The organism is Chryseobacterium hagamense (genome assembly GCF_007991455.1).
Classification (GTDB): domain Bacteria; phylum Bacteroidota; class Bacteroidia; order Flavobacteriales; family Weeksellaceae; genus Chryseobacterium; species Chryseobacterium hagamense.
The window spans coordinates 57,672-98,423 of the sequence record NZ_BJYJ01000006.1 but is presented as its reverse complement, the minus strand read 5'-3'; the positions used below and the strand labels follow the sequence as shown (position 1 = coordinate 98,423).

General features: G+C 41.1%; 24 protein-coding genes and 1 tRNA gene (1 of these 25 cut by a window edge). 15 read left to right on the top strand and 10 right to left on the bottom strand.

Features of this window, described 5'->3' with window-relative positions; all coding sequences use genetic code 11:
- Window positions 1-435: 435 nt before the first annotated feature.
- The 7 genes from CHA01nite_RS08675 to CHA01nite_RS08645 all read left to right on the top strand — a co-directional run bounded on the left by CHA01nite_RS08675 (window position 436) and on the right by CHA01nite_RS08645 (window position 21,868).
- Window positions 436-2,622, top strand: a complete 2,187-nt coding sequence (locus CHA01nite_RS08675) for a hypothetical protein (RefSeq protein WP_146940920.1) — start codon at window positions 436-438, stop codon at window positions 2,620-2,622.
- The gene (locus CHA01nite_RS08670; RefSeq protein ID WP_146940919.1) at window positions 2,622-5,465 is read left to right on the top strand and encodes a hypothetical protein; all 2,844 of its coding nucleotides are present in this window, start codon (window positions 2,622-2,624) and stop codon (window positions 5,463-5,465) included. Before CHA01nite_RS08675 ends, CHA01nite_RS08670 begins: the two co-directional genes overlap by 1 nt.
- 1 nt (window position 5,466) lies before the next feature.
- Window positions 5,467-6,072 carry a hypothetical protein gene (locus CHA01nite_RS08665; protein ID WP_146940918.1) on the top strand — a complete coding sequence of 202 codons (606 nt, stop codon included), beginning with the start codon at window positions 5,467-5,469 and terminating at the stop codon, window positions 6,070-6,072.
- Between the two features lie 741 nt (window positions 6,073-6,813).
- Window positions 6,814-13,647 (top strand): hypothetical protein, encoded by a 6,834-nt coding sequence (locus CHA01nite_RS08660; RefSeq protein WP_146940917.1) that lies wholly within the window; start codon window positions 6,814-6,816, stop codon window positions 13,645-13,647.
- Window positions 13,648-13,661: 14 nt separating this feature from the next.
- Window positions 13,662-19,829, top strand: coding sequence for a hypothetical protein (locus tag CHA01nite_RS08655; protein ID WP_146940916.1), 6,168 nt, complete (start codon window positions 13,662-13,664; stop codon window positions 19,827-19,829).
- Between the two features lie 10 nt (window positions 19,830-19,839).
- Entirely contained in the window at window positions 19,840-21,168 is a 1,329-nt protein-coding gene (locus tag CHA01nite_RS08650) for a hypothetical protein (RefSeq protein WP_146940915.1), read from the top strand.
- Entirely contained in the window at window positions 21,161-21,868 is a 708-nt protein-coding gene (locus tag CHA01nite_RS08645; RefSeq protein ID WP_146940914.1) for a hypothetical protein, read from the top strand. The genes CHA01nite_RS08650 and CHA01nite_RS08645 overlap by 8 nt, the downstream gene beginning before the upstream one ends.
- Window positions 21,869-21,977: 109 nt before the next feature.
- Here CHA01nite_RS08645 and CHA01nite_RS08640 read toward each other — a convergent pair.
- Window positions 21,978-22,048 (bottom strand) — tRNA-Gln (locus CHA01nite_RS08640).
- Window positions 22,049-22,147: 99 nt separating this feature from the next.
- Here CHA01nite_RS08640 and CHA01nite_RS08635 point away from each other — a divergent pair.
- The 5 genes from CHA01nite_RS08635 to CHA01nite_RS08615 all read left to right on the top strand — a co-directional run bounded on the left by CHA01nite_RS08635 (window position 22,148) and on the right by CHA01nite_RS08615 (window position 26,572).
- Window positions 22,148-23,182: an AMP-binding protein gene (locus tag CHA01nite_RS08635; protein ID WP_146940913.1), complete on the top strand. Its 1,035-nt coding sequence runs from the start codon at window positions 22,148-22,150 to the stop codon at window positions 23,180-23,182.
- Window position 23,183: 1 nt separating this feature from the next.
- Window positions 23,184-23,576 (top strand): alternative ribosome rescue aminoacyl-tRNA hydrolase ArfB, encoded by a 393-nt coding sequence (gene arfB / locus CHA01nite_RS08630; protein ID WP_146940912.1) that lies wholly within the window; start codon window positions 23,184-23,186, stop codon window positions 23,574-23,576.
- Window positions 23,577-23,773: 197 nt separating this feature from the next.
- Complete coding sequence (locus CHA01nite_RS08625) at window positions 23,774-24,418, top strand: hypothetical protein (RefSeq protein WP_146940911.1); 645 nt, start codon at window positions 23,774-23,776, stop codon at window positions 24,416-24,418.
- A gap of 27 nt (window positions 24,419-24,445) precedes the next feature.
- On the top strand, window positions 24,446-25,417 hold the full coding sequence (locus CHA01nite_RS08620) for a deoxyhypusine synthase family protein (RefSeq protein WP_146940910.1): 972 nt from the start codon (window positions 24,446-24,448) through the stop codon (window positions 25,415-25,417).
- A gap of 63 nt (window positions 25,418-25,480) precedes the next feature.
- On the top strand, window positions 25,481-26,572 hold the full coding sequence (locus tag CHA01nite_RS08615; RefSeq protein WP_228458376.1) for an acyltransferase family protein: 1,092 nt from the start codon (window positions 25,481-25,483) through the stop codon (window positions 26,570-26,572).
- Between the two features lie 3 nt (window positions 26,573-26,575).
- On the opposite strand, the gene CHA01nite_RS20485 is transcribed toward CHA01nite_RS08615, so the two are convergent.
- Window positions 26,576-26,722, bottom strand: a complete 147-nt coding sequence (locus CHA01nite_RS20485; protein WP_170234705.1) for a hypothetical protein — start codon at window positions 26,720-26,722, stop codon at window positions 26,576-26,578.
- 347 nt (window positions 26,723-27,069) lie between these two features.
- Here CHA01nite_RS20485 and CHA01nite_RS08610 point away from each other — a divergent pair, with 347 nt between their 5' ends.
- Together CHA01nite_RS08610 and CHA01nite_RS08605 are read left to right on the top strand one after the other, a co-directional pair.
- Window positions 27,070-27,366 (top strand): MGMT family protein, encoded by a 297-nt coding sequence (locus CHA01nite_RS08610; protein WP_146940909.1) that lies wholly within the window; start codon window positions 27,070-27,072, stop codon window positions 27,364-27,366.
- A 98-nt stretch (window positions 27,367-27,464) separates the two neighbouring features.
- The gene (locus CHA01nite_RS08605; RefSeq protein ID WP_146940908.1) at window positions 27,465-28,265 is read left to right on the top strand and encodes an alpha/beta hydrolase; all 801 of its coding nucleotides are present in this window, start codon (window positions 27,465-27,467) and stop codon (window positions 28,263-28,265) included.
- 149 nt (window positions 28,266-28,414) lie between these two features.
- Here CHA01nite_RS08605 and htpG read toward each other — a convergent pair whose 3' ends face one another.
- Complete coding sequence (gene htpG, locus CHA01nite_RS08600; RefSeq protein WP_146940907.1) at window positions 28,415-30,307, bottom strand: molecular chaperone HtpG; 1,893 nt, start codon at window positions 30,305-30,307, stop codon at window positions 28,415-28,417.
- A gap of 134 nt (window positions 30,308-30,441) precedes the next feature.
- Here htpG and CHA01nite_RS08595 point away from each other — a divergent pair, with 134 nt between their 5' ends.
- Window positions 30,442-33,333 carry a S9 family peptidase gene (locus tag CHA01nite_RS08595; RefSeq protein WP_146940906.1) on the top strand — a complete coding sequence of 964 codons (2,892 nt, stop codon included), beginning with the start codon at window positions 30,442-30,444 and terminating at the stop codon, window positions 33,331-33,333.
- Between the two features lie 70 nt (window positions 33,334-33,403).
- On the opposite strand, the gene recA is transcribed toward CHA01nite_RS08595, so the two are convergent.
- From recA to CHA01nite_RS08560, 7 genes are all read right to left on the bottom strand, one after another.
- Entirely contained in the window at window positions 33,404-34,411 is a 1,008-nt protein-coding gene (recA, locus tag CHA01nite_RS08590) for a recombinase RecA (protein ID WP_146940905.1), read from the bottom strand.
- Window positions 34,412-35,013: 602 nt separating this feature from the next.
- Window positions 35,014-36,216, bottom strand: coding sequence for an oxygenase MpaB family protein (locus CHA01nite_RS08585; protein WP_228458375.1), 1,203 nt, complete (start codon window positions 36,214-36,216; stop codon window positions 35,014-35,016).
- Window positions 36,217-36,362: 146 nt separating this feature from the next.
- Window positions 36,363-37,136, bottom strand: coding sequence for a response regulator transcription factor (locus tag CHA01nite_RS08580; RefSeq protein ID WP_146940904.1), 774 nt, complete (start codon window positions 37,134-37,136; stop codon window positions 36,363-36,365).
- A 408-nt stretch (window positions 37,137-37,544) separates the two neighbouring features.
- A complete protein-coding gene (gene gap / locus CHA01nite_RS08575; protein ID WP_146940903.1) occupies window positions 37,545-38,549 on the bottom strand; it encodes a type I glyceraldehyde-3-phosphate dehydrogenase in 1,005 nt (334 codons plus the stop codon).
- A 30-nt stretch (window positions 38,550-38,579) separates the two neighbouring features.
- Window positions 38,580-39,566, bottom strand: coding sequence for a 6-phosphofructokinase (gene pfkA / locus CHA01nite_RS08570; RefSeq protein WP_146940902.1), 987 nt, complete (start codon window positions 39,564-39,566; stop codon window positions 38,580-38,582).
- 182 nt (window positions 39,567-39,748) lie between these two features.
- Window positions 39,749-40,507 (bottom strand): TIGR03915 family putative DNA repair protein, encoded by a 759-nt coding sequence (locus tag CHA01nite_RS08565; RefSeq protein ID WP_146940901.1) that lies wholly within the window; start codon window positions 40,505-40,507, stop codon window positions 39,749-39,751.
- A 179-nt stretch (window positions 40,508-40,686) separates the two neighbouring features.
- Window positions 40,687-40,752, bottom strand: the 3' end of a protein-coding gene (locus CHA01nite_RS08560) for a putative DNA modification/repair radical SAM protein (protein WP_146940900.1). It continues 1,194 nt past the right edge of the window; the window shows 66 of its 1,260 coding nt (coding positions 1,195-1,260); its start codon lies beyond the right edge, outside the window; its stop codon occupies window positions 40,687-40,689.

The following is a 40,752-nucleotide window of genomic DNA, read 5'->3' as shown; positions in this document are numbered from 1 at the left end:
GCTTTGCCAAAATACTTTTGCTTCGGAGATGACAAAGAGGTAGCAAAATGAAAGGTATTAAATTTTTTAAAATAAATTTTAATGCGACGAGTTTTGACGTTGTGCCCAAATACCTTTGCTTCAGAGATGACAGAGAGGTAGCAAAATGAAGGGTATTAAATTTTTTTAAAATAAATTTTAATACGACGAGTTTTGACGCTACGCCCAAATACTTTTGTTCCAGAAATAACAGAGCGTTTAAGTAACGAAAGTTAAAATGCCTGTCAGATAAAAATTTTTTAATAATCAATTGGCCGATTGATATTGTTTAATCAAAACTAATAAACCATGAATAGATGATACCGACACCAAATTCCGGGAACGGAATTTCTACAACAAGCAAGCTTTCTCGAAAAGCTATTCAAAAATTATTTAACACCAAAAAATTAACACCAAATGCCACAAAATACGACACAGGCATCGATGCCCACCTCTTCGGACAGCAAAGGCCTGAACGTGCGGCCGGACCTTCTGCCGGAGTCTTTTTTCTATCTGGAAAAGGGCAAAACATTTAACCAGGGCGCCAGTGAAAAGTTCGGCTCTAATGGTACCATGTTCAGGACCACTTCCAAAATAAGCAGCTACAACGGTAAGGTCTATACGATTTGCCAGGGACAGGTTTTTCTGCAGCCCTGCGGAACTGACACGACTAAAGTAAATGTGATCCTAAAGCCTTTCAGTCAGCCGATCAAAGGACTGGCTATTAAATATATTGTCTACAGAGGCCTTAAAAAATCCGATTTCTTCAGTGGAAGCAATGACGTCATCAACGGACTGGGGTCAACCGGTTTTGTAGACGTCATCAGAAAAGAATTTACCGCCCTTTACAATATGCTGGGAATTGCGGAGCCAACATTTACCGCGCAGTTTATCGGGTTTCCGGGATCCAGCAGCCCGCAGCCTGCCAGTACGCTGATTGATGATTACTTCCTGAAAGTCTCCAAGACGCAGACTACCGGAACCACAACCACCGAAGCAGAGCCTGCAAAGGCATTCGAACTGCCGATGATTCCGGTAGGAACCCACCTGGGAACAGTAAATGGAAGTATCGGTATCGACATCGTTCTGAATGAAGGAGACTATACCATTGCCAATGATCCCAACCCATTTCAGTTGAATCTGGACTTTGCCCGCAATCCGGACCATGTTTTAAACCAGGCTTCAGGAGCAAACGATTTCCAAAAGAAACTGATCCGCGAAACGGCGACCCAGTTCCTTGATGTTGCCGCTTTCTATGGCTTACATACCCAGGGAAAAGGGAAGATCCATCTCAATGATCATTCTATCCTGCAAACGGTGGATCAGATTGCCGCTCAGATTGTCTCTTTTGCAACTGCTGAGACTACCTATTTGTACATCCAGGGCAGCAGGCAGAGATCCTATAATTTCTACGGTAATCACAGTCTTCAGGGAAGTATGAACAATATGAAGATCGGAACGGCAGCCAACAACCTTTCCCTGCAGCAGTTTGAACAGGGGTGGCCCGTAAAAGAGCTCAATGCACAGCCGTCGCTGGTGATCCAGCTGACGACCGACAACAACGATGCCGCAGCGATGTATGTAAAACAGGGTGTTTTGCATACCGACACCGATAACGAAGACTATTTTATCCGGGGGAAAAACCTCCTTCAGGAAGCCGGTACCGGAATCGATACCAATTTCACAAAACCGATCGCCTTTAGCCTGAGCAGAACCAGCGGCAATAAAACGGTTGCTTCTTTTATACAGCTGATTTATGAGGGGAAAACCTTACAGATCACTTCTGAAACACCGGGTGCTAATCCCGGGGATCCTGTTGTAACGACAAGTTATAACTTAAAGGATATTGATGATGTCTTTGGATTAATTAATGTTACTCCGGGTATTCAGACCAAGCCTAACACAAGCGAGCTTACTTATGTTATTGATCCGAATTTATTATTGATTGATTTTCAGAATAAAGCAGGCGGGAAAGATATAGCGACGGTTACTACAAAAAAGGTTGAAGATCAGATCATGAAAAATGATACGGAAAGTCTGGAAAGGGTAACTTATGAGACTTTGCTGAATAATATCCGACAAGGGTTTGACGGTTTTTATCAAAGTAGATCAGCTTATCAGGATAATAGTAATGGAGGTACGATCACTTATAGTGATACAATAAATAACTTTTACTCGCCCGAAAAACCTTACTATTTACATACCGAAATATTTAATGATCTAGAAGGCAATACTATCACTGGATTATCTATTAGAACAGAAGAAAAAACGCTTCCAAGTAAAAAGCTTTTAGGAATAAGTAAAATTGAGAATGATAAATTTATTCTTCTAATTAATCAATACTCATTAAACAATCCAAAATTTTACTTGAAAAATGAACTTTCAGATGAAACAATAGCATATACATCTTTGGAAGGTATAGAATATAAAAAATATTCACTTTGTATTATCGGGGAAAACCAGACCGGAGGACTTGAAATAATTTTTCCAATTAATAGTGTATATGTAACGACGATTGATAATTTGGTTTTTACTTCTAATGACTATGCAAAGTTTTATCCAAAATTTTCAAAAGAAATAATTTTTAAACTCGATTTATTCTAATGGCACAAGCAATTATTCTTAAAAACGGAAATGTAGTAAGAAAAGGTAATATAACAGAGGAAAATTATTTTACTACTGGACATTTGGCATCATTTAAAGCTCCGGATGGTACAAGGTATACTTGTGCAGCCTATCTGGATATTAAAAAAAATCTCACATTTTATGTGCAGGAAAGCAGTTTTTATACTAACATCGAAACTGGAGAATATAGTAAAATGAAAATTTATAATGATACAAATTGGGGTAAAGCAGAGGAAAATGATATAATTGAAATACAGAAACGACAAATATCATCGATAGGGAATCCCAGCTATTGTTGGAATACTTTTAATAAAGCATATCACATTGGTGAATCTTTTTCTGATAGAGATATATCATTAGATGGATTCACAATAAATACTTCAAAAAGTTATTGCAATAATTCAGCATTAACAAATACTGCTCTTGAATTTTTCAATAAAAATGTAATTTTATCAACTGAATTAAAAGTTAAAGAAATCATTGCAGATGTTGCACAACTTATTAATAATATAGATAAATATATCTATCAATCTTTTACTTCCGGAATAGATTTATTAAAAGAAAATCAAAAAACATTATGGCGTAATTTAGATACTTCATCTTTAAGTGATTCTCAGAAGGAAGCTTATTATAATCAGTATTATATTCATTTATTAGATTATTACAATTTAGTAAAAAAACGACTATATATTTTAAATAATTCTACTAATATTGAAAACAGTATTTTGATAGCAATGAGTATGCATCCTGCAATCTTAATAGGATTAAGTGTCAGTATGAAAATCAAAATGCTAAATTATTTAGTGAAAAATATACTTTCTAAATATATAGATAAAATAGAATATGAGGAATTTATTGTAAATCTCGTATATTCTTTTGATGCAAATGATACGAATAATATAAATTTGTTTTTAGATAGTCTCATTAGTCCTAGTAACTCGGTACCCGATACAACACAAAAAGAACAACCAAAGCCGGAAGAATTTGAAATTTTCCGAAATTCAATAACTTTATTTGAAGCTATTTATGTAAGAATGTCTCAAAGTTGGGATTATACTGAAAGTATAATTTCTTGGGTTAATTATATTCCTGGAATTAATTTTGAGCCGGTTTTAACTAGGTACAATTTTGTAGATGCTGTTTACAGATTATGGAGATATAGTAAGTTTAATCCTTATAAAGATAATATTTATAATGCACAATTACTAAGTTTGGTTGAGGATAATCAAAATACAACTTTTAAATACAGTAAAAGCCCGTCTATTAAGTATATGTCAAATTTGAGTCTTACAATTGATAAAACCGCCGGGCCTGTTGTTATTAATTATAAATCCAAAGAAAAATTCGGAATGTTTGATCAAAATTTCATTTTTGAATTTACAGGATATAATAAAATTTGTGCTGTTACAAATGACTGGGAAGTAATTAAAACTGAAGAAATAACTGAACCTCCACTTTCAAGAAGATGGTTTCCTTACGGATATTACGATATATTCCAGCCAGTATCTCTTATAGATCATTCTAATGGTGCATCATTGCCAATATTAACTGTTGATAATGCAGATCCAACTGGTGACTTGGATAATTATAATTCTATTATTCCCATATTTTATATTAAATATATCGCAGATTTAAGTAAGAGAAAAAATGCTGAATTTCTTATCTTTAGAACTGCAGATATCGTTACTTTTTTCAGAAGTGGAGGAGGCTTAATAAATAAATTATCTCATATTAGAAGTCTCTCAAAATTTCAACAGATTATTACTTTAACAGAAACAATTCAATTTTCTGCAGAAGTAACAGATGCTGTATTGGGCTATACTGCAAGCTGTAATGGTACTGATTCAAAGTTTTGCCAAAAATTAAAAATACTTTTAGGTTGGGTAGAATTAAGTGTAGTAGGGAATGATGCAATGTCTAAACTACAGAAAAAAATAGCAGCTAAAAGATTTATAAAAGAGGTAGATTTCGGAGAAGGTGTACCAAATGATTTTAATACTACTGAAGGCCAGGAATTTATTTCAAAAATAAGGGCTTTAGCAGCAGAAATAAATGATTTGGAATTACTGAGCGAATACAAGGAGGAAGCGAAAAATAGATTTATTAATAAATTAAATAGGGATACGGAGTATTTTGAAAATTATTATTCTGATAATGAAATTGATGAGTTATCTACAATAGCTTTTGGAAAAGATCTACCTATTGATGATATTGCAGGAATTATTCACCAAGCTTGCAGAATACGTGATACTTTTTACAAAGCACCAATAAGTGAGCTTACAATTAGAATGGATAATATCATTGAAGTTAGGAGAAGAGGCTTTCCATATCCGTTTACATCAAAACCTCAATTTAATGATTATTTAAATAACAAAGTAATACCTACTTTAGATAAATTTGGTCTTCCAAAAGATAAGGCATATGTAGGGGGGTCTGGTCTTACTTCAACAACTAGTTTAAGTGGTGGAACGCAAGACACCGATTGGGTAATATATTTTAGTTCAAAAAAGAAAGAACAAGAATATATTAATAAATTATTAAATAAATTTGATGAAATGGTTACTGTAACCCCTAAAATTTTAAAATCAAAAGAAGCAAAAAAATATAAAGAAGGGCTTGTAGAAGATTATAAAGCAAAAGGACGAATTCACAAACAATATATAGTAGCAATTGAAAACGGAAAAAAGATTAACTTATTTAAAGATAAAACAAAAACTCAAAATTATATAGTTGATTTCTTCGGATCAACACCAACAGATATAACACCAAAAGTTTTTGGTGATAATGATAATATTCCTCAATTAAAAATTAAATTAGAATAATATGGCAACAAGTATTTCTTACGAAAATGAGTTTGAAAAGGCAATAACTTTAACTCAAATGGATAATATGGAAAATTATATAAAAGTATTTTCTGTAGACGGTTTAGTTAAAAGAAAAGAAGAACACAAAAAAGGAGAATTAATTTATTTAATCTACTACAAAGATACTAATGAGTCTATTGCTAATATATTATCTGAAAACAATTCAATTCGAACAATAGAAATTAGAGAAAGACAAGTAGTTGGAAGCTATGTTCAGGTAAATGAATCAGAATATGTTGATGGGGTTCTATCTTTTAGAGGTATTTCGGTTTTTGATAGTAATGGTAATGAAATTTACACGAGCCCAATTGATGTAACAACAAACCAGCATGATTATGAAGAGACAAATAAATATTTTTATGATGATAATAATAAAAAACTATATATTTTCTGGTATGGTACAAATGGTCAGTTTAGTAATATGATGAGTTATAATCCTAACCATAGTGTTTATTTAAATGAATTCAAGCAAGAGTTTCTATTAGAAGATCTACCGGGATTAGTGGATTTTGATTGGGCAAGTATGGGGTATTATCACAGTGCAAATCCCATTATTCCCACTTAATTATTTCTACCTGCTTCAATTTTCATGATTTTGAGCAATATTAAAAGTTAGTTATACCAAAACATAAAATTTCTATATAAATCACTAAGTTATTATCGAAGCTCTCCTCTTTAATTCAATATATATGTCCAAGGATATATATATAAATCAACTGAAGAGCAAAAGCGGGCAGCAGACATTGTAAAAGATAAATAAATATTACAAAGGCATTTATCTAATTCTTCTAAGGCGGGGAAAAGGGTCACTTGAATTCCCTGCCTTTTATTCCACAATAATTTTTTTTAAATAAAAAAATAACACGTCAAGTTTTGACGCTGTGCGCATATACCTTTGTTTCAGAAGAAGAAAGAGCTCAGCGCGTAGGAGCTTCAAGTATTACCTGATAAAATTTTTAGATATTCAATGGGCCGATTGATATGATTAAATTAAAAACTAATAACCTATGAAATAACCAATTATTCCACCAGAGGGATATAATAAAAATGGATTTACCATGATAAAATAAAGCTTTTAACATACACATCATTAAAAGTTTTTTACGGATCATTAAGATGGTAATTGACATTTATATGCTCTCAATAGTTTAAAAAGATGATAGGAATAAAATATCCTGCTTCCACAGCAAAAATGGCAAAGGTCATTTCTCTTAAAGAACTGAAAAGAGCCTTTTTATAATGGAGAGCATATTTATTTAATGCTATCATGTTGTTTTAAATAAACCTCAAACACAAAAAAAATTACATGCCAAATCAAACACCGGTAACACACAGGTATTACCCGAGGTTATCCTCTGTGGTTACACCTGACCAGATCCCAGACATTCTGGGCTTCATAAAAGACGGAGTCATTGGACTCCTCGACAAGATCTATTACAAAGATTTACAGTACAGTAAAGGCCCGAAAGGAGACTCGGCTTTTTACAGTTTATCCATCGTATCGAAGAGATTGGATATTGAACTTCCGGGAACCGGAATTTCCTTGGTTCTCAATCCGGATATGGTAGGAAACGACTCTAAAATTTCGGCCTTTCCGATCACCATCGAATACCAATGGAAAATCCTGGCGTACCTGCGCCAGTTCAGCTTAGGGAACTTTTCCTTTGAGCCTCAGCAAATCTTTGAAGTCGCACTCAGAGTGCTGAACATCACGGAAGAACAGGCCATTGCCCATATCGTCAATACTTTGGTAGAGTCTGACGATCCGAATGTTACACCGTTGATGAAATTTGTTCAGCAACTCGATACGGATCAGAGTTTAGGATTAGCAACTGTTACCAGTGTCACAACGGTAACGGATGTCGTAAAAGACATTTATGCAAAGACAGGTAAATATGCTTCCTTGGTAGCGTTTGCCACTTATTTATTAACAACCGACATCCAGGAAACGGGGCAAAAAGTAAAAGAATTTTTCCGCTCGCTGATCCCGCAGGATATTGATGAGTTCATCAAGGAAGTCATCATCCCGAAGTTCAAAGCGACACTGATGCTTTCGGCAGCGATTGAATTTCCCAGGAATATTTTAACACCGGCCTATCCCCGCAATCATCCGAATGCTTTGGATCCTATTCCGGAAAATACACAGGGATTTCCGAATAAAGTAATGCTGAAATTCGGTGAGGCCGTCTTTTACGCGGATACCGAAAGAGGCTTCGGATATAATATGGATCTTGCCCTCAGCACCAGTTCGCCTGCCTTGATCGGTAATACAGGTTTTGCCATCGATATTCACAACATGAAGATCGATTTAAGCAAAAAGGAAAACATTGCAGAAGCCGATGCCGATGGAAGGCCCAAAGAATTCATGGGCGTCTACATGGAATATACCGAAATCTTCCTGCCTAAAAAATGGTTTAAAAAACAGCAGACCGGGCAGACCCTCGGGATTTCTGCCAACCATTTGCTGATCGGTACCGGCGGATTGTCCGGAAATATTGCCATCCGTCCTACCTACAGTACGGCAGCAGTGGGCAACACCACACAGGTAGTCGATTATTTCGGCAATTTCTTTAACCTGGATTATACCAACCTGAAAGTACAATCCATGGATGGAGCATCTGTACAGCCCATTGCCAATAAAACGGCTTTGCTGGGTTATATCAACGGATTGGAATCCCCCGCACAGCTGAAATTTGTTTTTCCTTTGGAGCTGACAACCACAGCAGGCCAGCATAGGACATTCCAAAAAGAGGAAGAGTATACTAAATTCTTAAGCAGCCTTGATATCAACCAGCTTGCTGATATAAGTAAACGGACGTTATGGTTTAACCTTGGGAAAGATGCTGATAAATCCTGGGAATTGGGATTCAGCAATTTTGAAATAGATTTCCATCAGGGCAAGGTTGTTCATTCTTCATTGCATGCTGCCCTGAGAATTAAAAAATTCAAGCCTGACGATGGTGCGCCTGAACTATTAATTGACGTTGTCGGAGAGTGGGAAAGCAAAGAAAACTTTAAACTTGCCGCAGCCTTCTTACCGATGGGGCTTACCATGAATTTATTTGATATTCTTAAATTCAACCTTCAGAGTATTGAAATCGGAAAGAAAGATGACAATTTCTATATTGAAGCCGATACACAGATTTTCTTCCCGGCAGGATCCTTCGGAGAAAAGTTGTTTGGTGAGCAGGGGATCGATCTTCCGTCAATCCGCTATTATGCCAGCGGAAAATTTGAACTCGGCGGCGGGAATTCGATTGTTCCGGTTCATCTTAACCTGAATATCGGGCCGGTTACCATGAGCGTTTCTGCCATCCACATCGGGACGGTGCAGAAAATGTTCGGTAACGTGATGCGGGAGTATAATTATATCGGATTTGATGGGGGTATTAATGTAAACCCTTTGGGAATCGATGTAAGAGGAAACGGGGTAAAATACTACTATACCAATGATAACGAGAAGTTCAACGGAAGCGGAGATCATTACTTCCACATCTCAACACTGGAAATCGACCTGGTGATCCCGGGAACGGCCAGTGCAGATGCTGCGGTAGCAATCATCAAGGGATCATTAACGATTCCTGAACCGGGAGTTTCTACGGAATATCGCGGAAAAGTAGCGCTTCAGCTGCCGCAGATGAAAATTTATGGCTCCGCCGAAATGGCATTCGACCCTAAATATCCCGGATTCCTTATTGATGCCAACGTAGAGTTTCCGTTTGTGATTCCGCTCGGGTCTTTCGGGATCTTCGGGTTCAGGGGACTGCTCGGTTATCGCTATGTGGCCCACAAGAGCGCCATTGGGATGAGCGATAACGACAGCTGGTACGATTATTATGTGCATCCGGAGCGGGGAATCCACATGGATAAATTCATCGGTCCGCAGCACACCAAAGATATGGGCTTCCCGTTCTCCATCGGAGCAGGAGCTTCCCTGGCCACGCTGGACGGACGTCTGGCTTCACTAAGGGCGATGGTATTGTTGTCCGTTCCGAGCATGTTTGCCATTGATGCCGGTTTAACCATCATCAGTGAGCGTCTCGGGTTGGCAGAAGACGATCCGCGCCTGCCGCCGTTCTACGCCTTCGTGATTGTCAGCAGCGATTCTCTTGAAATCGGTGCCGGCGGAAACTTCCAGCTGAACAAGAACAACGGTTCGTTCATCGATATCAAAGCCGAGGTGCAAATGGGATTCTTCTTTAAAAACCAGAAGCCGTGGTACATCAATTTCGGAACGAAAGAAAAGCCGATTACCGCAGCCTTGTTAAAAGACTCACTGAATATCAAGGCACAGGCGTATCTGATGATTGCCGCCAAAGGAATCGAAGCCGGCGCAAGGGTGGATTTCAACCTCAACCTGCTGATCCTGAAAGTATGGGCCGCCATTGAAGTAGGAACGAAGATCAGTTTCGAACGTCCTCAGGTCGGCGGTTATATCTATGTGGAAGGAGGCGCGGAAATTAATCTCTTCATTGTCAAAGTTTCCTTATTCATTTCCATTTACTTCAGGGTAGAATTGGTGAAGCCGTTCCTGATCCTTGCCGAATTCAAGCTGGAACTGAAAGTAAAAGTCCTGTTTATCAAGGTTAAGTTTAAAATTCATTTAACCATCAAATGGGAGAAAAATAATGAGGTGGATACATCTGCCGTTCCTCCGATTACGTATGTTTCGGATGATCCGGGTATTGATTATCCGAAGGTTGCCAGGCTGGAAAGTGCCGCGAAAGGGGTAAACATGCTCACCAACGAAGATTTTAAAATCAAAACCTTCACAGGGAACCAGGTTCCTACGCCTGAAACCGTAAGAACGAGCCCGGAAGTGGAATACATCCCGCTGGATACCTATATTGATTTCAAAGTGGAAAAAGGGATGATCCCGACAGTACTGGCCGACAAGAAAATCGGCGGCCATACCAGCGGAGCCAGCGGATATACCGATCTGATACCGCCTGAAAAAGTACAGCCGGGAGGTCACGTCATCCGTCAGGTAAAGCACCAGTACTCTCTGGAAGACGTACGTATCCTGATTGCTAAAGGAAATGATTGGGTAGAGTACAATCCTTATCGGGGTGTATTGTCCGAACAACAGGCTAACGGCATTACAGGAATCGATAACTTTAAGGTTGGATTCTGGCAGAAAACCAATGAAAAATATGATACGGTAAGGATTCTGGCATCCACCCCATTTACTTTCCTTGACGGAGGGCAGCCGGGATGGTTTGTTCCGGAACAATACGGAATCACCGCTTCTTCATTGTTCTGTACCGATCATACACCGGTATGGCATCACTCCGATGTACTGAATAAGGCCGTAGGCACAATCTATCATCAGCCGACGATGTATCCGAATGAGTTCATCAACGGGGCTTATTACAATATCCTTGGGACAGCAACCGACGATGATTATATGGTGGTTTCCAACGCTTCCAATCCTCATAACTTTGCAAAATCCCTGAAGATTACCAACGGAAGCGCCATGGTGATTATCCTCCCTGAAGCTTCGGCCAAGATTAAGATGAAGCTTTCCACATGGGCAAGCAACGTAACGATCAGGCTGTATAAGGAAGTATTCTCCAATGCTATCTATCAGAGTTATGATCTGATTACTGAAATCACCAGGACAAAAGATGAGCTGATGACAGAGCTTGAGCTTAATGAAGCAGATCTGCTTAACAAATATGTGAGCAAGATTGAAATTATCCCTTATCATACCAACCAGTCGCAGATTGATGCGATCAATGCACAGATCGATCAGATCTGGGCCAATGCTGCTGCCAATACAAACGGGGAAGTCAGTTCAGTCGTTCTTTCCCAGGCAGACCAGGATCTTTATGATGAACTTATTGCCCAGCTGGATAAACTTAAGGAAGGAGGATGTACGACGGCCCAGTGTAACGAACTTGATTTTGAAGTGCTGGAAACCGTTAATGATTATCAAGGATTATTCGGTTCAGGAATCGTGGATTTTGGTCAGTCTACTGTCATCAATAACTGGACTGAATTTGAAACCATGTATATGCAGACCACGTACGGTGGCCAGGCTCCTTATGTGGATTTCAATACCCACTCTGTGATCTTCCTTTACCTTCCGGACAACCAGTTTAATACATTTATCGAAAGAAACACTGTGATTTCTAAAATTTCCGATAAATCAGCTGGAATCGATATCTGTTATTCTTCCGAGTATCCGAAAGAGAAGACGAATAAAGCGGTAATCATTAAAGTAAACAAAGTAGCTCAGAAGCCGATCGGTCTTAAATTTACTCCGGCCTGCGGATGTGATGAAAAAACAGAACCTTGCCAGAAAGATGATCTGCTTTGCGGATTCCTTAATGAGATCAAGTATGATCTTAATACTTGTCTTTCAATGAATCCTACTGGTAATTGGAAATGTTTCCAGATATTAATAGAGCAGATAAGGAATTTTGATAGAGAATATCCTTATTATGAACTATTGAATGGTAAAGAATATCTGGCTGATCTTATAAAAAAACTGGAAAGCTTATATGCTACTGATTATACCACGCAAGACGCCCTGGAAATTACTCAGATGATATTTGATGTTATGTATAACCTTGGAAATTGCGGATGTACCGATACGGTGGATTACGTAACCAACTGTTATACCATGCTTCAGGAGGTTTCCTGGATGACGGTTACCGATTATGAATACCAGCAGACCATTCCGGCACAGGCAGCCGTTCAGCAGGATATGCAGCTGATGCAGGATGCCATGTCTACCGTAGTGCAGCCGATCTGGAGACCGAACAGTGCTTACTGTATTCATGTAAAAACCAGGGATAATGTAAACGGAGATACCCCGCACGATTTCAATTATTATTTCACTTTCAAAACGGCCGGTCCTATAGGGCACTTCGAACAGAAAAACCCGGATTATATCGATTGGATGCGGGACGAAAACGGAGTTCCCGTAAATCCTCCGAAGAAGAAAAAGAAAGAAGAATATCCGATTACCTCGCTTAAATCTTATATCGATATGAAAAAGTCCTATCCCAATGCAGACGGGGATTTGCTGATGTCGAAGCCGTTATTCTACGGTCATGAGGAATGTGAAATCCATCTGTTCTTCAATAAGCCTTATGTCTACAATATGCTGAAGAAATGGGAAGCAGGCCAGGGCCTTAATCTGATGAAAGGAGAGATGAATATCATCATCAAGGACCCGGTAACGGATGTGATCATTCCGTATCCTCTGCCGGAACACTGGACGCATGCGACCGTACCTGAAACCACTGCTTCATGGGTGTCGGATACTGATCCGAATATGCCGTTGGGAATCCAGCAGATGATGAATTACGTAAACTATGTAAATTCCACAAACAGCAATTTAACATGTAACATCACCTTGGGCCAGGCCGTAAAACCTATGTCCAACAGTTATTCTGTCGTGCTGGACAACCTGAATCCGGAAAAGCTTTATACCGCCATCATATCCAATGCGTTCGATGCGAATGGCGACAACGGTTTTGCATCATGGCCGATATCACCAAAAGAAACGTATAATGAAAATCCTCCGGTACATGAATTTGTGTTTAAAACCTCAAGGTATAAAAACTTTAAGGAGCAGGTGGAAAGTTATAAGCTGAAAGAATATGATGATCATCAGGCAGTTGTAGCGGAAAGAAATGCGGTTTACGGAATCCGTACGGATTTTAATCAGCAAAAGCTAAATGATCTGTATGCATTGGTATCCAAAGGTCCTGAAAATGACCATCTGAAAAGCTTGGCCAATACCTATTCAGAAGTTTTCGACAGGGCATTGGAAGGCGTAGTGGGTCTTAAACCATTGGATCCGCCTAACAATACGGAATTTGTGAAAATTGTGGATCATGCGACGGAAAATGTCGTAGCGTTACTGATCAGGAACCCGGAACCTTTCAATGATCCGCGGATTCCACTGACCGATATGGCCGATTGTTTCCAGGTGCTCAGCCAGAACGGAAATCCGAATATCGAATTTAAAGTCCTTTATTCAAAAGACTATTCACAAATCCTGGTGATGCACCAGAGCAAGAAGATCATCAATTCAAAACTAAACTGCAGGTTCAGATACAAAGCCTGGAACGGAACGGCGTATGTAGAAAAATCTGCCGTTACAGTAAACGAAATTCAACTATAAAATTAAAATTAAAAATGAGTTTTTTCAAATATCATAATTACACAGATATTTCCGGGGCAGGAATTAATTTTACCTTTCATAAAAACGGAAATATATTTAATGTAGGCGGTGAAAGCCGTTCCGGATTGATCACGGTACTCAGTGAAAACGGAAATCTGGTCTGGAACAAAATCTACAGTTTCAGAGACCGGGCGATTACGTTCACCAGGATCATGTCTTATCAGAGCGATTTTATGCTCATAGGATTTGAGAATTCTACAATTCCTTTTCTGATGAGGATCTCCGTCAACGGAGAAATTAAATGGTACAAAAGTTTCCCTGACGCATCAGTCAGGGGGCGTTTGTACGCTACGGTACATGAAGAGCGTATGATCTTTGTCGTATATCATGATGCGAGGCAGGCAAAATCTTACATGATGTCCGTAAATGAAGCAGGAAACGTTCTTGCCAAAAAAGAGATTGCAGTCGGCAGGGCAGGCGGAACTTTCCAGGCAACCGGGACTGTTATGTTCCAGGGGCAACTGGCCGTCTGCGGGAATCATATTCAGGGAACACAGATGACCGGTACAGTGATTCTTGCGGATTCCGGTCTTAACATTTCAGGATCAAGATATATGTATTTGCCTGACGGAATCGATATGGTCTCACTGGACGGCATTTATTATGCCAATAATAAGTTGTATACTTCCGGAATGTGGGGCGGAAGACCGGTACTGATGCTTCCTGATGAATATTACGGATACTATTATAAAGAATATACCGGCAAAAGTCCGAAATATGTTTTCGGATCCCAGTATTTTCTTATCTGCAGCAGCGATAATGAAGTCATAAAATCCGATTACAACTTCGTGCATCAGTCGAATAAAAAGATGGATGTCTCCGGTCTTTTTATCGATCAGATTACAAATGATCAGGCGGTACTTCACGGAGTGGGCGATAACAAACAGTTCTCAGGATTTTTTAGCAGCCAGTTTGATAATTGCAAGGCATCCTCTTTACAGGTCTGGACTCCAAGAGCTTTTGAGCATACCCCTCGGACGGCTAATTTCAGCACTGCTACTGCCACCTACAGGGAATTTGCATCCAAACCCTCTTTTTCTGAATTAGCGTACAGCAACGAAGATGTCTGCGATACAGGCGGAACGGATATCAGCTTTGATGATTTCTCGGGACTTCAGACGCCCGGTTTTTATCTGCAGGCAGCAGGTTCAACGGGAGCCGACAGTACGAAAGGGATTCATTTGAGATGGAGTTTCGGAGGAAAGCTGGGCGAAAACCATTTACCTAAAGGCAATGCAGCTTCCACTTCCTATAACTTCAATAAGCCGGAAGATTTCGTTAAAGTATACAGAACGCCCTATGTAAAATCTGTCTTTTCGTTAGATTTTTCGGTGGCTCCGCAACTGGTTGATGATAATCAGAAAATGTGGGTTTATAAATTTAATAACAATACAAGGCTGATCTACGTTTATTTTAAAAATAAAAATGTTTATACTCAGGTAAGGCAAGTGGTTAATCCACTGACCAATCCTTTGCAGTTTATAGAAAAATACGGAAATGAGCTGATCGAAGTACAGTGTAAGACTGATCTTTTCTTTGCGGCTTCTTTAAAGGTAAATAACATGCAGTCTTATTCAGGCCTGCAGCTTGAAGCGTTGTCGGTAGCGGAGAATACGTCTGTGACCCAGCAGAACCTTACTTACAGAAAAGAATTGTACAGCAGTGAAGTAAGCACCAATTATTTCAATTCGGAAAACGGTAAGACCATACGTTTCAAAGCCAACAGCTGCTTTGTATCGATGATTGACTTTGAATTTTATTCGGATTTCATCATCAGCCGCAATCAGGCACAGGCATGGAAATTATTAGGGGAATTTGCTTTAACGACAGATAATTCCGAAGCTTTTACCCGGCTGGATCCTCTTCCGGATTCCAATCCGGTGCATGGCGCATGGCTGCGGTACAATGACGGTGCTTTTGTCAATACTAAAAATTACAAAGACAAATGGGAGCATACTTCCCAGGGACCTTTAGACCGAGATATAAAAACTGTTGTAAATAAATACATCAGTCTGAGTGACGCCCAGCCAAATCCCAAGGCTAACGAGACACTTAATCTGAATTTCGGTGCCGCACAGGGCGATCCGGCGGTTACAATAACCACAGATCCTGTACAGGATGGGCAGACCGAAGTTTCCAATCTGGATATTCTGAATATTGCTTCACTAGACTATCATGTCGCCAGAATGCTGGGATTAGGCCATCTGGACCTGAATAATGCGGTGATGACCGGTGAATTTATTTATATTGCGGAGTATCATACCAATACGAATCTGGATATTAATTCGCCGGATAAAACTTATCAGTTATTGTCCATGTCGTTGCCGGTATCCACAGAGATCGAAAGATTATCGCTTCCGGTAGACCTCCTGAAAATTGCCAAAGGTATGGAAGGAAACAACCCGAATTCGGCAGGTCTTTATAATAGTGAAGGATATTCGCCTGATGGAAAATACAGGTACATCAGCATCTATAACATCCAGATCCCGGATTTTCAGATAAATCCGACATTTTTTGACTCCAGCCAGCCTTTCGATGCTTCCGCATTTACCAATCCGGTTTATGCCGGCCTTGAGCACAGGCTCGTCAAGCCGGGGGAAGCAGATTCCTATATTTGGGCTAAGCCTGAACTCTGTCATGATACTCAATATCTTAATACAGATGGCTCTTTAGAAACATTGCCGATTCAGATTCCTTCCACCTATGCACCGCTTTACATGCACAGACAGGATAAAAGCGGGATGTATTTCTATAAAGGATATGGGATCAACTGGTTCTCCAGAGCTCAATACGGGGAAAAAGAACTGTCTGTTGAGACGGATATCAAACCGGCCAACAGACTTTTGCCGCCTTCCGGAGCCAATGTGTTCAATATTCAGAAAGAAGTTCCTCTTACCTTTACCACGCAAAACGAGCAGCTGCGTCTGAATGCGATCCCGGATAATGAGGATAAAACCTTGGTAAGGCTTACTTATGATTACCATATTTACCAGGATATGATCGGTTATTCCATTCCGTTTGATTCCGGAATTTCGACTATGGTGTATGAACAGGACCCTGAAAGCTTATTCCCGGATAACAAAGAGGTGTTTGCCGATGAGGTGGAAATTTTTTACAGGAATTATACGCCTAAAATTATTTCAGCCCAAGCTTATGATGTGCTTCCCCATGCTAACCAGCTGATGGCAATCATTAAAACCAAAGATTATTTAGTTCCGGGTTCGGGAGCCGCAAATGCCGGAGCAACACAGCCTTCGATCCAGTTGCAGACGTATAAATCTGAAATTCCGGCCGGAACATCGGTAAGCGATTATATCGGAGCAATCTTTCTGATGGATGGGGACAGCTATATCATCAATGGCATCGACCAGACTTCAACAGGTCTTCATTTCACGGTCTTTAAAAAAGCGGCCAGTGCAGCCATCATTGCGGGAACCACTCCTCTGATTGCCCAGGCCAGCTTGACCCTTCCTGTCATTAATCCCGCTACGGAAGGACTTTTCAGCGTAACGGAAAACATGCAGAATACCTCAACCTGGGGTATAAAAAATCCGAATTCACTGAAGGTAAAAATCGGTACTAACGACTGGACGGTTCACCGGGAAGTTATTGAAACCCTTTCGTCTAACGGGGAAACCCAGCGTTATCTGGAAAAAAGCCGCGGATTCTGGAAGCAGGCCACAGTTGAGAAGTATTTCGAAAAGCTCACCGTATATCAGAACAGCCAGGGAGACGTGATCAATTATCCTGCAGAGCCTCATGTGCATAAAGGGGTTTATAAAATTACGTTCCCCGGATTCAAGATGGCACAGCATATCCAGTATAATGCGGGTGTAGAATGGCAGAACGGTATCGTGAGGATGTTTACCAATGAAGACTACAACAATGGAACCCCGAAAGAATCAAGGTCTGTTTTCAAAGTGGTGAGAACCGAAAATATCGGAACCAATAATGACCTGGTCTTATATATTTATGACAATAATTTCATTATTGAAGAGGATACCAATCATCAGCCTAAGTTTCACGTGCTGGGAGGCCAGACACTTCCTGCCAGGCCTACGGATCCTGTTCTCGGGACATCGCTTCAGCTAAATTATTATCCTTCGTACAAAGTATATCTGTATAAGAATGTAGCCAATAATCTGACGCAGGATGCCATCTTACCGGATGATAATGAAGATGTGAGGTATTCGATTTTCGGTTTACGGAGTGTGGATAATGATAATCTGGATATGCAGGGCGCAAAATATAAATCGAAATTCGGGGTTCCTGCCGTTATGTTTGCGAATAAGATTATCGAACCGAAACAGCCAAAGCAGCCTACGGGATCAAAATATGCCACCAGACCGGATAAATTCGGAAAATCGACCTACAGTTTTATTACCGAATATGCTCATAAGCCTTATTCCGTACAGTTTTTCAGGGCCAATAATACCCTTTTAATGGCTGCTTTATATAAGCCGTCCACGATTGAGCTGATTAAAAATAACCTAAATGAACTGGGTGGAATGGATGAAGTCTTTTTCAACAACCGGTGGATCAATTTTATGGATTTTGATATGTTAACCAATTCCGGAAGTACGGCATATATGGAACTTCCTGATGTGGGACCCAAAAAATTCACAATGCCGATTCCGGATAGTGAAGATTTCCTGGAAGCCATTAATGCTTTTGTTAAAGAACATAACCGTTACTTCAGTTTAAGCACGTCACAAAATCCGTTGCTGGATGAAACGGCATGGAAAAACCGGACTTATCCCCTGAATCATATTGTCATCCATGCAATTCCGAACAAGTCTGATGAATTAAGGTTAGGGCACTTCATCAAAGAAAGAATCTTCAACTGTTTCCTGCCTTTAACAGAAGTACCGATGATCTATCAGCATATCAAGAATATGAGTTTCTCCGATCCGGCAGGCCATCGACCAAAGAATAAGAAACAGAATATCCGGGATGCTTCAGGATACCTCTTACCGGTTACCCATACCGATTTCGACATGGCTCCGATGGCAGCGGTATACAGTTCCATTCCAAAACATTCCACCCTGTTTACCGACTTCACGCTGGACGGTGCTTCAGACAACTTCTATTTTTATGGAGCCAGGGAGTTCGGAAACCAGATGCAGATGGGAGAATTCAGTACATTTTTAGGACCGATCAAGCTGGTAAATACCAATCCGGCAGAACCGCCGAAGATTGCGAGTCTTTTACCGGTAGTCGATAATGCAACCCTGGGAATTACGGCCAAAGTAAAAGTGGAAGTTAATCCTTATCCGGAAGTACAGAAAATTACAAAAGTATCGCTTTACAGGGCCAACAATAAGCTGGATGCAGATTCAATCTTGAGTATGCAGCACATCAAAACGGTGAATGTAGCCGATCTGGAGACTGATACGGCATCCGATAACTGGGTAGTGTATGATGAATTTGAGGACCTCACTGACAAGCCGTACGGAGATCTTTTGTTTTACCGTGTTGTTGTAACCCGGAAAGTGGAATATTCTACAACGGATTATAACGTATCTCCTCCTGCTTCAAAAGTCGTGGTGGAAGAAGCGCCATCCATGCCTTCAAAAGTAGTGGTAAGTACATTGGTGGAAAATTATAATCCGTTAACCCCTGAACTAAAATACCATTCCGAACCGGTGCCTGTAGATTCGGATACCATCAATTGGGTAATTTTATCCTGGGAGCAGGTGTGTTATAAAGGAAAGTACAGCTTGTATAAAATGAGTAACCAGGGCAACTGGAAAGAAATTGCCAGAATCCAAACGGATGCTAAAGATACTTCAAAAGCCAACCTGTATCTATCGGAAACAAATACTGCAACCGGTGCAGAATCGTGGGTACTTAAGGAGACTTTTGATCTGACGGGAAATGAATTCTATCTGCCGCTGGAACGATTAGATATGGATCCGATGCCTATTAAAGATGCTGAAGGGAATGTGCTGTATCACCACTTTAAACTGGTGGCTCAGAATACATCGAACATGTACAGCACACAGGAGAAAATTTTAACCATTTACAAAAAAGAAACCTGGTCGGATATCGGCGGAATCTCATCGGACGGAACCGACGGAATGATCATGCAGGGAACTTTTATCATCAGACCAAACATTTAAAAACAGTAATATGTCAAAAAAAACAGTACCGCAGCTAAAAGAATATTTTAAAGCCGCAAAGAGACCTACGGAAGGGCAGTTTGGAGATTTACTGGACAGCTATGTACATTATACTAAAAATTTAAACAACGATTTCACAGATTTAAATTTCAGCTTCCCGAATAATGAAAGCAATAAGGCCATCGATGTATTATTTGGAAACAATTTTATTAATGGATTTATTACACTTGAGATTGTTGGTTCTTACGCATACCAAAACAGTGTAGGAATCATTAAGAAACAGTTTCAGATAGGGGCTAATCCAGATAATGGAGTCTGGTACGGCACAACGTCAAGAATCGTAGAAGCTGAGGGAAGTATCCTGGATAATATTTATATTGGGGATTTTGAATGGGATCCTGTAATTAACCAATATAAAATTACAATATTCCACACGGTGTCTTCGGGAAATCCTTATAATGTAAAAGTATCCCAGCAGAGTGTTGGAGAACTTGTTATAGATAAGGTCTCACTGTCAGGATTTTACAACAGACCTATTAGCGGACAAGGCAGACATTTTGTGAATTATAATCAAAATGTAGGTATAGGAACAAAAGTCCCGGAGGCCAGGCTTCATGTAAATTCTGCCTTTTCGACGCCTAATCAGTATGGAAGCCTGATGTTGGGAGATGCCACCAACCCAAATTTAAGAATGGGATCCAATGCACAATATTCATGGATTCAAAGCCATTCCGGTGCTCCTTTACAGGTAAATCCGATTGGAAATAATACGGTATTCAACAGAGATGGCGGAAATGTAGGAATTGGTACTGATAATCCTCAATCCCAATTGCATCTCCAATTCCTGAACAGCGAGCCGAAATCTATCCAATTTGTTCAATTTACGAATTACGTAGACAAAATGAATGCGGCCATCCGTTACACATGGTACAATGAATATTGTGATGTTGGAATTGTAAGGGGTGGATCAACTGATATTTCGGCTTATGCTATTAAATTTAATGGGAATGAAAAAGCCAGATTCGCTGCAAACGGAAATGCTGCTTTTCAGGGGAAAGTGGAAGCCAAAGATTTTGTAGTCTCCGCTTCTCCTACGGCCGATTTCGTGTTTGCTCAGGATTATAATCTGCGGGGAATAAACGATTTGGAAAAATTCATTTCAGAAAAGCAGCATCTTCCGGAAATCCCTTCGGCGAAAGAAATGACGGAGAATGGGGTTACGGTTGGGGAATTCCAGATCAAACTGCTTCAGAAAATTGAGGAACTGACTTTATATGCCATTGCCCAGCACAAAGAATTAGAACAATTAAAATCAAAAATAAATAATACCAATGCCTAAAAAAACAATACCGGAATTAAAAGAATATTTCAAAGCGACAAAAAGACCTACAGAGGCTCAGTTCGCAGATCTTTTGGACAGCTATGCCCATTTAAGTGGTCCGGAACTTAAACGAATTACCAATAATATCAATACCGAAAACGGTTATCTGAGGCTCAGAGGGATGGATAACTCCATTGTGGCGCAGATTTCCCTGCAGGATATCAAAACCAATATGGGAATTCCGAACAGCCTTGTACAGACCGTGAACGGGCAGACCGGAAACGTAGTCCTGAATCTGGAAGGCTCTGAAGATCGGGGAAGCACAAGACAGGGAATCTTAAAGTACTTTACCACAGTATCCAGTACAACAAATATTTTCCATATCAGATTACCATATAGGATCGATACCCATCATGCCATGTATCATTTGAGAGCTACAGGCTATAATTATCAGCAAGGGGATATTATCGATATTACCTGGGTGGGATATTGTTATAAGCCTTCAGGAAATATCATTAATAAAAAAACTCACGTAGCGATTTCTACCGCCATAACGGCAGGTCAGTATGTGGGTTCGGATCAGTATGTTTACCTTTGGTTTAAATTACCGGATACGTATTATTCAACATTCAAGATCGATTCGATGTATGTCGGAAACGGTGGGATATTAAGAGAAGGCGATCTGAAGCTTACGGTTAGCAGCGCAGCCCAGCTTTAATTTAAGTTTTATAAAAATCATCTAAAGGTGCAGAATAATTTCTGCACCTTTTTTTGCTTTAAACACGATTAAACACAAAAAAACCACCCTTGAAAAGGATGGTTTTCCGTAGACTCACAGGGATTCGAACCCCAGATGACTGAACCAAAATCAGTAGTGTTACCGCTACACCATGAGTCTCTGTTTGTTTTAGTGGTGCAAATTTACAGCTTTTTTTATCACATGCAAATACTTTTTAAACTTTTTTTTAAATTTACAGGAGTTTTAGAAACACTCCTTATGCTGATCGATTTTAAGAATCTCAATTTGAATCAATTATCTTTCCAATCGGAATTTGAAATTAAAATCCGGAATTTTCTGGATGAATGGTTTTCGGATTCAAAAACGGTAAAGGTACAAACATCCGGTTCTACAGGAACGCCGAAGATTTTTGAAATCGAAAAAAAGAAAATGATCAATTCTGCAGAAATGACCTGTAATTTCCTGGGATTAAAAGAAGGGGATACTGCGCTGATCTGTCTTCCTGTTGAATATATATCCGGAAAAATGATGGTGGTACGGTCTGTTGAAAAAAAATTAAAACTGATTATTGCTGATCCATCTGTAAAGCCGCTTGAACAGTTAAACCAGAAAGTTGATTTCTGTGCCATGACGCCGCTACAGGCAGAAAACTCTCTGGATCAGTTGCATCTGATTAAAAACCTGATTATCGGAGGAGCAGCCGTTTCCGAAAGTCTTAAAAATAAAATCCTTCAAACTTTGGCCGAATCCGGTGCATCAGCCAGAATCTTCGAAACTTATGGAATGTCCGAAACGCTTTCCCATATTGCTTTAAAGCAAATCGCTCCACAGGCGGAAGACTATTTTAAAACTTTTGAAAATGTAGAAATTTCCAGGGATGAAAGAGGCTGTTTGAAAATATTTGCGCCCAGCGTCAATTCCGAAATATTACAGACTAATGATTTAGTTAAAATTAAAAACGGGAATCAATTCCGGTTTCTGGGAAGGGTGGATAACGTCATCAATTCCGGAGGAGCAAAGATTTTTCCCGAGCAGTTGGAAGCATTGGTAAAGAAAGAAATTGGCAACGAAGCGGTCTTTTTGGGCATCGACGATGAAAGTTTGGGACAGAAACTGACATTGGTGATTGAAGGAAATTCGTCGGAAGAGCTAAAGCAAAAATTATCTACGGTCGGGTATCACGAAAAGTTTCATAAGCCCAAAGAGATTATTTATATTGAAAAAATTCCCAGAACACCCAACGGAAAAGTGGATAGGATTAAGCTGAAAAAAACTTTAAATCATAAAAATTAAAATGAAAGATTTCACCAGGGAACTCAGTTTCAAAACCTCCCGCAGCAGTGGGGCAGGAGGGCAGAATGTAAATAAAGTCGAAACTTCGGTAACGGTTCTCTGGAATGTCATGGAATCCGGATTTTTCAATGACTATCAGAAAGATGTAATTCAAACTAAATTAAAAAACAGGATCAATGCTGATGGCGTATTGTTTCTAACCGTTTCCGAAAGCAGGACGCAGCTTGCCAATAAAAACAAAGCCGTTGAGAAAATTCTCGATATCGTCAGTCAGTCTTTAATAATTCCAAAAAAACGGTTGGCCACAAAACCTTCCAGAAACCAGAAGCAGAAAAGACTGGATACCAAAAAGAAATTGTCCGATAAAAAAGAAAATAGAAAGTTTAAATATTAATGAGCCCTTAAACAAGGCTGCGGTCTGATGTTTAGGACTTGTCGATACTAAAAAACTTCCAGCCCATCATCCAGCTTCCTTCATCCGGCATCTTCAACAGCTTTTGTCTCAGTTCACATAATTTTAACTGTTAAATTTTTCCGTTTATGCCCTCAATTCACAGATTCGTGTTATTTTTGCGGCAAATTTTAGAACTAATGATCAAAAAACTTATCGCATTGGGTTTATTTTCCATTTCAATGGCTTCTTTTGCCCAGAAAATTTCGATTTCTCCATCCGTAGGATATGCCTGGAGGCTTGCCAAGACATCACCGGATCTTTCCAGAGACCAGAAAGAATACTTGAAAGGACTGAAAAGCGGGGTAAACTTCGATGTTGCCTTACGTTATGAAGTGAAAACCGGACTTCTGATCGGCTTTAAGTATTCCAATTACAGTGCTTCGACGAGCGGAAGGTTCAGTGTAGCCGATAATATGGGGAATTTGGTTTCGGCCAACCTTACAACAAAAGACAATATCAATTTTTACGGCCCGGAACTTACCTTAACCAATGATGCCCACGAAACAAGACATAAATTTTTTATGTCTGCCGCTTTAGGTGCAATGACCTACACGAGCAAAACGGAAAACATCAAAGGAAAAGGAACGGCTTTCGGTGCCGAACTGGATTTTGCCTACCAGTACCAGATCAGTAAAAATATTTTGATCGGGCCCAAGTTGGGGCTTTCCGGAGGGACGCTGAGCAAATTCAGCTACAACGGGCAGACGGTGGAACTGGGCGATGACCAGAAAGAAAGCTTAACGAGACTTTCTTTAAGCGCAGCCGCTACATTCCGTTTTTAAGTTTTATCTTTGCACAAATTTAAAAAAATGAGCAAACCGATAACAGAATTCATAGAAAAGTATTACCTGCACTTCAACGCAGCAGCTTTGGTGGATGCTTCCAAAGGATATGTAGCCCACCTGAAGGACGGCGGGAAAATGATGATCACGCTGGCAGGAGCCATGTCTACTGCTGAGCTTGGGAAAATCCTGGCCGAAATGATCCGCCAGAATAAAGTGGATTTCATTTCCTGTACAGGCGCCAACCTTGAGGAAGACCTGATGAACCTTGTGGCGCACTCCCATTATGAAAGAGTTCCCCATTACAGGGATCTTACGGCTCAGGACGAGTGGGACCTTCTGGAAAGAGGGCTGAACCGGGTAACCGATACCTGTATTCCTGAAGAAGAAGCATTCAGAAGACTGCAGAAACATATCGTTGAGATCTGGAAAGATGCCGAAGCAAAAGGTGAAAGATATTTCCCGCATGAATTTATGTATAAAATGATCCTTTCAGGGGTTCTGGAGCAGTATTACGAAATCCCGAGAGAAAATTCATGGATGATTGCTGCAGCAGAGAAAAACCTTCCGATCGTTGTACCTGGATGGGAAGATTCTACTATGGGGAACATTTTCGCCTCTTACTGCATCAAGGGAGAGCTTAAGGCGACCACGATGAAATCCGGAATCGAATATATGACGTACCTTGCCGACTGGTATACGAAAAACTCTGCCGGAAAAGGCGTAGGTTTCTTCCAGATCGGAGGAGGGATCGCCGGGGATTTCCCGATCTGTGTAGTGCCGATGCTGTATCAGGATATGGAAATGCATGACATTCCGTTCTGGTCATATTTCTGCCAGATTTCAGATTCCACCACTTCTTACGGATCTTATTCCGGAGCGGTTCCGAATGAGAAAATTACCTGGGGGAAACTGGATATCACGACACCGAAATTTATCGTTGAAAGTGATGCCACCATCTGCGCACCACTGATGTTCTCTTATATTCTTGAAAATTAATAAAAAGAATACTATAAATTTATATAAAAGGCTTATCCCGTAAGCCTTTTATTTTTTTACCTTTTGGATACAACCGGAAAAAATAAATTTGATGCGCTGACGGGGATGCGTGCCATTGCGGCGATTATGGTTTTCGTTTACCATAACCGGAAATACTGGCGCAGGGACCTCCCGTTTGAAATCATGCGCTTTATCAGCGAGTGGCATATCGGGGTCACCGTTTTCTTTGTGCTGAGCGGTTTTTTACTGGCTTACCGGTACGAAGATTCTCCTTTGCAATCCGGGAAGTCCTACCTGAAGTATCTGTTGCTCCGCATTGCACGGATCTTTCCGTTGTATTGGATTCTGCTTACTGCTTTTTTCCTGGATGTAAAATATTCCAAGGATGTGGATACCTACTTCCTTCAGTATTCCCTCTTGTATTCCCTGTTCGAGAAATATTCGGTTTCGGGAATTGTACAGGCCTGGTCGCTCACGGTAGAATTCTGCTTTTACCTGCTGGCTCCGCTTCTATTTCTCTTGCTTAAAAAAAACTGGATGTATTGCCTTTTGTCCTTATCCGGACTTTTCCTGCTGGGCTGGGGGACAGGCTACGGATGGCATGAGTATAACGGAAACCCCGAAGGCTTTTTATATCCTCTGAAATTCATGATCGGCAGTACCTTTTTCGGGAGAAGCAGTGAATTCTTTTTCGGAATGCTGCTGGCTTATCTGATGAAGAAGCAGACCGGAATGGAATTTTTGAAGAAAATAAAAAAGCCGACGCTTTTCGGTGGAACCGGAATGACAGTCTTTACGGTGGCCATTGCCTGTTTTGCCCGGAATAATTTTATCCACGGCGTAGAGCAGTGGGAAGGAAGACTGATCCATGAGTTTCTTTTACCGGTATCGATTGCTCTCTTTTTCTGGGGATTGATGACCGAAAAAACATGGGTTTCGAAGATCCTCTCTTCCAGGCTAGCAATTCTTCTGGGAAATGCCTCATTTGTTTTTTACCTGATCCATCTCAGTTATTTCAACATGAAGCTGAAGTCCTACATTTATTTGCCGGACCGCAACTTTGTACTCCTCTGGATTTGCTCTGTCATCATCTATCTCCTCATCGAAAAACCTTTGTACAGTAGTTGCAGGAAGCTGATTTCAAAAATTAAATAGTATTTATTCCAACGAATGAATCAGGACAAAATAGCGGTACGCCAGAATGCCTTTCTGAAATTTTGTCAGTTTATTGGGGTCTTTATCACTTAATTTCGGAAGCACGGCTCTATTGATTCTATTCAAAAAGCGGAAGAATGACTTTTTCATGATAAAATTTTTAATTTTCTAAACCCTATCCAAAAAGTATGCGGTTTTTAAACTGATTATAATCAATAACTAATCCCTCTTCTTAATTTTTATTTGAAAGTTTAAATGGGGTTTTTGTTAAAGGCGATGTTCAATAATACACCACTTGCCATCCCGCAGGGGATCTGAACATCGTATCAGAAAAATGCCCGGAAGCTTTGCATTTAAACTCATCCAGTCATCTGCAAAATCTATAAAATCAGCGTGAGACTTTTATTATTATTTCTTCTGGTTTTAAATAAAAGGTTTAAATTGATTTGACGAAAAAATCAGCTTCAATTTTTTATATTTGAATACAACAATCATCAATGAACGAAATTTTCAAACAGCAGGTCTGGGAAATCACCAGGCTTATTCCCAAAGGCCGGGTAACCAGCTACGGTGCCATTGCCAAAGCCGTCGGTTTTCCCAATCATTCCCGCCATGTCGGAAAAGCGATGGGCGGATGTCCGGAGGATGTTCCGGCACACCGCGTGATATCGGGCTCCGGTGCTCTTTCAGTTCCGGAATTTCAGCAAAGACTGGAAGCGGAAGATATTGTGGTGGAAAACGGCAGGATCAAAAATTTTAAAACCCTGTTCTGGGATCCGTTGGAAGAGTTGTAGGAATTTTGACGGCTAAGGATTTAAAAAGTACGGCTGGGTCTGTTTTTTTAGCAGGAAATATTTTTGTGCCTTAGTTTTGAGGCATAAAATCATACGCTATGAAAACAAAACTCCTATTTTCCGCACTTTTTTTACTCACTGTCTGCTTTTTTAAAGCACAGATGGATGACAATTTCTATAAGCCGAATAAAGTAATTCGCCCCATTGAAAATATAACTTATGAGGATTTCTCCATTCCTGTAGAAAAAGATACGATTACCGGGATTATTTTGAAGCCGAAATCAAAAGTAAAAGCTACCGTTCTGTTTTTCCACGGAGCCGGAGGTAATGTTTCTTCTTACCTGTTCATGACGAAGCCTTTGGTGGATAAAGGTTTTCAGGTGGTGATGGTCGATTTCCGGGGCTATGGGAAATCAACCGGAAAACCTACGCATTTGAATGTTGCCGCAGACGGACAGATCTTTCTTGATACGATGATCCAGAGACCTGGAATTGCAGGAACTAAAATCATCCTTTACGGAGCTTCCCTGGGTTCGCAGATAGCTGCCCATCTGGCCCGGACTAATAAAGACAAAATTGCCGGATTGGTCATGGACGGAAGCCTTTCTTCATTCACTGATATTGCCATGTATTACAAACCGGAATACAAAGAAATGATTTCCCGGTACGTGGTTTCGCCTTATGCTGCCAAAGAAGATCTCCGGGATACGGAAGGCCTGCCTAAGCTTTTCATCCACAGCAAAGAGGATAAAGATGTTCCTTATGAGGAAGGCTTTGAAAATTATTCCAAAGCTTCCCTTCCCAAAGAGCTTTTAGAATATTCAGGGAAGCATCTGGAAGCGATGAAGACGGATTCTGAAAAGATCATCTCGTCCATTGAAAAGATGGTAATGAAATAAGTATCAGATTCTATGGGCTGACTACAAGACTAAAACCCCCGGCGGAGCTTTGCTCCGCCGGGGGTTTATTAAAATATGTGAATTAGATATTCAACACGCCTGGAAGTATCTTGGCTGGGTACTTCCAGCCTTTCATAAAACTCGTCAGTTTATTTTTCCAGTTGCTTATAACTTCTCTGAATGAAGTCGGTAAGCTCTTTTCCTTTCAGTAGATTCTGGGAAAGTTTGGCAAGATCCAGTGCATGTTTAATTAATCCGGCTTTTTGTTCTGCATCTTCCGTTTTCAGGATCTGTCCGGCAAACTCACTGTTGGAGTTGACTACCAGGTTGTACATTTCCGGGAAACCGCCCATCCCGAACATTCCGCCGCCGCCGGTCGCCTGCATGTCTTTCATTCTTCTCATGAATTCAGGCTGAGTGATCGTGAACGGTGCATCGCTGCTGTCTAAGTCTTCAAGCTGAACCGTAAACTTACTGTCCCCGATAGACTCTTCCACATTTTTCTTCAGTGATTCTTTTTCAGTTTCGTTCAGTTTGGAAATCACCGGCTCATCCTTCTTAATCAGGTTGTTGATGTGATCCGCATCCACTCTGGCGAAGGAAATATTGTCTTTTGACGTTTCCAGCTTCTGGATCACGTGAGGGATAATCGGTGAATCCATTAAAAGCACTTCATAACCTTTATCTTTGGCAGCCTGGATATAAGAATGCTGTTCATCGGCATTGGAAGCATACAGAACAATCAGTTTACCGTCTTTATCCGTCTGGTTCGGCTTGATTTTCTCTTCCAGCTCATTCCAGAGGAAGTATTTCCCGTCGGTTGTCGGATACAATGTAAACTTATCGGATTTTTCAGCAAATTTTTCTTCCGTTACGATTCCGTATTCGATCACGACCTTAATGTCGTTCCATTTTTTCTCGTAATCTTCACGGTTTTCGTTGATCAGGGAGGCCATTTTGTCGGCTACCTTTTTCGTGATGTAGGATGAGATTTTCTTCACGGCACCGTCGGCCTGCAGGTAAGAACGGGAAACGTTCAACGGGATATCCGGAGAATCGATGACCCCGCGAAGCAGCATCAGGAAGTCCGGAACAATACCTTTTACCTCATCTGTTACGAAAACCTGGTTCTGGTACAGCTGGATTTTGTCTTTTTCGATATTTAAATTGTTGCTCAGTTTCGGGAAAAATAAGACCCCGGTTAAATTGAACGGATAATCAACATTTAGATGGATATTGAACAGAGGCTCTTCAAATTGCATCGGATAAAGCTCGTGGTAGAATTTCATATAATCTTCATTCGTAAGCTCGCTTGGCGCAATCGTCCAGGCCGGAGTAGGGTTGTTGATGATGTTGTCTACTTCTTCCGTTTCGGCTACGGCATCTTCAGGAGCATCTTCCGGTAGAGGCAACGTATGCGTTTTGGTTCCGAATTTAATCGGTACCGGCATAAACTTGTTGTATTTCAGCAGCAACTCACGGATCTTGCTTTCTTCAAGGAATTCAGTGGAATCTTCTGCGATATACAGGATGATTTCCGTTCCTCTTTCAGATTTATCCGCCGTTTCCTCTAAAGTAAATTCAGGGCTGCCGTCGCAGATCCATCGTACCGCCGGTTCGTCCTTATAGGATTTCGTTACGATTTCCACTTTCTCAGCCACCATAAAGGCCGAGTAGAACCCAAGCCCGAAATGCCCGATAATTCCTGAATCTTTTGCCGTATCCTTATATTTCTCCAGGAACTCCTCAGCTCCTGAAAAAGCCACCTGGTTGATGTATTTTTCGACCTCTTCACCGGTCATTCCGACTCCCTGGTCGGTAATGGTAAGCATTCTGTTTTCTTTATCGATCTTCACTTCGATCTTAGGATTTCCGTACTCCACTTTGGCTTCGCCGATGCTGGTTAAATGCTTTAATTTTAAAGTAGCATCCGTGGCGTTGGAAATTAATTCTCTTAAAAAGATTTCGTGGTCGCTGTAAAGAAATTTTTTAATTAATGGAAAAATATTTTCCACCGATACATTAATATTTCCTTTAGTCATAATAATTTTTGTTTTTAATTTCCTTTGGTTTCTCAAAAAAAGGGCCGTTTAAAATAAACTGACATTTTGACATTTTTTGACATTCTATGAATTTGTCGGGGAAATAACTTATTTTTAATCTTTAAAATTTGATAATGAATTTGAAATATGCAGTTTGTATGCTGTTCCTCATGACGTGTATCATGTATGGACAGAAAAAGCCGCTGGACCATTCCGTGTATGATGGCTGGCAGAATATCGGAACAAGAAAAATATCAAACGACGGGAAATGGATTGCGTATTCCGTGGATGTTCAGGAAGGAGATTCCGACCTCTTTTTATATTCGGTTAAAAACAGGAATACTAAAAAGTTTCCGAGAGGTATTAAATCCGAATTTACCGCTGATTCGAGGTTTGCCGTTTTCCAGATCCGTCCGTTTTATAAAGACATTAAAGCCGTAAAGGATAAAAAGCTCAGGCAGAACAAACTCACGAAAGATACGCTGGCGATTGTTGATTTTGCAGGTGGCAAAACGGAAAAGATTCCGGATGTCAAAGGATTTAAAATACCTGAGAAAGGAGGTGCCTATATTGCCTACCTGCTGGAGAATTTAAAAGATAAATCTTCGGATGATGCTGAAAAGGAGGGTGATGACAAAAATGAAGACGATAAAAATACCAAACCGCTGCCGCTGGCCGTTCAGAATCTGGTTAATGGAAAAACAACCATTTACAGTGACGTAGTACGTTATGAATTCAGCAAAAACGGAAAGCAGCTGGTGTTTGTTACTAAAAAGCAGGAAGAGAAAATCGGTAAAAATAAAGAAGAGAAAAAAGATTCTGCCGATGTAAAGCCGGCGGATAAAAAGAACACCGATAAATCCACACCGAAGAAATATCCTTTGGAAACCGTACAGATCGTCAACCTCGAAACAGGAGCCGTGCAGAAAATCTCAGAAATGGAAGGTGATTTCTCCCAATTGGCTTTCGATGAAGCAGGAAGCCAGCTGGCCTATGTAGGTACTTCTTCTGCGCAGAATGACCTCGTAAAACAATATCAGCTGTATTATTTTAATGTTAAACAAAAAAAGCAGAACGCCATTACCGATAATCATTCCCAAATGAAAAAGAATTGGGTGATTTCCGAAAACCGTTTGCCTGTTTTCAGCAAAAACGGGAAGCAGCTGTACTTTGGGGTTGCTCCGAAACCGGTGGCTAAAGATACGGCGATGATCGCCAACGACCATGCGGTAGTGGATATCTGGAATTATAAAGACGATTATCTGCAGACGGTACAGCTGAAAGAACTGAAAAATGATCTTAAAAAATCCTATGCAGCGGTTATGCAGACGGAAAAACCGGATTTCTTCGTGAACATCGACGGGGAAGACCTGGATACCCTCCGGCTGGTGAATGAAGGCAACGCGGAATTCATATGGGGAAGCAGCAGCTTAAACAACCGCATTGCTTCACAATGGGAAGGCGGAACAAAAAAGACCTATTATATTATCGATAACAGAACGGGGAAGCGAACGGAAATCGTAAGAAACCTGACCGGTTCGGCAGCACCATCCCCGCTGGGGAAATTCATCGTGATTTTTGACCGGGAAAAAGGGCAGTGGCTGAGCTACAATGTGGAAACGATGCAGACTATACCTTTAAATACAGGCTTGGCCATTTCATTCGTAGACGAAGAGTTTGACATGCCGGACTTTCCCGGCGCTTATGGGATTGCATCATGGACAGAGAATGATGAATCGGTGATAATCCGGGACCGCTATGATCTTTGGGAGTTTTTCCTCAGCGGTTCAAAGAAACCGAGGAATATTACGAACGGTTTCGGGCGCAAAAATAAAATCACGTTTGAAACCTACGATTTAAATAAAGATATCAAAAGCCTGAACCGGAAATCTACGGTGTATTTATCGGCGTTTGACAATACCACGAAAGCCAACGGGATTTTTAAAACTTCCATCAGTTCGAATGCCGATCCTGTAAAAGTAAAGATGGAAGATGTCTGGGGATACCGCAGCCTCCAGAAAGCTAAAAATGCGGATGAATATATTCTGGTAAAGGAGTCTTACATCCGATCACCTGATATTTTTGTCACCTCCGGTTTTTCAGTACAGGAGAAGCTGAGCAATACGAATCCGCAGCAGGCGCTTTACAATTGGGGAACGGGCGAACTGGTTCACTGGACGACTCCCAAAGGAAATACTTCTGCAGGGCTTCTTTACAAACCGGAAGATTTCGATCCTGCTAAAAAATACCCGATGATCGTCTATTTCTATGAAAAGCTTTCGGACAACCTGAACCGGTATGTGGCACCGGCTCCGACGCCTTCCAGACTGAATATCTCGTATTTTGTAAGCAACGGCTACCTGGTCTTTACCCCGGATATTTCATACACCGACGGGCAGCCCGGAGAATCGGCTATGGAATACATCAATTCCGGAGTGGAACAACTCAAACTGAATTCTTGGGTAGACGGAACGAAAATCGGAATCCAGGGACAGAGCTGGGGCGGATATCAGGTGGCCTATCTGATCGCGCATACGGATAGGTATGCAGCGGCGTGGACGGGTGCACCGGTGGTCAACATGACTTCTGCTTACGGCGGGATCCGCTGGTCTTCCGGAATGAACCGGCAGTTCCAGTACGAAAAATCACAGAGCCGTTTGGGGAAAACCCTGTGGGAAGCACAGGATCTGTATATTAAAAATTCACCGCTGTTTGCCATGGATCAGGTGAAAACACCGGTGGTCATCATGAGCAACGACAAAGACGGTGCAGTGCCCTGGTACCAGGGGATTGAAATGTTCACTGCCTTACGACGCCTCGGAAAGCCGGTCTGGCTGCTGAATTATAACGGTGACGACCATAACCTGATCAAGCGGCAGAACCGGAAAGACATCCAGATCCGCGAACAGCAGTTCTTCGATTATTACCTGAAGGGTGCCAAAGCTCCGGTATGGATGACCAGAGGGGTTCCGGCTACCCAAAAAGGAAAAAACTGGGGATTTGAACTGACGGATGAAAAGCCTTAGTAAGCAATACATAAAATAAACCCGGCGGAACTTTGCTCCGCCGGGTTTATTTTATAATACGTATAAGAAATTACTGCTTTTTATTCGCGATTTCTTCTTTGATTTTATTTTCCAGCTCTTCTGCAAGCTCAGGATTGTCTTTCAAGACATCTTTTACGGCATCACGGCCCTGTCCAAGCTTTGTTTCCTCATAGCTGAACCATGAGCCGCTTTTCTTCACGATCCCCTGTTCAACGGCCTGATCCAGGATTTCTCCCGTTTTGGAAACGCCTTCTCCGTACATGATGTCGAATTCGGCCATTTTGAAAGGCGGCGCTACTTTGTTTTTCACGATTTTCACCTTCACCCGGCTTCCGATCGCCTCATCGCCGTTTTTAATTGGCGCACTCGCTTTTCTGATATCTACCCTTACCGAAGCGTAGAATTTCAAAGCGTTACCACCGGTAGTCGTTTCAGGGTTCCCGAACATGACCCCGATTTTCTCTCTCAGCTGGTTGATGAAGATAACCGTACATTTGGTCCTGTTGATCGTAGCGGTAAGCTTTCTCAATGCCTGGGACATCAGTCTGGCATGAAGACCCATTTTGGAATCTCCCATTTCCCCCTCGATTTCCGCTTTCGGTGTAAGAGCTGCTACAGAGTCAATTACTACGATATCGATCGCTCCCGAACGGATCAGGTTATCGGCAATTTCCAGCGCCTGTTCCCCATTATCCGGCTGTGAGATGATCAGGTTTTCAAGATCGATTCCCAGTTTTCCGGCATAGCCTCTGTCAAACGCGTGCTCCGCATCAATGAATGCTGCAATTCCGCCTGCTTTCTGAGCTTCGGCAATGGCATGAAGCGTTAAGGTGGTCTTACCGGAAGATTCAGGCCCGTAGATCTCAATGATCCTTCCTCTCGGATAACCGCCCACTCCAAGAGCGATGTCCAATCCTAAAGATCCTGAAGGGATCACTTCGATATTCGTGTCAATTACACTGTCTCCCAGTGTCATTACCGTTCCTTTTCCGTATGTTTTATCTAATTTGTCCAGCACCAGAGCCAGTGCTTTTTTCTTGTCGTCTATATTACTCATCTGTTGTTTAAATAATTAATCAAAAATACGAAAATTTAAAGTCAAAAACTAATAATATCTACCACAAGGACCTGTTTTTATAGTTAAAAAAAATATAAAATTCCATGATTTTTCAGCGGTATTCCGTAATGCTTTTTTCAGGAGCTTTTTCGCGCTTTCCGCTGCAATCTTTTTCTTCAAAAAAGGATTTCCGCTGCAATCCCGGCTAGGGTCGTGGTCGGTAAATGATAAGGCTGGCCCGGATATCCAAGCATCTTCTGTACTCTGAAATATATGCAAAACGAGGTGAAAAATCTAATGCGCCTGATATGTTAAATTAACGTGAACTTGACCGTATTGACATCATATTCAGCCGATTATTGAACTTAAAAACAAAATCAGAATAATTCAGTCGGAATTTTGGATAACCACTCATCCTGGTAGAACGAATAAAAGGTTCACGCTTCTGACAGGATTTTATTACCCTGTACCAAGCCGTTCCTTCAGGACTTTAATCAGTTTGATGAACAACCCTTTAATCCTATTTGACAAGAGAAACTTCCGGCATCCGGCACTCCTCTTCCAGCCGATTAATCCAAGCTATTCTTCGAATTCACGTTAAGTTAAGATGAGTGAAAATTCGAATTTTCCATAATACTATGATAATCATTCAGCACCTTCATCTGCGCCTGGTTGCCTTTGCTGATCCTCGCTTCCCGGCTTACTGTTTTTTCATAAATCTTCGTGATGGTCCGTTTTACCAGCGGGAATGCTTTACGGTAGGCTACTTCAGGAATCTGAAGCCTTTTGCAAACGTCATCGTCCAGCAAAAACCAGGTGCAGCAAATGTGAAGGTAGCGGAGGTTTTTTCTCTGAAACTGATATCTCAGTGCAGGGTTGATTAATGATTCATTGAGTAAGGAGTGGGCCAGCAGAACAGAATCCTTATCCGCCGGTGGCTGAACGGAAGTCCACAGGTAAAAATATTGGGTGGCTTCCTGTTTGTTATTCGGTAAAAGATGTTCAGGAATGCCGAGAAGATAACCGACGTATTTCCAAAGGTGAAACATTCCCTTTTCTTCTTCTTCTGAAATTATAGTACCCAATTTATGCAGGCTGTGCATGAAAACCAGGCTGAAACCGATGTAAGTGGCCATCATATCCCAGGAATTGATCGGCTCGCCCCAGTTTTCGGTATCCCAGTTTTTAACATGTTTTTTAATGGAAAGCCTGGCGTAAGAATGGATCAGCCGGGTCTTAACAGCAAATTCATATCCTTTTTGATGAAGTTTCAGTGCATCGTACCGGGTAACATTTACCCAGAAATCCAAAGTTTCGGAAAGACGTTTTACCGCACCTTTTTTCAGGGCTTCGGTGGCAATAAGCGGTTTGTTGAGGTAAGCATAGTCGTAGCCTCCCATCAGGCAGTAATCCCGGAGCGAAATCAGCGCATCGAGGTTGCTTCTCATACAGAGTTCAGCACCTTTTTTGATGAGCCTGTAATCCAGCCAAGCGGGAATAGCCTGGGTTTGACTGAAAAGCTGTTTTACACTTTCAGGCACCCCGTCCTGCTCGGAAACGCCGTTGCGGATGTAGCCTTCCATTTCTTTTGAAGCGTCATGGAAATTCTTTTTGAAATAAATATCTTTCACGACCTGGTCCCCAACTTCATCCACATGGTAGAAGTAAGGTGAAAACTGCTCAAAATGATCAAAGTTCACTTCTGCGCCGGAAAAATCCAGCAGGCTTTTCCCGTTGCCCATGGTCCAGAAATTCCTGAAATGTTCCGAATCCTTAAAGCGCGGCTGTAAAATCATCCCTTCCATGGGAATGAATCTACAAGTTTTACGCCGCACCGGCAAATGACGGATCGTAAAATGGAAATATCGAATAGTTAATTTTTAACAATAATAAAACAAGTAAGCAGTAATCAATCCACCATTCACTGCGAAGCAGATTCACTGTTGACCATTCAGATCAGCCCGCATTCAAAAGCTTTCCTCAAAAGTTCCTTGCTGTTCCGGGAATTGGTTTTGGCTAAAATATTCTTGCGGTGGGTGCGTACGGTATGCTCGGAGATGATGAGCATTGTTGAAATTTCCGGACCGGAATATCCTTTGGCGATCAGGGCCAGGATTTCATTTTCCCTTTTGGTTAAACTGATTCCGGAAGCAGGCTTTAAAGGATTCTCAATTTTTATCTGATGAAAATCGTTTCTCGGACCGATGCCAGTGATCAGAACGGTATACGGATTTTGTTGAGTGATGTGGTGGATGTTGGTATGGATGTTCACAGACTGGATAAGATTCCTGTCTTCGTCTTCCATTGTAAGAACTGCCTGATGGTGAAACAGTTCATAATTTCCTCCGGCGGTTTTCATCCTGAAACAATAGCTGGATTTCAGGTGAAGCTGGCTTTCTCTACCTACTTCAATGATCTTACGCACCACCTCTTCTTCAGCTTTCACCACAAACGGAAGGTCATCAGGATGTGTAAGATCGATAATGTCTTTCAGATTTTCCGGATATTCCCCTAATCCGTGCAGCTTTAAAAGGTTAGGATGGTGATTCGAAAGGGTACTGTTGGTGAGATTCAGGACATAATAATAAAATTCGCCGATGGCAAACATTTCCCCGATAATCCGCTCGATAGGGGGAATATGGGCAATGGGCCTGTTTTCTTTTCTATTACCTGAATAAGTGTCCCAGATATCAGTTAGGGCATGCTTTTTCTCTGAATTATCCATAAAAAATGATCATAACGAAATATAGTTAAATTTTTCTTAAAAAATACCACAAAAGGGGGATTTTTTTGTAAGGATAAAATGCTAAAATTTGTATACACCATAATCATGAAAGCTCAATTTAAATAACCTCTCATTCTGAGCTGGTTCCTTTCTCTCGAAACACAACTTTTATATAGGCATAGAAACCTATGCCGGAAAAGTTTAGAATTTTCTGTTAGCTGTTTGAAAAGGATAAACTGGGAATCCTCTGCAAAGTGCAGGGGATTTGTTATTTAACGTGAACTTAAAAGTAAGGTTCAGAGTAAATAGCTGGAAGAAGGGATGGCTGAATCCTTATGCAGATCCCATTTAAATATAAACAAAAAACCTTCCCAAAGGAAGGCTTTATTACTTATTGCTGAACACTTATTATAAAGAAGCAGCATGTACAAGCATATCCACCAACTTGTTGGAATAACCCATTTCATTGTCATACCATGAAACAAGCTTCACAAAGTTAGGAGAAAGCATGATCCCTGCATCTTTATCAAAGATAGAGGTTCTCTTATCCCCAACGAAGTCCTGAGAAACTACTGCATCTTCAGTGTATCCTAAAATCCCTTTCAGTTCACCTTCGGAAGCGGCTTTGATTACAGCACAGATTTCTTCGTAAGAAGCGGCTTTTTCAATTCTTACCGTTAAATCCACTACGGAAACGTCAACAGTCGGTACTCTGAAAGACATCCCCGTCAGTTTTCCGTTCAGGGAAGGGATTACTTTACCTACCGCTTTTGCAGCACCGGTAGAAGAAGGGATGATGTTGTTCAGGGCAGCTCTTCCACCTCTCCAGTCTTTCATTGAAGGACCGTCAACCGTTTTCTGGGTTGCAGTAGTAGCGTGTACCGTAGTCATCAGACCTTCTACGATCCCGAAGTTATCGTGGATTACTTTAGCCAAAGGCGCTAAACAGTTGGTTGTACAGGAAGCATTTGATAAAATTTTGATATCGTCTGTCAGTTCATTATGGTTTACCCCCATTACGAACATCGGCGTATCATCTTTGGAAGGTGCGGAAAGGATTACTTTTTTAGCCCCTGCATTGATGTGCTTTGCAGCATTGTCTTTATCTAAGAATAAACCTGTAGATTCAACGATATAGTCAGCTCCGATTTCATTCCATTTCAGGTTGTTCGGATCTTTTTCAGCGGTTACCCTGATTTTTTTCCCGTTTACCACAAGGTCGTTTCCTTCTACGGAAACTTCACCCGGGAAAACACCGTGTACAGAATCATATTTAAGCATATAAGCCATGTATTCTGCGTTGATCAGGTCATTGATACCTACCACTTCGATGTTATCTCTTTCCGTCATTGCTCTGAAAACAAGACGTCCGATTCTACCAAACCCGTTGATACCTACTTTAATTGTTGACATAATAGTTTGTTTTAAATTATATAAAAAATATTAGATTGCTAAAATTTCCGAAATCAGTAAAAGGTCCTGATTGATTTCGTTATGCTTTTTGATGGCTTCCTCGATCGGGGTATAGACCATGGTATTGGAGCGCATTCCGGCCATTACGTTGGTTTGCCCTTCCATCAGTCCGGTTACCGCACCATAGCCCAGCCGGCTCGCTAAAACCCGGTCGGCACAGCTTGGAGAACCGCCTCTCTGCATGTGGCCCAGAACTGCTACCCGGATGTCATAATCCGGAAATTCGTGTTTCGTTTTTTCTGCAAGCTCATAGACGTTGGCCAGCTTTTCTCCTTCCGCTACCACAACGATGCTGGATGCTTTCCCGGTCTTCTCCGCATTTCTGAAATTGTTGAAAAGCTCATCGATGCTGTCTTTGGTTTCAGGAATCAGAATATCAAGGGCTCCTGTAGCCAGTCCGCTGTTCAGGGCAATAAACCCGGCATCACGGCCCATTACTTCCACAAAGAAAACGCGGTTGTGGGAAGTGGCGGTATCACGGATCTTGTCAATGGCATCCATTGCCGTATTCAGTGCGGTATCATAGCCGATGGTGTTATCGGTCCCGAAAATATCGTTATCAATGGTCCCCGGAATACCGATGACCCGGATCCCGAATTCTTCGTTAAAGATTTTTGCTCCGGTAAACGTTCCGTCCCCTCCGATGCATACCAGTCCTTCAATGCCGTGTTTTAAGCAGTTGTCATACGCTTTCCGGCGGCCTTCCGGCGTTCTGAATTCCTGGGATCTGGCGGATCTCAGAATGGTTCCGCCCTGGTTGATTATATTTTTTACGGAACGAGGTCCCATTTTAAGGAAATCATTATGAATCAGGCCGTTATAGCCTTCTCTTACTCCGTAACATTCTATGTTGTAATAATTTGCGGTTCTTACGACCGCCCTTAATGCTGCATTCATACCCGGAGAATCACCTCCTGAGGTTAGAACTGCAATTTTTTTTACAGCACTTTCTTTCATCTGGTAAAAAATTTCGAACACAAATTTACAAAAACAAGTTCAGATAACGGCAGTAACTTCATAAGAGATTTGAATAGAAAGAATTAAAAACTTCAAAAATTTGTGATTTTGAAAATAGACCGCTGACTTTATGGTATCAAACGGGAAAGCCTTTAAATCCTCATCCGGAATCAAGTGAAACGTTACCATTTTTCCGTCAAATATTTCCAGTACCTCCTCGGCACATGCTGGATATGCAGTTTCAGATTTTTCCTTTCCACGATATTGGTTCTCGTGAAATACCGCTGCCAGAGGGTCTGGTACCTTTTCTCCTCGTCGTGGAACTTCTGATGATACTGGTTAAGGTCTATCTTTTCTTCGGGATAGAAAAAGTCGCAGGTTTTTAGGTCGTACAGGATACCGTAATGTCTCCGCAGATCGTAGATCATCCACTTCTGATCCTGGTAGCGGTCCTTGAAATGTTTCCGGATCAGCGGCAGGACATTAAAGTCAGGATCTACTTTGGCAAAGAATACACCGTCCTGCATTTTTTCGAAACGGACGAAAGCGGTCATCCGGTGCCGTTCCCGGTTCACCGATTTGCAGATCTTGGAAATTTTTAGAATGGAATCATCGGCATAATTCTGAAGGATGTTTTCATCCGGATGCTTCACGGATTGCCTGATGGCTGCTAAAATCAGCTGTTCCATTTCCGGATCTTCCGAAAGATAAACTTTAAGCAGTTCATTAATCCCCTGTTTTCCGATACTCGATTCCAGTTTATGCAATACCCTTTCCGACTTGCCGGTCTGTGTGATGACTTCATGAATTTCCGCAAAGATGTTTTCCTGGTGAAACCTTTCCCGGCTGGCTATTTCCACATCATTGTATTTATATTCGAATACCTCAAATACTGCTGTTAAAAGTCCGTCAAAACTGCCGTCGTAGAGTAAGGTGGTCATGGGTTAATGTAACAATTTATGCAGTGTAGCAATGTAACAATTTGAAAATGTACTAATTTGAAGATGTAATCTGTACATGTTTTATTTATCGTTTCGCAGGAATCCAGACATCCAATCTTATATGATGTTGGGATTTTACGAAATGACAAATAAGATATTCATTGCTAAATTAAATTTTTCTAAAACAAAGTCAGCTGCTGGGAAAACTGGTTGTGGAACTTGGAAGAACTTCCGCCGATCAGCAG

Coding starts and splice junctions, on each gene's coding strand:
- CHA01nite_RS08670 (WP_146940919.1), top strand. CDS start 2,622: ATGGCACAAGCAATTATTCTTAAAAACGGAAATGTAGTAAGAAAAGGT.
- CHA01nite_RS08655 (WP_146940916.1), top strand. CDS start 13,662: ATGAGTTTTTTCAAATATCATAATTACACAGATATTTCCGGGGCAGGA.
- CHA01nite_RS08625 (WP_146940911.1), top strand. CDS start 23,774: ATGATCAAAAAACTTATCGCATTGGGTTTATTTTCCATTTCAATGGCT.
- CHA01nite_RS08620 (WP_146940910.1), top strand. CDS start 24,446: ATGAGCAAACCGATAACAGAATTCATAGAAAAGTATTACCTGCACTTC.
- CHA01nite_RS08675 (WP_146940920.1), top strand. CDS start 436: ATGCCACAAAATACGACACAGGCATCGATGCCCACCTCTTCGGACAGC.
- CHA01nite_RS08610 (WP_146940909.1), top strand. CDS start 27,070: ATGAACGAAATTTTCAAACAGCAGGTCTGGGAAATCACCAGGCTTATT.
- pfkA (WP_146940902.1), bottom strand. CDS start 39,566: ATGAAAGAAAGTGCTGTAAAAAAAATTGCAGTTCTAACCTCAGGAGGT.
- CHA01nite_RS08585 (WP_228458375.1), bottom strand. CDS start 36,216: ATGGAAGGGATGATTTTACAGCCGCGCTTTAAGGATTCGGAACATTTC.
- CHA01nite_RS08665 (WP_146940918.1), top strand. CDS start 5,467: ATGGCAACAAGTATTTCTTACGAAAATGAGTTTGAAAAGGCAATAACT.
- htpG (WP_146940907.1), bottom strand. CDS start 30,307: ATGACTAAAGGAAATATTAATGTATCGGTGGAAAATATTTTTCCATTA.
- arfB (WP_146940912.1), top strand. CDS start 23,184: ATGAAAGATTTCACCAGGGAACTCAGTTTCAAAACCTCCCGCAGCAGT.
- CHA01nite_RS08660 (WP_146940917.1), top strand. CDS start 6,814: ATGCCAAATCAAACACCGGTAACACACAGGTATTACCCGAGGTTATCC.
- CHA01nite_RS08605 (WP_146940908.1), top strand. CDS start 27,465: ATGAAAACAAAACTCCTATTTTCCGCACTTTTTTTACTCACTGTCTGC.
- recA (WP_146940905.1), bottom strand. CDS start 34,411: ATGAGTAATATAGACGACAAGAAAAAAGCACTGGCTCTGGTGCTGGAC.
- CHA01nite_RS08565 (WP_146940901.1), bottom strand. CDS start 40,507: ATGACCACCTTACTCTACGACGGCAGTTTTGACGGACTTTTAACAGCA.
- CHA01nite_RS08635 (WP_146940913.1), top strand. CDS start 22,148: ATGCTGATCGATTTTAAGAATCTCAATTTGAATCAATTATCTTTCCAA.
- CHA01nite_RS08645 (WP_146940914.1), top strand. CDS start 21,161: ATGCCTAAAAAAACAATACCGGAATTAAAAGAATATTTCAAAGCGACA.
- gap (WP_146940903.1), bottom strand. CDS start 38,549: ATGTCAACAATTAAAGTAGGTATCAACGGGTTTGGTAGAATCGGACGT.
- CHA01nite_RS20485 (WP_170234705.1), bottom strand. CDS start 26,722: ATGAAAAAGTCATTCTTCCGCTTTTTGAATAGAATCAATAGAGCCGTG.
- CHA01nite_RS08580 (WP_146940904.1), bottom strand. CDS start 37,136: ATGGATAATTCAGAGAAAAAGCATGCCCTAACTGATATCTGGGACACT.
- CHA01nite_RS08595 (WP_146940906.1), top strand. CDS start 30,442: ATGAATTTGAAATATGCAGTTTGTATGCTGTTCCTCATGACGTGTATC.
- CHA01nite_RS08650 (WP_146940915.1), top strand. CDS start 19,840: ATGTCAAAAAAAACAGTACCGCAGCTAAAAGAATATTTTAAAGCCGCA.